Origin of the sequence: Variovorax guangxiensis (genome assembly GCF_003952165.1) — a bacterium.
GTDB classification, from domain to species: domain Bacteria; phylum Pseudomonadota; class Gammaproteobacteria; order Burkholderiales; family Burkholderiaceae_C; genus Variovorax; species Variovorax guangxiensis.
In genome coordinates this window covers 54,400-107,810 of the sequence record NZ_RXFT01000021.1, presented here as the reverse complement: position 1 = coordinate 107,810, position 53,411 = coordinate 54,400, and the positions used below count along the sequence as shown (strand labels likewise).

Below are 53,411 nucleotides of genomic sequence, written 5' to 3'. Positions count from 1 at the left end.
CCACACGAGAGTCCCTGACGGGAAGGCACTTCGGACTTGCGAAAAACATCGTCGTCCTGTAACGTTGTGTAAACACAATGTAAGCACGTTCCCGTTCTTCTCACTCTCCTGGAGTCATCTTGACGATCACCAAACGCCGCCTGCTCGAAGGCGGCGCGGCAGCCATTGCCGCTTCGCTGCTTGCGAAGACTTCGTGGGCTCAGCAGCAACGCAACAACAGCGCCGGCGAGGCTTCCTGGCCGACCAAGCCCCTTCACATCCTCGTGGGCTTTCCCGCCGGCGCATCGCCCGACCTCGCGGCGCGCGCCATCGCGGAGCCGCTGTCGAAGATCCTGCGCCAGCCGGTGATCGTCGAGAACAAGCCCGGCGCCAGCGGCAACACCGTGGCCGACCAGGTGGCGAAGGCCACCGACGATCACACCGTCGGAGCGCTGATCAACGGCAACCTGACCATCGCGAAGCTGCTCAACCCCGCGCTGACCTTCGACCCCGAGAAAGACTTCGCGCCGGTCGGCCTGATCGGCACCGCGCCGCTGGTGCTGGCGGTGTCGGGCAGCGCCACGGGCAAGACATCGGCCGAGCAACTGCTGTGGGTGCGCAACCTCGGCAGCGGCGGCAAGTACGGCACGCCGGGCGTGGGCACGGTGGGCCACCTGGGCATGGAGCTCATCAAGAGCCGCGCGGCCATCACCGCGCAGCACAAGCCCTACACCGGCAATCCGCAGGTCATCGCGGGGCTGCTGGCCAACGAGATCCAGCTGGCGCTGCTGCCACCGGGCCTCGCGCTGCCGCACATCAAATCGGGAAAGATCAAGGCCATCGGCGTGACCTCGCCCGAGCGCAGCCCGCTGGCGGGCGAGCTGCCCACCATCCGCGACGCCGACGTGCGCGGCGCCGACCTGGAAATCTGGACCGCGCTGGCCGCGCCCGCGAGCATGAAGCCCGCGGCCGTCGCCAAGCTCAACGCAGCGCTGGTCGAAGTCATCAGCTCGCCCGACGTGAGCCAGGCGCTGCTGAAGACCGGCTGGCAGGCCCAGCCCGGTTCGCCCGACACGCTGGCCAAGCGCATGCGCGCCGACACCACGCGCCTGGGCGGCGTGATCATCATGAAGGGCATCCACTCGGAGGGCTGATGCCCTCCGGACTCCACGCAGGGCTCGTCTTCAGGTCTTCGACGCGGCGCGCTTGAACAGCGGCTGCTCGAAGCGGATCGTGATGATCTCGGTGTCGTCCGGCTTGCCGGGCACGCGGCCGTCCTCGGTCGGGAAGTTGGTGTCGATGGCGACGGCGAGCGTGTAGTCGTCCACCACCTCGACGCTCTCGACCGAGTCGAAGGGCATGCTGAACTTGCCGTTCGCGACGTTGGCCAGCGGGCCGCCGATGTCGTCCGGGTCGGAGATGTTCAGCAGGTCGACCAGCAGCGTCTTCTTCAGCACGCCGTCGGCGTCCTTCACGTCGAGGTCGACCATGTAGAGGCGCTTGACCACGGCCTTCGAGCCGTAGAGGCTGTCGCGCTCGATCAGCACGAACCTGTTGCCGCCGATGTTGGTCATGTCGCCGATGACGATCTGGTTGTCCTTGGCGGGGCCGTCCTTCCTGTAGACCGGGTTCTTGCCGGTGTAGAGCATCGAGGCGGGATCGAACTCGAAGAAGTTCAGGTAACGCTCGTCATCGGCCACCGGGCGCAGCGCGGCCAGCGAAGGCGCTGCCTCGGGCACCGCGTAGAGGCGGGTCTTGTCGGCGTTGAAGGCCAGGCTCTCGAAGCCGCGGCTCGAAAGCGAAGTCACCGTGGCGCCTTCGTTCATCACCAGCGGGTTGGACGGGCTGCGCAGGAAGGGATGCGGCACCGGGTCGCCCATCAGCGTGCCGTCCTTGTCGAAGTGCAGGATGTAGGGGCCGAATTCCTCGCCCACGAAGTATGTGCCGTCCTTCGCGCGGGCGATCGACTCCACGTCGAGATCGAAGCCCGTCAGCAGGCGGCCGCTGACGATGCGCGGATCCACCGGCTTGCCGCTGTCGACGAGGTTGTTGCCCGAGACCGTCTGGTAGTTGGCGAAGTCGGCAGTGATCTTCAGGTCGACGCCCTTGCCGTCCTTCAGGAAACCCTTTGCATCGTTGAAGGCGACATGGCTGTTGACCTTCACGGTGCCGGGCACCGTCGTGCCGTTGGATGCGGTGCGGAAGTCGATGCTGACGTTGTAGAAGCCGACCACGAAGTCGCCGGAGTTGCTCTTGCTGCCGTAGCCGTTGTCGGGCATGGCGGTCCAGGTGCCGTCGTCGTTCTTCAGCAGTGCCGAGAAACCTGGAAGCGGCTGGCCGTCGACGAAGGGCGGCGTTACGCCGAGCGCGGCGGTGATGAACTGGCCCGTGGTCGGGCCGGGCTGGCGGAACGACGCGGGCAGCGAGGCCCAGCCGGTGAGCTTGTGCGGCAGTCCCGCGGAAGGATCCGGCGACGGCTGGGGAGCAGGGGCCGGGGCGGGCGCCGGAGCAGGCGAAGGAGCGGGTGTCCCCGCCACGGGCGGAAGGACGATGCCGCTTCCGCTGCCGCCACCCCCGCATGCGGCGAGGACTGCGGATGCGATGGCCGCGATTGCGATATGGCGCGGCAGGCTGAGCGAGATGAAGCGACTGGACATGATCGGGCCCCTCCGGTGTTGTTGTGAGGGGTGCAATCTAGGAAGTCGATGTGACCTGTCCGTGAATGTCCTTTCGGCTTTCGCTCTCCGTCGTTCGCTTCCCGTCGTTCGTTTTGCGTCGTTCGGTCCTGTCCAGTGCGGGTCGGCCTCGCTCAGAGCATCCGCGAGACCCGGTCCGCCGCTTCGCGCAGCGCGGGAAGCATGGTCTCCTGCATCGCCTTCGCGCTGGTGCGGTTCGCCTGGCCGCTGATGTTGAGTGCGGCCACCATGCGGCCCTGCCTGTCGACCACAGGTGCGGCCACCGAGATGAGGCCTTCCTCGAGTTCCTGGTTCACCAGGCACCACTGCTGCTTGCGCGCCTGCGCGACCTTGGCCATGAGCGCGTCGATGTCGGTCAGCGTGTGCTTGGTCAGCGCCTCGATGTTCGAGGCCTCGAGCCGCGCGCGCACCTCGTCGTCGTCGAGGTCGGCCAGCAGCAGCCGGCCCAGCGAGGTGCAGTAGGCCGGCAGGCGCGAGCCCACGCCCAGGTTGATGTGCATGATCTTCTTGGTCGGCACGCGCAGCACGTAGACGATGTCCGTCGCGTCGAGCACGGCGGCCGAGCACGACTCCTGCACCTGCTGCACCAGCGCTTCCATCACCGGCTCGGCGCGGTTCCAGATCGGCATCGAGGACAGATACGCGAAGCCCAGGTCGAGGATGCGCGGAGTGAGCGTGAAGAGCTTGCCGTCGGTCACCACGTAGCCCAGCGTCTGCAGCGTGAGCAGGATGCGCCGCGCGCCCGCGCGCGTCAGCCCGCTGCCGGCGGCCACCTCGCTGAGCGTCTGGTGCGGTGCATTGGCGCTGAACGAGCGGATCACCTGCAGGCCCCGCGCGAAGGACTGCACGTAGCTGTCGCCGGGGGCCGGTGTTTCGGGTTGTGACGGGTGGGTTGCCATGGTTCGTCTTCCTCTCTAGAATTCATTATACGAACAAATGTTCTTTAGACGAACAAATCGGCAATTCGCAGAATCGGCCGGAGCGTTCAGGCAGGTTCTTTTCTTCGTTCTCTTTCTTCACTCCCGGAGACAGGCTTCATGATCAACAAGATCGCGCGCTCGGTCGCCGATGCCCTGGCTGGCATCCCCGACGGCGCCACGGTTCTCATCGGCGGTTTCGGCACCGCCGGCATTCCCAACGAACTCATCGACGGCCTCGTCGAGCAGGGCGCCAAGGATCTCACCGTCGTCAACAACAACGCCGGCAACGGCGAAACCGGCCTCGCGGCGCTGCTGAAGGCCGGCCGCGTGCGCAAGATCATCTGCAGCTTCCCGCGCCAGGCCGACAGCCAGGTGTTCGACGGGCTCTACCGCAGCGGCAAGATCGAGCTCGAACTCGTGCCCCAGGGCAACCTTGCCGAGCGCATCCGCGCCGCCGGCGCCGGCATCGGCGCCTTCTTCTGCCCCACCGGCTACGGCACGCAGCTGGCGGGCAACCGCGAGACCCGCGAGATCGACGGCAAGCAGTACGTGCTCGAGTACCCCATCCACGGCGACGTGGCGCTCATCAAGGCCGAGCGCGGCGACCGCTGGGGCAACCTGGTCTACCGCAAGGCGGCACGCAACTTCGGCCCGGTGATGGCCATGGCCGCGAAGAAGACCATCGCCACCGTGCACGACATCGCCGAGCTCGGCACCCTCGACCCCGAAACCATCGTCACCCCGGGCATCTTCGTGCACCAGGTGGTGCGCATCGAACGCGTCGCCACCCAGGCCGGCGGCTTCAAGAAGGCAGCATGACCATGAGCACGAACTACACCCGCCGCACCAAGGACCAGCTCGCCGCCCGCGTGGCGCAGGACATCTTCGACGGCGCCGTCGTCAACCTGGGCATCGGCCAGCCCACGCTGGTGGCCAACCACCTGCCCAAGGGCCGCGAAGTCATCCTGCAGAGCGAGAACGGCATCCTCGGCATGGGCCCCGCGCCCGAGGCCGGCGAGGAAGACTACGACCTCATCAACGCCGGCAAGCAGCCCGTCACGCTGCTGCCGGGCGGCTCCTTCTTCCACCACTCCGACAGCTTCGCGATGATGCGCGGCGGCCACCTCGACATCTGCGTGCTCGGCGCGTTCCAGGTGTCGGCCACCGGCGATCTCGCCAACTGGCACACCGGCGAGAAGGACGCCATTCCCGCCGTCGGCGGCGCGATGGACCTCGCCATCGGCGCCAAGCAGACCTGGGTCATGATGGACCTGCTCACCAAGCAGGGCGTGAGCAAGCTGGTCAAGGAATGCACCTATCCGCTGACCGGCATCGGCTGCGTCAAGCGCGTCTACTCCGACCTCGCCACGCTCGAATGCACCCCGCAGGGCCTGAAGCTCGTCGACCTGGTCGACGGCCTGAGCCGCGAGGAGCTCGAGAAGCTCGTGGGTCTGCCCATCGCCGCTTAAGGCGGACAGCCGAACGCAGAAGGAAGACAAAAACTACGCAGAAGTCGCAGAGAAGACCATGAAAGCCTTTTATGGTTTTCCTTCTGCGACCTTCGCGTAACCTTCGCGCCCTCTGCGTTCGGTACCCGAATTCAACTTTCCTCAAACAGAGACATCCATGACCAACCAAGCCTTCATCTGCGACGCCGTTCGCACTCCCTTCGGCCGCTACGGCGGCTCGCTCAGCAGCGTGCGCACCGACGACCTCGGCGCCGTGCCGCTGAAGGCGCTGATGGAGCGCAACAAGAACGTCGACTGGCAGGCCGTGAGCGACGTGCTCTACGGCTGCGCCAACCAGGCCGGCGAGGACAACCGCAACGTCGCGCGCATGTCGGCGCTGCTGGCGGGCCTGCCGATCGAACTCGGCGGCGCCACCATCAACCGCCTGTGCGGCTCGGGCCTCGACGCCGTGGGCACCGCGGCACGCGCCATCCGCGCCGGTGAAGCGGGCCTCATGATCGCCGGCGGCGTGGAAAGCATGAGCCGCGCGCCCTTCGTCATGCCCAAGGCCGAGAGCGCCTTCAGCCGCAACAACGCGGTGTACGACACCACCATCGGCTGGCGCTTCGTCAACAAGCTCATGAAGGCGCAGTACGGCGTCGACTCCATGCCCGAGACGGCGGAGAACGTGGCCACCGACTACAAGATCGAGCGCGAGGCGCAGGACCTGATGGCGCTCAACTCGCAGTTGCGCGCCGTGGCCTCGCAGAAGTCGGGCTTCTTCGACGCCGAGATCGTGCCCGTGACCGTGCCGCAGAAGAAGGGCGACGCGATCATCGTCAACAAGGACGAGCATCCGCGCGAAACCAGCCTCGAGTCGTTGGCCAAGCTCAAGGGCGTGGTGCGTCCCGACGGCACCGTCACCGCCGGCAATGCCAGCGGCGTGAACGACGGCGCCTGCGCGCTGCTGCTGGCCGACGAAGCCAGCGCCGCGAAGCACGGCCTCACGCCGCGCGCCCGCGTGGTCGGCATGGCCACCGCCGGCGTCGCGCCGCGCGTGATGGGCATCGGCCCCGCGCCCGCCACGCAGAAGGTGCTGGCGCTCACCGGCCTGAAGCTCGAGCAGATCGACGTGATCGAACTCAACGAAGCCTTCGCCGCGCAGGGCCTAGCCGTGCTGCGCCTGCTGGGCCTGAAGGACGACGACGCGCGCGTCAACATCAACGGCGGCGCCATCGCGCTGGGCCACCCGCTGGGCGCCAGCGGCGCGCGCCTTGCCACCACCGCGGTCAACCAGCTGCACAAGGGCGGCGGCCGCTATGCGCTTTGCACCATGTGCATCGGCGTGGGTCAGGGCATCGCGGTGATCCTCGAGCGCGTCTGACGACAACAGCGCCGCCGATCGGGCGGCCACGCAACGAAAAAAACCAGAGAAGCAAGAAGACAAGGCCATCGGCAGCCGCGGCAACAGCGGCCCGATGGCATTTTTTTAACCGAAGAGGATGAAAGAGAAGGATCAGAGGATGAACGACACGTCGACCAGGAAGACAACGCGCCGCGGCGCTGGCCTTGCAACGCTCGCACTGGCCGCAGCGGCGCTGCTGCCCACAACGGCCCTCGCACAGCAGGCCTTTCCCACCAAGCCGGTGCGCATCATCACGCCGTTCCCGGTGGGCGGCGGACCCGACGGCGTGGCGCGGCTGGTGGCCGACAAGCTCTCGCGCGCGTGGGGCCAGCCGGTGGTGGTCGAGAATCGCCCCGGTGGAAACGGCTTCATCGCCATCGACGCCTTCAAGCGCGGCGCGAAGGACGGCCACGACATCATCGTGCTCGACAACGTGCACCTTGCCGCGTACCCGGCGCTCTTCAAGAAGCTGCCCTACGACACCGCCAAGGACTTCGACGCGCTGCTGCCGCTGTTCAAGACCTACTTCTTCTTCACCGTCGCCACCAACAGCAAGTACAAGACCATCGGCGACCTGATCGCCGACGCCAAGGCCAACCCCGGCAAGCTCGACTACGGCTCCTGGTCGGTCGGCAACCCGGTGCACCTGGGCTCGGAGCTCTTCGAGTCGGCCACCGGCACGCAGATGGAGCACATCGTCTACAAGGAGACCACGCAGCTCTACACCTCGGTCGCCACCGGCGAGCTGGCCTTCGCGCTGGGCAGCAGCGCCACCGCCGGCCCGCTGCAGCGCGCGAACAAGCTGCGCTTCCTGGCCGCTGCCGCGCCCCAGCGCGTGGCGGCCTTCCCCGACGTGCCGACGGTCGGCGAATCGGGCGGCCCGAAGGGCTTCGAGGTCATCGGCTGGAACGCCATCGCCGTGCCGAAGGGCCTGCCCGCATCGGTCACCGAGAAGATCAAGCGCGACATCGAGAAGGGGCTGGCCGAGCCCGACGTGCTGGAGAAGTTCAAGAGCTTCGGCTACGAGCCCTTCCCGACCACGCGCCCGCAGTTCGACGAGTTCGTGGCGAGCGAGACGAAGCGCTTCACCGACGTGATCCGCAAGGCGAACGTCTCGCTGGACTGATCGCTAGGCCTGGCGCCGCGCTGCCACGTGCAGCGTGTGCACGCGCGCCTGTTCAGGCAGAGGGCTGCCCCAGCCCTCGGGCAGCTCGTGCAGCACCGCCTTCGCGTCGAGCGAGCGGATCGCCACCGAGTTGTCGGCGGGAATGCGCCCCTGCGCCAGCAGCGCCTCGTAGCGCAGGGCGCTCACCCGAAGGAACGAGGCGAAGTTGCCGACTTCGCCGCGCGCGGCCACCAGCTCGTCGTAGAGCCGCTCGATGAGTTGCACCACGACCATGCCGTCGCGCCGCGCGATCTCTTCCAATACCTGCCAGAACAGGTTCTCGAGCCGGATGCTGGTGACGACGCCGTGCAGCCGCACCGAGCGCGTGCGCGCGTCATAGCTCTGCGGATCGGCACTGATGAAGACTTCGCACATGGTGGCTGTCTCCTTTGCTTGAAGGAAGGTGGGCGACGCCGCACTGTAGCGCCGCGCCGCCCGCCGGGAGTTCAATGCTCGATGCGCGTGCCCAGCACCACGAGGAACTGCGAGAGCCACGCCGGATGCGCCGGCCATGCGGGCGCGGTGACCAGGTTGCGGTCGGTCACGGCCTGGTCGACCGGGATGCCCATGTACTCGGCGCCCGCAAGTTCCACCTCCACCTGGCAGGCCGGATAGGCCGACACCTTGCGGCCCTTGAGCAGGCCCGTGGCCGCGAGCAGCTGGGCGCCGTGGCACACCGCCGCCAGCGGCTTGTCGGCGGCCAGGAAGTGCCGAGCGATCTCGACCACGCGGGTGTTCATGCGTAGGTACTCCGGCGCGCGGCCGCCCGGAATGACCAGCGCGTCGTAGGCCTCGGGGCGGACGTCGGCGAAGTTGGCGTTCAGCGTGAAGCGGTGGCCGGGCTTCTCGCTGTAGGTCTGGGCACCCTCGAAATCGTGGATGGCGGTGTGGACCCAGTCGCCGGCCTTCTTGTCCGGCGCCACCGCATGCACCGTGTGGCCCACGGCCAGCAGGGCCTGGAAAGGCACCATGGTTTCGTAGTCTTCGGCGTAGTCGCCGCAGAGCATCAGGATCTTGCGCGCCATGTCTCTTGTCTCCTTCGGATGAGGTTGGAATGCGGCCCGGCGCACCGGGCGCGGGCCGTTTCCGGATTATTCGAAGGAGCAGGGCGCGGCGGGTAGCAGCCGGCTGTGACCGCGGCCGGCGCCGTGGCTTCAGATGATGGTCGCGCGCACGCCGCGTGCCACCGTGGGCGCGATGCCGGCGTAGAAGAAGCCCAGGTCGTCCTCGGGGCCGTTGGTGGCCCGTCCGCGCACCTTGCCCATCACGCACACGCCGACCTGCGATTCGCCCTCGCCGATGACGAGCACGAAGGGGTTGTCCTCGTCGCCGCGCAAATAGCGCCCGCCGAACTCGCGGCGCGCGACCTCGAAGACGTAGGCCGATGCGAGGAAGTGCAGATCGTCCGGCAGCGGCGCCTGCTGCTTGAAGAAGTCGTCGAGCACGCGGTCGACAAGCGCCAGCGAGGGGGCCGTGTAGTCGAGCCGGGAGCCGTCGATGGGCGCGCCGGGCTGCGAGAAGGCGCCGACGAAGTCCTTGGCCTGCGAGGCCATGCCTTCCTCGAGCGTCGCGGGCATGGCGGGTTTCTTCTTCAGGAAGTCGAACATTCCCATGGTTGCGGTTTTCCCTTCGTTCTTTCCGATGGAGACAGGGGGCGGTCCGGGTGTGGCCCGGGCGACTGTCTCAGAAGCGATGGCCCGCGCGCAAGCCCGAAGTGCGTTCGCGGCGCAGGAAACGGGCGGACCGGGCCGCGTCAGTTAACAGAAGTTCGCAGAGGCTGCAGGGCGCGCGCGAGAGCTGGTGCTCGGGGCGGGGGCGTCACGGATCTGCCTTTTGCGCTGAATAGCCTCGTTCAGGGTTTTCCCGTATCCCCGGGCAAGCCTCTTACGGACCGACAGACAACTCACAGAAAAGACCGAACCATGAAGACCTCCCAGATCGCCCTCGCTGCCGCGCTCGCCCTGCTCGCCATCGCTTCCGTGCCCGCCCAGGCCCAGCAGCGCACGCGCGAAGCCGTCGAAGCCGAAGCCGTCGCCGCCGCCCACGCCAAGGACCAGAACGTCACGCGCGGTTCGCGCGGCGCCGATCCGTTCACGTCCACGGCCGATGCCGAAGCCATGTACAAGCAGGCCGTCGAGACCGCCCACGCGCCCAACCAGAACGTGACGCGCGGCTCGCGCGGCGCGGACCCGTTCACCTCCAGCCGCGACCCGGCGCAGGTCTACCAGGAAGCCATGGCCACCGCCGCGGCGCCCGACCAGAACGTGACCAGCGGCTCGCGTGTCAACAGCAAGGTCATCTCGACCATGCAGAACCCGGTGCTGCAATCGGCACAAGGCAAGTAAGCCGGCGGGCCGTGGCCCCCGAAGACGGGAGACGCCGCCGCTATGCGTTGCGCTCGCGACGAGCGGGTTCGGCCCGATGAAGGAAGCCGGTGAAGGTGTCCGGCGGCGACGAGCCCGTGAGCCGGGTCAGTATCCGGCCGACTTCTCCACGGTGATAGCCCGCGTGAGTCGCCACGTGGGCCAGCATTTCCTCGCGCGACATCCGGCCCGGCGCGCCGTCGGTGAAGGTGAACTCGATGCCTTCCTCCAGCTCGCGCGGGCTCAGGCGCGCCACGTAGTCGATGTACCAGCGATCGGTTTCCCGCACCGCCTCGCCCAGCGTTTCCAGCGGCGGCGGCTCGGGCGCGCCGGTCGCGGTGTGGCCGTGTGCCTTGCGCTGCACGTTGGCGACGAAGATGCGGTCGACGATGAAGCCGTGGTTGAACACGCGCGCGGCCGCGCGGTACTCGTCGGCCGGGCCGTTGGCCGCCAGATCGGCCAGGGCCGCCAGCAGGCCCTCGTCGGCCCAGGCCTTGTAGCGGAACAGCGAGGCCAGAAGCGTCTGCGTACTCATCACAATCTCCCTTCGGACAGTTGAACGCACGCCTGGCGTGCGCTCCCATTCTTGAGTGGAGCCTCGAACTTGGGTACTCGCATTCCCCCACAGCGCAGGACCATGCGCAAAGCGCCCCGGCAGCAGCGTTCGCGCGTCACGGTGGACGCCATCGTCGAGGCCGCAACTCGCGTTCTGGCGCGCCGCGGATGGGCGCGGTTCACCACCAACGAGATCGCGGCGGTGGCTGGCGTCAGCGTCGGCTCGCTCTACCAGTACTTCCCGGACAAGCTGGCCATCGCCGAGGCGATACGGCAGCGTCACCTCGACGAGGTGCTGGCGGCGCTGAACGGTTCCGATGCGGATGTCGACGCTTCGGCTCCGCTTTCGCGCCGCGTGGAGCGCTTCGTCGACGGGGTCATCGCCGCCCATTCGGTCGACCAGGCGCTGCACCGCGTGCTCGTCGACGAGGTGCCGCTCGCCGCGCGCTCGACCTACCCCGAGTTCGAGGCCGAATACCAGCGCCGCTACCGGGCACTCGTCGTTGAAAGCGGTGGGCCGGGAGGCGACGCCGATGCCGACATCGCAGCCCGCATGCTCTCGTCCGCGGTCGAAGGCGCAGTCCACGCGGCGGCGCGCCGCGGCGACCTGGATGCTCCGGCGATGAGGACCGAACTCCTCAGGCTGCTGTTCGCCTATTTGGCCGACCGCCAGCGCACGGACTAAAGCTCCATCGGCATGCGGGTTGCCGGTGTGGACACCGCCCCGGACCCTGACCACAATGCCCCGGCCCCGTGCCGTCGCGGGTGCTGAAAGGTCATCGCAATGAAAAAAATGCTCGTGCCGGCTTGCCTGGCCCTGGCTCAGATGATGGTCGTGCAGGTGGCGTCCGCCCAGTCTTCCGGCGAAGCCGATCCGGCTCAGGGCAAGGCGCGGCCCGTGGCGCCCACCACCCGGGCGGAGCGCGCCGAGGCTCGCGAGGAGCGCCGCGCGGATGGCGCAGCCGCCGCCCGTGGGCCGCAGATGCAGGAGGGCGAGGTGCGCGCGACGACCGCACTGAAGATGTCAAGGGAAGAGCGCCGGGCCGCCGCGGCCAAGCGCCGTGCGGCGAACCGCGAGGCCATGAAGGCGGGCCAGCTCTCGCGCGGCGGCAGCGGCGACGCGCCCGAAAAGCAGAAGAAGCCCTGAGGCTGCACGGGCCGTCAGGCCCAGGCCTTGGCCGAGCGCAGCTGCAGCAGCGCCAGCATCCGGGCCTCTTCCGCGTCGCGCAGGCTCTTGGCTGCGCGGCTGGCGGCGTACGTCACGTAGAGCGTGTCGATCGCTTTCGCCCAGCACTGGGCCGTCTGGTAGGGGCTGTTGGGGTTTCCCGGACCTGCGGGCACGGTGTATCCGGCCTTGCGCAGGATGTTGGCTTTGTGTTCGGTGCTCAGCATGTCGTGCCCCCCGATTCGATGGCGTGAGGAGCACGGTACTCGCGATGCGCTGCGTGCGCTATTGGCTACAAGACGTATCCGGATGTAGGAAAACACAGCGGAAAACAAGCCATAAGTATTAGATGACGTCGCCTGATTGCCACACGAGCGTGGCAGCGGCCAGGTCTTCCAGCGCGCTGCCGACAGCCTTGAACACGGTGCGCCCGGCATCGTTCGTGCGGCCAGGGTGCTCCCCGCGGCACAGCATCGCCAGCGTGCCCTGCACCTCCTCCGCGCGCAGCGTGCCGGCGGCCATCGCGTCGAGCAGGTCACCGGATTTCTGCAGCGCCTCCTCGGTGTCGACCCAGGTCAGGGCGCCGTCGAAGCACCGGGCGTCGGCTTCGCGCATCGCGGGCGTGAAGCTGCCGATCAGGTCCAGGTGCGAGCCCGGTGCCAGCCACTCGCCGCGCACCAGCGGCGAGGTGGCCAGCGTGGCGCAGCTCACGATGTCGGCCTGACGCACGGCGGCTTCCAGATCCGTTGCCGCCCGCGCGTTCCAGCCCTCGGCGCGCCATTGGGCGGCCAGCGCTTGCGCGCCTTCCGGCCGGTGGTTCCACACCCACAATTCGTCGATGGGCCGCACGCTCGCATGCGCGGCGGGCAGCATGCGTGCGATGCGGCCGGTGCCCAGCACCAGCAGCCGGCGCGCATCGGCGCGCGCCAGGAACGACGCGCCCAGCGCCGAGGCTGCGGCCGTGCGGCGCGCGGTGATCTCGTTGCCGTCCATCATCGCCAGCGGCACGCCGGTGCGCGCGTCGTACAGCACGTAGGTCGCATGCAGGCCGGGCAGTCCGCGCTCGCTGTTGCCGGGGAAGATGTTGATCGTCTTGATGCCGAGGAAGCCCGCGTCGCTCCATGCCGGCATGATGAGCACGGTGCCCTTGCCGCTGGCGCCGGCTGTGGTGTCGATGGCGTGCACGTGGCGCGGCGGCACCTGGGCGCCCGCCGCGAAGGCCGCGCGCAGGGCAGGAACCAGGCGGTCGAAGCCCAGCGGGGCACGAGTGGCGGCTTCGTCGAAATGCTTCATGGCCGTCGTCATTGCTGAAGTGGGTGCAGTGCCGACTCGAAGAACTCGGTCAGCGCCTTGCGGTAGGCCGCGCCATAGCGCAGGGCCGTCATCGGTTCGAGATGCGCGGCGCCCGGCGCCTCGATCAGCCGCTTGGGCTCGCGCGCGTCGGCCAGCAGCCGCTTGGAGTGCGAGGGCGGAATCACCTGGTCGGCCGTGCCGTGGATCAGCAGCAGCGGAATGGGCGATATGGCCGCCACATATTTCGAGGCCGCGTACTCGTCGCTCACCAGCAGGCCGGCGCCGCTGAGCTTCTCGTTGGCGATCGACGAGTAGGAATAGAAGGTCGACTCGATGGCCGCGGCCTTCACGCCCGCGCGGTTGCCCGAGCCCACCACCGCGATCGCGTTGGTGCCGCCCAGGCTCTGGCCGAAGACGAAGAGCCGCTCGGGGTCCACGTCCTTGCGCGAGCGCACGTAGTTCAGTGCGGCGTTCGAATCCTCGAAGACGCCCTTGGGCTCGGGCTTGCCTTCCGACTGGCCGTAGCCGCGGTAGTCGAACACGAACACGTTGTAGTCCCGCTTCGGCAGCCAGGCCACGAAGCGCCAGTGCGTGCTCATGTTCTGCGCGTTGCCGTGGAAGTGCACCACCGTGCCCTTGGCCTCCTTCGGGTTCTGCCGGTTCTCGGCGGGCAGGAACCAGCCGCTCAGGCGTGTGCCGTCGGCGCTGGCGAACTGCACGTTCTCGTAGCGCATGCCGAGAGCCTCGGGGGTCTCGTAGCGCACGCTGTCCGGGTAATAGAACATCGACTGCACGCAGCCGCCCAGCATGAGCGGCAGCGTGCACAGCGCCAGCCTTCCGAACCACCGACGCAGCGCGCCGCCCTTCATGAAGGCTGCCCGCCCGCGGACGCCGCGCGGTTCTCCGCGAGCATGTTGCAGAAGAGCGCACCCTGCTCGATGGCGTCGTCTAGCGCCACGTGCGTGTGCGGCAGGCCGGCGTCGAACCAGCGGCGCGGCATGGCGCGCTTGGTGCTGTCGCGGTAGTCGAGCTTGAGCATCGCCATTGCGAACGACTTGACGTCGAGCGCCGAATGGCTGAACGGGCTCTCGCCCGCGAATCGCATCAAATACCAGTAGACGAAGAGGAAGTCGAAGCCCGCCGGATAGGCGACGAACACCGGCCGCGCTTTCAGGCCCTTGAGCCAGCCCACGTAGTTCTTCATGGCGTGGGCGGGGTCCTGAAGATCGGTGCGGCATGCGGCCCAGGCCTCGGGCTGGGTCTTCCACCATGCGGCGGTCTTCGGATCGGCTTGCGCGCCGGGCAGCGCGTGAAGGTTGGCGCTGAAGGTGGAAACGAGTTGCTTGTCGGCCGTGTAGGCGGCCGAGCCGAAGCTGAGCATCGAGTTCGGGCCGGGGATGGGACCGTCGGATTCGACGTCTGTGCTTATGTAGATTTCTGACATGTGTTGTTCTTATCGGATGGAGGGTATTGGCTGGATTGCACGCTGCAGATGAAAGACGTGCATGTCCCGCCAGTTGCCCGTCGAGTTCTCGATCAGCGCGACTTCCGTGCAACTCGCATGCACGGCTCCCGACGCGGCAAGCCGGGCCTGCAGTTCGACCGCCGCAGCATCTGCATCGGGTGCACTGCCATGCGCAACCGACAGATGCGCAACGATGCTGTCGTGCTCGCCGCCATACGGAGGAAAGTCGGGAAACGCTTCCACGAGCGCTCGCGTCATTTCGATGAAAGGTGCCGCAGGCTCCGGCGCGAGGTACGCGGTTTCCGGAAAACGCCCGACCCTGTTCAGCGTGAAGGAAAACGAAGTCGTCCGATTCAAGGCCAGCCTCGCACGCTCCAGGACTTCGGGCGTGATTCGCGCCGGGTCCATGAAAGGAACGAGCACCGTGATGTGTGCAGGCACTCCGAGGGTCACGGTGGCGTCGTAGAGGCGGCGCAGATCGCCCACCATGGGCTCGGCGGCGGGAACCTTCACGGCGAATGCGGAGATGGCCATGGCGGCGGAGGATAGCTCAGGCGTTCGCGATCCGGCCCCATTCCAGGCCGTGCTTGGCAAGGTACTTGCGCAGCCGGTCGGCGTCGTTCACCACGCTGCGCTGCGCGCGCGAAGCCTGGAAGAGCTGGCGGCCCGCATCCGACAGGCTGCGTGACTGACGGCAGACGCGCACTACCGCTTCGAGCTGCAGGCGATCGAAGAGATCGAGTGCGGCGCTGCGTTCCTTGCCGATCAGGGTGTCGAGGTCCACGCCTTCGCCAGCGGCCGGCATTGCGCCCGCGTGCTTCCACAGCCAGCGCAGCCGCGCGATCTCGGCTTCCACCAGCGCGACCGGAATGCGTCCGCCGTCGGCCAGCGTGGCCAGCCGTGTCACGCTGGCAGACAGGTCGCGGAAGTTGCCGCTCCAGATCGCCTCGCCGCTCTGCGCGAAGCGCAGGTAGGCGGCGCGCGCCTCGGCGTTGAAGCGCACCACGCGGTTGTTCTCGGCGGCGTGGAGGGCCAGCAGATGGTCGACGTTGGGCTCGATGTCCTCCGGCCGCTGCGCGAGGCCGGGCAGGTCGTAGGTCCAGAGGTTGATGCGCGCGAACAGGTCTTCGCGAAAGCGTCCCTCGGCCACGTCGCTGCGCAGGTCGCGGTTGGTGCCGGCGATCAGCTGGAAGTCGCTTTCCACTTCCTTGTCGGCACCCACGGGGAAGAAGCGCTTCTCCTCGATGGCCTTCAGCAGCATCGCCTGCTCGTCGAGGCCGAGCTCGCCGATCTCGTCGAGGAAAAGGGCGCCCTGGTGCGCGGTGCGCAGCAGGCCAGCGCGGTCGGCGGCGGCGCCCGTGAAGGAGCCCTTCTTGTGGCCGAAGAGCGTGGAGGCCGCGCCGTCGCCACGCAGCGTCGCGCAGTTCACTTCGACGAAAGGCCCCGTCATCTGGTGGCGCGACTGCTTCAACTCGAACATGCGCCGCGCCAGGAAGGACTTGCCCGCGCCCGTCGGCCCCACCAGCAGGATGGGCGCGCGCGAGCGCACCGCCACGCGCTCGATCTCGTCGATCAGCGCGTTGAATCGCGCGTTGCGCGTGGCGATGCCGCTCTTCAGGAAGGCGACCGCGTCGCGCTGCTCCGCGTCGAAGCGCCGCGCGATCACGTCATAGCGAGACAGGTCGAGGTCGATCAGCGTGCACTTGCCGGCTTCGCCCTCGCGCTGCTTCTTCGGCGGCGATGTCTGCGCCAGCACGCCTGGAACCACGCGAGATTCGGACAGCAGGAACATGCAGATCTGCGCGACGTGCGTGCCGGTGGTGATGTGCGTCCAGTACTGCTCGCGCTCGGTGTCGAAGCTGTAGCCGCGCGCCCAGTCGTAAAGGCGCGTGTAGACCTCGCCGAAGTCCCAGGGGTCCGCCAGGTCGAGCGGCACGAGGTTGACCGTGGTCTCGGGCGAGACGGCGGCGATGTCGGCCTTCACCACCTCGGCCAGCGCCTTGTGCCGCAGCGTGTAGAGCAACTCCATGCGCGAGACGACCATGTCCTCGTGCTGAGCGAGCGAGACGGTGGGGCGCCACTTGTTCCAGCGGCCCGCGCCCTGGCCGGCGTCGAGCTGGGTGCCGAGGAAGCCGATGACGACGATTGGCTTCATGAATAAAGATTTAGCTAAATTTATAGAAATTAGTTGAATGCTAGCAGATCGAATATGGCGCGCACCGGTCGATAAAGAAGAATTTGTCTATTCATATCAATGGCTTGCGTGAGTTTCGAACGCTTTTTTGCCTCTTTCGCCGTCGCCTGGCACGCTGGGTGCAATAGACAACCCGTCGGATGCAGTTCATCCGCTCGCAGGTGCCGCGTGAAAGCGGCCCGGTGCCGCAGGCCAGATCCTGTCTTGGGCTCGCGGTATGCCGCTGTTGAACTGGCTGGCAACTGAACTTGTTTCAGTTCTGCTCATGGTTGAGCACCGTGCCAACCGCACGGCGTTGTGGGTTCGATTCCCGCGAAAAACCCTGGCGGTGCTCGCACCGCCATCTGATGGGGCGAAAGCCCCCCGCCCCGGCACACCGGAGCGACGGCGCAAGGCCCTCAAAGCCTTGCGGCGCGCGACACAGTGCCAAGCGCAGGCGGCTTGCGCACCGCGTGCGTGGCAAGGAACTGCGTGCAGCCATCGACGGCAAAGGAGGTGAGGGCGTTGCGATGCAACGACGGGAGGCGCCTACCGAACCGCGCGACCGCCGCATGACAGGCCTTGACCGCCGCAGTGTCCGCCGCCTGCCCTTTCGAGGGCCTGGATTGAATGAATGGATGAATGACGACTGGCCGACGAGAACGAAACGAACAGTCGAACCGAACAAAGAGGAGAAAAAGAATGCTGGGCTTCAACCAATACACCATCAAGAAGAACGAACGCGCACTGCTGCTGCGCAACGGCGACTTCGAGCGACTGCTCGGACCGGGAAAGCACCGCGTGTTCGCGGGCTTCGACACCGTCCAGCTGCAACGCTTCTCGCTCGCCGAGCCGGTGTTCGAGCACGAACTGGCCGACTACTTCCTGGCACGCGAGCCGGAGCTGGTCGAACGCGAGTTCGTGCAGGTGTCGCTGGGCGAAACCCAGGTCGGCCTGCGTCATGAGGAGGGCGTGCTTGTGCAGATCCTGCCGCCCTCCACCCGCAAGCTCTACTGGCGCGGGCTGCGCGAGCAGCGCATCGACGTGATCGATGTTTCCGCCGATGCGCGTCTGCCGGCCGAGTTGCTGGCAAAGCTGCAGAGCGTGGCCCTGCGTCCGCGCGCGGTGCAGGGGCTCGAGGGCGTACTGCTGGTGCAGGTGCCAGAGTTCCATGCCGGTGTGCTGACGCTCGAAGGGCAGATGCAGGCCTTGCTGCCGCCTGGAAACCACGGTTTCTGGCGCTTCAACCGTCAGGTGTCGGTGACCTCCGTGGACCTGCGTTCGCAGATCGCCGAAGTGAGCGGCCAGGAGATCCTGACCCGCGACAAGGTGGGGCTGCGGCTGAACCTGTCGGCGGTATGGCGTTTCCTCGACGTGCGGCAGGCCCTGGCGCAGATGCCCAAGCCGGCGGAGCACGTGTATCGCGAGCTGCAGTTCGGTCTGCGTGCCGCGGTCGGCGAGCAGACGCTCGACGCGCTGCTGGAGAACAAGGCAGCCATCGACCAGACCGTGCTGGCGCAGGTGCGCGAGCGGCTGGAAGGCTCGGGAGTCGTGCTGGAAAGCGTGGGCGTGAAGGACATCATCCTGCCGGGTGAGATGAAGACCATCCTTGCGCAGGTGGTGGAGGCCGAGAAGTCGGCCCAGGCCAACGTGATCCGTCGCCGCGAGGAAACCGCGGCCACGCGCTCGCTGCTGAACACCGCCAAGGTGATGGAGGGCAACCCCGTCGCGTTGCGGATGAAGGAACTTGAAACGCTGGAACGCGTGGCCGAGCGGATCGACAAGATCTCGGTGGTCGGCGGTCTGGACCAGGTGCTCAACGGACTGGTGACGCTTCGGCCGAACGGTTCCTGAGTTCTGAAGGAAAAAGGGATACGGGCACGCAGGCACAGAAGGGAGCGCCACTGCCAAAAATGTTGATATTGCCGGCAGTCCGGGTAGCACCGGATGCGGCGGGCAAGTCGGTCGACGAGCAAGGTTGAGGATGCAGGTGCTGGCTCCGATGACGGGTCTGTCACTGGCGCGCGTTTCCAATCGTCGACTGGGCCGCTGGATTGAAACACCACGGTCGCCGTATTGATGCGGGTTCGAATCCCGCCGTGTCCACCAGTCGTTCGTGAAGAATGAATAGATAGATAGCCAAAGAGAGAGAAAGAAAAATGGAACAGAGCAAGAACTACAACCTGCACGAAGTCGCCAACGGCGTTCCCGTGAAGATGTGGACCCGCGGCGTACCCGTGGAAGACGAGGCGCAGAAGCAGCTCGAGAACGCCGCCCGCCTGCCCATCGTGTTCAAGCACATCGCGGCCATGCCCGACGTGCACTACGGCATCGGCGCAACGGTGGGTTCGGTGATTCCCACCTTCAAGGCCATCATCCCGGCCGCGGTGGGCGTGGACATCGGCTGCGGAATGATGGCGTGCAAGACCACGCTGCACGCCAACGACCTGCCTGACAACCTGGGACCGCTGCGCTCGGCGATCGAGAAGGCCGTGCCGCACGGCTCGAACCCCAAGCGCATGGGCCGCGACAAGGGTTCGTGGGAGACGCCTCCCAACGAGACCGACGTGGCCTGGGCCGGACTGGTGGACGAGTTCGACGCGATCTGCGAGGACTACCCGCGCCTGAAGAACACCAACAACCACAAGCACCTGGGAACGCTGGGTACCGGCAACCACTTCATCGAGGTATGTCTGGACGAGGCGGGCTCCGTGTGGTTCATGCTGCACTCGGGTTCGCGCGGCGTGGGCAACGCCATCGGCACGCACTTCATCGAACTCGCGAAGAAGGACGCCGAGCAGCACCAGCGCAATCTGCCCGACCAGGACCTGGCGTACTTCGAGGAAGGCGCCAAGTACTTCGGCGACTACGTGCGCGCGGTGGGCTGGGCCCAGAAGTTCGCGCGAGCGAACCGCGAAGTGATGATGCAGCGCGTGGTCGCGGCCGCGCGCAAGGTCATCACCAAGCCCTTCGAAGCGCACGTGGAAGCGGTGAACTGCCACCACAACTACGTGAGCCGCGAAACGCACTTCGGCGAAGACGTGCTCGTGACCCGCAAGGGCGCGGTGAGTGCCAAGGCCGGCGAGCTGGGAATCATCCCCGGCAGCATGGGCGCCAAGAGCTACATCGTGCGCGGAAAGGGCAACCCCGAGAGCTTCATGAGCTGCAGCCACGGCGCCGGTCGAAAGATGAGCCGTACCAAGGCCAAGAAGCTCTACACGGTGGCCGACCAGATCGCCGCGACCGAAGGCGTCGAGTGCCGAAAGGATGCCGATGTGATCGACGAGATCCCGATGGCCTACAAGGACATCGACGCGGTGATGGATGCGCAGAAGGATCTGGTGGAGGTGGTCTACACGCTCAAGCAGGTCGTATGCGTGAAGGGATGACAGCGAGGCCGATCCACGGCCTCATGGCTGGGGTGACGTAGGGAGGAGGGCTCGGGCCCTCCTTCGCGGCACCTCGCGTTTGGAAAGGTCCGAGAGATGAAGAAGAGCAACAAGCAGCGCCGTGCCGAGATCAAGGCGCGGCGCCTCGAGCGAGCCGCAGCAGCGTCGGCCGCGCATCTGCGCGAGAAAGATGTCCGCCTGCCGCAGCCCGATTTCGGGTCCGCGCTCGGCTGCGAGCCGGCTGATCGGTTCGTCCTGGAGCAATACAACAACACCTATGGGGTGCTGCCTGCGTTCTATGCAGCCCGCCCCTTCACCTGCCGCGATTGCGGCGCCGAGGAAGTGTGGACGGCCAAGCAGCAGAAGTGGTGGTACGAGGTCGTGCACGGGCATATCGATAGCCGAGCCGTTCGGTGCCTGGCATGCCGACGCGCACGGCGCGAACGCCTGCGCAACGCGCCGCCGGGTGCGAACCTCCTGCGCGAGCAGACGGATCGTCTTCGCGCGCTGGGCGACGCGAAACCGACCGCGAGCGCCGTCGCCGAAATCGAGGCTGCGCTTGAAAGCAAATGGTGGAGCCTGCGCGTCGTGGCGATCCAGACCATGGCTCGCTGGGGAGGCGAAGCGAACCTCGCCAAGCTGCATGAGTTGATGGCGGCTCGTCCCGAGGGAGGTCGCCGATACTTTGCCTGGGAGCGCGTTGCCGCCGATGCGGCAAGGAGCGCGCTGCTGAACAGGGAGCGATGGCCTTGACGACGATGATGAAACTGACTTTCCTGGGGACCTCTTCCGGCACCCCCACGCGCCACCGCAACGTCTCCGGGCTTGCGGTGCAGACGGTGCTTGGCGCCGACTGGTTCCTGGTCGATTGCGGCGAGGGTACGCAGCACCGCGTGCTGCAGACCCCGCTGTCGCTGAACGACCTGGCCGCCGTCTGCATCACGCATGTGCATGGCGATCATTGCTATGGCCTGCCGGGATTGCTCGCGAGTGCCGGCATGGGCAAGCGCACGAAGCCGCTGAAGCTGATCGCGCCGCTGCCGGTGTGGGAATGGTTCGAGGCCACGCGACGGCTGACCGACCTGCATCTGCCCTATGAGGTGGAGCATGTCGATCTGGAGAACGAAGCGCTGGTGTACGACATGCCCGGTTTGCGCATCGAGCGCCACGTACTGCGGCATCGCGTGCCGAGCCACGCCTATCGCGTGCAGGTCGAGACGCGGCGCGTGCGGCTCAAGGCAGAGGCGCTGCGGGCTGTCGGACTGCCGCCCGGACCGGCATGGCGTGCGCTTCAGAACGGCGAGGATGTGTCATTCAACGGCGAAACGCTGCACAGCGCTGATTTCGTGGATACGCAGGTCGACACGGCCGTCGCCGTGCTCGGTGGAGACAACGCCGAGCCGGCGATGCTCCATGAAGCCTGCCAGGGCGCGCAGCTGCTGGTGCATGAAGCCACGTTCACGCAGGACGCGCTCGACAAGGTCGGCCCCGGGCCGATGCACAGCTCGGCGCGCCTGCTGGCCGAGTTCGCGCAGTCCGTCGAAGTGCCGAATCTGATCCTCACGCACTTCAGCGCGCGCCACCAGAACGGGGAAGGCATGGCGGCGCTGATGGCCGAGACGCAGGCGCACTACCGCGGCCATGCGTTCCTGGCCAACGACCTTGATGTTTACGAGCTCGACAGTGCCGGCAAGGTGACCGTAACGCGGGCCTGACGAGAGAAAGAAGAAGAAAGAAGAATCGAAGATGAGTACCGAAGAAGAATTTCTGCGCTCCGCCCATCCGATCGAGCCTGCCATGCGCGCGCAGATCATGGAGGCCCTGCGCGACATCGAGGCGAAGCACGACGTGAGTGTGCTGTTCGCCTGCGAATCCGGCAGCCGAGGCTGGGGCTTCGCCTCGCCCGACAGCGACTACGACGTGCGCTTCATCTACGTCAACCGCCTGCCGTGGTATCTCACGGTGGCGCCGCGCCGCGACGTGATCGAGGTGCCGATCAGCGGCGACCTCGACATCAACGGATGGGACCTGCGCAAGGCCCTGGGCCTGATGCGCGAGTCGAACCCGACGCTGCTCGAATGGCTGCGCTCGCCCGTCGTGTACCGCGACGACGCGACGGCGATGCCGCGCTTTCGCGAACTGTCGGAGGCGGTGTTCTCCAACGCGCGCGGCTGGCACCACTACAGCTCGATGGCAAAGAAGAACTTCCGCGAGCACCTGCAGGCCGACGACGTGCGCTACAAGAAATACCTCTACGTGCTTCGCCCGCTGCTGGCCGCGCGCTGGATCCGCTCGCAGCCAGGTGTGCCGCCTATGCGCTTCGCCGACCTTGCGCAGCGCACGCTCGACCCGGTGCGCGACGCCGCGCTGATCGGCGAGATCAATGCGCTGCTCGAAGTGAAGATGCGCGCCGGCGAGGCCGCGACCAGCCCGCGCTGGCCCGGCATCCACGCGTTCATCGAGTCGGAGCTGGCAGCCAATGCCACGGAGCCGGTGACGCCGCTGCCGCAGTCCGAGCAGGCCGGCCTCGATGCCTTCCTGTACGAAACGGTCCTGCGTTTCGAAGCGAAGAAGAGCGAGAAGGAGGCCGCGCATGGTTGAACTCGACGGGTCCCAAGGCGAGGGCGGCGGCCAGATCCTGCGCACCAGCCTCGCGCTGTCGATGGTCACGGGCCAGCCCATGTCCATCGAGAAGATCCGTGCAGGCCGCGCCAAGCCGGGCCTGATGCGCCAGCACCTCGCGTGCGTGAACGCGGCGGCCGCGATCAGCGGCGCGGAAGTCGATGGCGCCGAGCTCGGTTCGCAGTCGCTGCGTTTCGTGCCCGGCACAGTGCGCGCGGGCGAGTATCGCTTCGCGATCTCGGGCGCCGGCAGCTGCATGCTGGTGCTGCAGACCGTGCTGCCGCCGCTGCTGCTGGCCGGCGCGCAGAGCCGCGTGCATCTGAGCGGCGGCACGCACAACCCGATGGCGCCGCCGTTCCATTTCCTGGAGCGCGCGTTCGCGCCGCTGGTGCGCCGGCTCGGCGCCGACCTGGAGCTGACGCTGCGCCGCTGCGGTTTCTATCCGGCCGGCGGCGGCGAGGTCGAGGCGGCCATCGTGCCTGCGGCTGGTGCGCTGCAGCCCTTCGACCTGATGGCGCGCGGCGCGAATCTCTCTAGCTATGCGGAGTGCCTGGCACCGGGCATCCCGCGCCATGTGCCGACGCGCGAGCTCGACACGCTGGGTGGCGCAATGGGCTGGTCGGGCGAGCAACTGCGCTTCGGCTCGGTGCGCCAGAACGAAGGCCCGGGCAACGCGCTGCTGGCCACGCTGGCCTACGAGCATTTGACGGAGGTGTTCACCGCCTTCGGCGAGAAGTCGCTGAGTGCAGAGCAGGTCGCGCATGGGCTGGTGAAGGAACTGCGCTCTTTCCAGAAGAGCGAGGCGGCTGTCGGTCCGCACCTGGCGGACCAGCTGGCGTTGCTGCTGGCGCTCGCCGCGTGGCAAAGCAGGAAGGCCGGCGCCTTCACCTGCAGCGAGGTGACGGAGCACACGCGTACCAACTGCGCGGTGATCGAGCGCTTCCTGCCGGTGCGCTTCGCGATCGCCGAGAGCCGTCAGGCCTGCACGGTGCAGGTCTCGCCTGCCTGACGCAGGCAAACGGGTGCCACCCGCTCAGGCGAGCGGCGTGGCGTTCGCGTACAGGCGCAGCAGCATCGCGCGCAGTGTCTTCACTTCGGCTGCAGTGAAGTCCGAGGTCGCAACAGCCTCGTAGTGCTGCGCGAGCGGAATCAGCTCCAGCGTCAACGCAAGGCCGCGCTCGGTGAGCGCGATGCGCACCGCGCGCTTGTCGGTGTCGCACTTCTCGCGCGCCACCAGTTCATGCGAAGCCAGCCGGTCGACGATGCGCGACAGCGCCGACAGGTCGGTCGATGCGTGCGTGGCCAGTTCCGACAGCGTCTGCCGCGGCGTGTGCTGCAGCGAGGCGCAAACACGCCATTCGCTCAGGCTCAGTCCGTAGGGCTTGAGCGCCTTCGCGAAGGCGTTGCCCATGCGAGCGCCGGCGCGTGCGAGGAGGAAGGGGATGGCCTTCTCGAGGTCGTGGTCTTGGGGGAGGGTTTTCATCTAGACATGCTTGAACAATCAAGTATATAGTCCGCCGCAATTACTTGAATAATCAAGCAAATACGGAGATGAAAATGAGCCGGACGCCTTCCCGCCGCGGTGCCATCGCATGGGCCGTTTCACTTTCCCTGCTGTCGGCGCTGCCGCCGGCTCATGCGCAGGGCGCGGCGAAATGGCCGTCGCAGGCCGTGCGCTTCGTGGTGCCGTTTCCGGCGGGCTCCGCGCCCGACGTGCTGATCCGCCACGTCGGCGCCAGGCTCGGCGAGAAGTGGGGGCAGGGCGTGATCGTCGACAACAAGCCCGGCGGCAGCGGCGTGATCGGCATGAACGCGATCCTCGCGGCGCCGACCGACGGCTACACCTTCGGCTTCGTGCAGGGCTCGGCGATCTCGGTGGCGCCCAGCACCATCAGGGGCGTGAGCTACGACTTCAACCGCGACTTCGTGCCCGTCACGCTCGCGGCCGTCGCGCCTTTCATGCTCGCGGTGCCCGCCAATTCGCCGTACAAGACACTGGCCGACTTCATCGCCGCCGCGCGTGCCAGGCCGCAGGGCATCGAGGTGGCCGACAACGGACGCGGCACGGCGCCGCACCTCGCGTCGGCGCTGCTGGGCCTGCAGTCGGGCGCGCAGTTCCTCGAAGTGCACTACCCGGGCGGTGCGCAGGCCATGCAGGCCACGCTGGGCGGCCAGACCCAGATGATGGTCGAGACCTACAACGTGGTCGCCGGCAACGTGCAGGGCGGCCGCATGCGCGTGCTGGCCAGCATGGGCGACCGCGTGGAAGCCGGGCTGGAGCAGTTCCCGCTCGCGAGCAAGACCGTGCCCGGCGCCGTCGCGCACGGCTGGTTCGCCGTCATCGCGAAGAAGGGCGTCGATCCGCAGGTGCTCGCCAGGCTCAGCAAGGACATGAACGAAGCCCTGCTCTTGCCCGACGTGGTGGCCAAGTCGCGCGAGCTCGGCACCTATCCGAGGCCCGGCACCCCCGAACAGCTGGCGCGCTACATCGCCGAGGACCGCAAGACCTGGCAGGACGTGCTGGACAAGCTCAACATCAAACCGGAGTGATTTCCCCAATGAAGAACAAGATTGCGCTCGAAGAGCATTTCGCGATCGACCTGACCATCGGCGACTCGCAGGTCTACGCCCGCCCAGAGGTGTGGCAGACGCTAAAGAGCAACCTGCTCGATTTCGAGCAGCAGCGCATCGAGCAGATGGACGAGTGGGGCACCGAGCTGTCCATCCTCTCGCTCAACTCGCCGGCGGTGCAGGGCATTCCCGACGCACAGCGCGCCATCGACGTGGCCCGCCGCGCCAACGACGTGCTTGCCGAGCAGATCGCCCGCCACCCGACGCGCTTCGGCGGTTTCGCCGCGCTGCCCATGCAGGACCCGCAGGCTGCCGCGCGCGAGTTGGAACGCTGCGTCACGCAGCTAGGCTTTCACGGCTTCCTGGTCAACGGCTTCTCGCAGGTGGGAGACGAGAACACCGTCGTCTACTACGACGATCCGCGCTTCGCCGATTTCTGGGCCGTGGCCGCGGCGCTGAAGAAGCCCTTCTACATGCACCCACGCGATCCGCTGCTCGGCCGCGAGCCCATCTACGAAGGCGCGCACTGGCTCACCGGTCCGACCTGGGCCTTCGCGGTGGAAACCGGCATTCACGCGCTGCGACTGCTCTCGAGCGGCCTCTTCGACCGCCATCCTGATTTGCAGATGATCCTCGGCCACTTCGGCGAAGGCATCCCGTTCAACATCTGGCGCGTGGACCACATCCTGCGCAAGGGCCGCCGCGGCATGCCCTGCGACAGGGAGATCGGCGACTACCTGCGAAGCAACGTCCACATCACGACCAGCGGCAACTTCCGCACGCCCACGCTGCTGTCGACCATGCTCGAGGTGGGCGCGGACCGCATCATGTATTCGGTCGACTACCCGTTCGAGAAGCACGAGGACGCGGCGCGCTGGTTCGACAGGTGCGAGATCAGCGAGAACGACCGCCGCAAGATCGGCCGCGACAACGCGGTCAAGCTCTTCGGGCTGAAGTGACATGAGCCGGCACAAAGACAACCGCCCCGTGCTCGTGTCCGGCGGCGGCATCGGCGGGCTCGCCGCGGCGCTGGCGCTGGTGCGCGAGGGCTACCGCGTGAAGGTGATCGAGCAGGCCGGCCAGATCGGCGAGATCGGCGCGGGCATCCAGCTCAGCCCCAATGCCTTCGCGGCCTGCGATGCGCTGGGCGTTGGCGCGAACCTGCGCGCCAAGGCGGTCTACACCGAAGAGATGGTGATGTTCGACGCCATCGACGCGAAGCGCGTGGCGGGCATCTCGCTGTCGGAGCGCTTCCGCGAGCGCTTCGGCAACCCCTATGCGGTGATCCACCGTGCCGACATCCACGGCGCATTGCTCGAAGGCGTGAAGGCGACCACTGAGGGCATCGAGTTCCTCACCTCGACCAAGGTCGTGCACATCGAGCAGGACGAAGGCGGCGTGACGCTCATCGATGCCCAGGGCGGCCGCCACGAGGGCCAGGCCGTGATCGGCTGCGACGGCGTGCGCTCGGCGGTGCGCCAGCAGTACGTGGGCGACAGCATCCGCGTCTCGGGCCATGTGGTGTTCCGCGCTGTGGTCGACACGGCTGACTTTCCCGAAGCGCTGCGCTTCACAGCGCCCTGCATCTGGGTCGGCCCCAACTGCCATCTGGTGCATTACCCGCTGAAGGGCGGCGACAAGTTCAACATCGCCGTCACCTTCCACAGCGACCAGCCGGAAGAATGGGGCTCGATGGACGGCGACCCGGCCGAAGTGCAGCGCTACTTCCGCTCGACCTGCGAGCAGGTGCAGCAACTGCTGCGCATTCCGAAGGCCTGGAAGCGCTACTCCACGGCCGACCGCGACCCCATCGAGCAATGGACCTTCGGACGCGCCACGCTGCTGGGCGATGCGGCACACCCGATGGTGCAGTACCTGGCCCAGGGCGCGTGCATGGCCTGCGAGGACGCGGTGACGCTGGGCCTGGCCCTGCGGCGCGAAGGCGGTGACTGGACACGAGCGCTCGCGCTGTACGAGCGATCCCGCGTCGCCCGCACCGCGCGGGTGGTGCTGTCGGCGCGGGAGATGGGCCGCATCTACCACGCCAAGGGCGTGGAGCGGCTGGTGCGCAACAGCATGTGGACCGGCAGGCCGCAGGAGCGCTTCTACGACGCGCTCGAATGGCTCTACGGATGGACCGCCGCGAGCTGCCTCGCCGACAGCGACGGGGCTGGCGCGTGAAGATCGACTCGGCATCCATCGAGGCGGGCGGCGGCGGCGCGGCCGCTGCGACGATCGACATACCGGCCCTGATCGACAGCCACCCCGTCAGCGCCTTCCAGAAATGGATTCTTCTGCTGGTCGGCTGCGCGGTCGTCATGGACGGCTTCGATGTGCAGGCCATGGGCTTCGTCGCGCCCGCCATCGTGCAGGCCTGGGGCATCGAGAAGGCCGCGCTGGGCCCGGTGTTCGGCGCCGGCCTGCTCGGCATGCTGGTCGGCTCGCTGGTGCTGAGCGTCTGCGCGGACCGCATCGGCCGGCGCCCGGTGCTGCTGGGCGCCACGGTGTTCTTCGCGCTGTGCATGCTGGCCACGGCCTTCGCGCACACGCTCGACCAGCTGCTCGCCATGCGCTTCATCACCGGCATCGGGCTGGGCGGCATCATGGCCAACGCGAGCGCGCTGGCCAGCGAGTACAGCCCGCAGCGCAGGCGCGTCACGCTGATGATGTGGGTGTCCTGCGGCTTCACCGGCGGCGCGGTGCTGGGCGGGTTGATTTCGGCGGTGCTCATCCCCTGGGGCGGCTGGCAGTCGGTGTTCGTCTTCGGCGGCGTGATGCCGTTGCTGATCGCCGCGCTCATGTGGCGCTACATGCCCGAGTCGATGCAGTTCCTGGTGCTGCGCGGGCGCAAGCTCGACCGCGTGCAGCAGTGGCTGGGCCGCATCGCGCCCGGCGTGCCCGCCGGGCCCGGCACGCGCTACGTGGTGCACGAGGCGAAGCAGGACGGCGCGCCGGTGGTCGAGCTGTTCCGCGCCGGACGCGGGCCGGCCACGCTGCTGCTGTGGGGCATCAACTTCATGAACCTGCTCAACCTGTTCTTCCTGGCGAACTGGCTGCCCACCATCGCGGCCGGAGCAGGCTACAGCGCGAGCACCGCCGTGCTGGTGGGCACGTTGCTGCAGGTGGGCGGCGTGGTCGGCACGGTGGCGATGGGGCCGCTGATCGACCGCGTGGGCTTCTACCGCGTGCTGGTGCCGGTGTTCGCGGTGGCGGCGGTGGCCATCGCGGTCATCGGCCAGCCGGCGCTGCCCTTGCTGCTGTTGCTCGCGGTGGTTGCGGTCAGCGGCTTCTGCGTGGTCGGCGCGCAGCCGGCGCTCATCGCGCTGGCTTCGGGCGTCTACCCGACGACGGTGCGCGCCACGGGCATGGGCTGGAGCCTGGGCATCGGCCGGGCTGGCTCCATCGTGGGGCCGGTGCTGGCGGGCTGGCTCATCGGGCTGCACTGGACCAACAGCGCGCTCTTCTTCGCGGCGGCCGTGCCGGCGCTGCTGTCCTGCGCCATGGTGCTGTGCATGGGGCGATTGAAATTCACCGGCGCCACCGCGCGCCAGGCATCTTCCGGAGCAACGAAATGACGAAAACGATGAACAGCGCCCAGGCCCGCAGCGGCCTGGTCCTTGCGGCGCGCGTGCTGATGGCGGTGATCTTCCTGGTCGCGGGCGTGCGCAAGCTGCTCACCTACGGCGCCACGCTGGGCTACTTCGGCAAGCTCGGCATTCCGCTGGCCGACGTGGTGCTGCCGCTGACCATCGCGCTCGAAGTGGGTGGCGGGCTGCTGCTGATCGCGGGCTGGCAGGTGCGATGGGTGGCCTCGGCGCTGGCGCTCTTCACGCTGGCCACGGCCTTCGCCGCGCATGCCTTCTGGGCGGCCGACGCGGCCCAGTTCGCCGGCCAGCTCAACAACTTCCTGAAGAACGTGGCAATGGTCGGCGGCTTCCTGGTGCTCATCGCCTACGTCTCCACGGTCGAGCGCGGGGCCGGCTCCAGGGGGTGAGCGGAAAACTCCTTTCCGTTTTCCGCCATTGAGCGAGGGGCGAGCCGGCGTATCGTGGATGTCCCGGCGCGAGCCGGGCGGCAGACAGATCCGTTCGAGCAAAGACCCGAGACACAGGCCAAAGCCATGACCACACCCTCGTTCATCTACACCAGCGCCCCCCAGCGGGTGGTTTTCGGCGCCGGCTCGCTGCAGCACCTGGCCCGCGAAATCGATGCGCTGGGCGCGCGCCGGGCACTGGTGCTTTCCACGCCCGAGCAGCGCCCGCAGGCCGAGCGCGTGGCCGACATGCTCGGCGCCCATGCGGCCGGCGTGTTCGACCGCGCCGTGATGCATGTGCCTATCGAGACCGCGCGCGAGGCGAGGGAAGTGGCCACCAGGCTCGGCGCCGATTGCGCCGTGGCCATCGGCGGCGGCTCCACCACCGGCCTGGGCAAGGCGATCGCGCTCGACTCGGGCCTGCCGATCCTGGCGATTCCGACGACCTACGCGGGCTCCGAGATGACGCCGATCTACGGCATCACCGAAGCCGGCATGAAGAAGACCGGCAAGGACTTCCGCGTGCTGCCCCGCACCGTGATCTACGACCCCGAGCTGTCGCTCGGCCTTCCCGTGGGCATGAGCGTGACCAGCGGCATCAACGCCATCGCGCATGCGGCCGAGGGGCTCTATGCGGTCGATTCGAACCCGATCATGGACCTGATGGCGCAGGAAGGCATCGCCGCGCTGGGCCGCGCGCTGCCGGCCATCCGCGCCACGCCGAAGGACCCGGCCGCCCGCGGCGACGCGCTCTACGGCGCATGGCTGTGCGGCACGGTGCTGGGCAATGTGGGCATGGCGTTGCACCACAAGCTGTGCCACACGCTGGGCGGCAGCTTCAACCTGCCGCATGCCGAGACCCACACCATCGTGCTGCCGCACGCGCTGGCCTACAACGCCGGGGCTGCGCCCGAAGCCATGGCGAAGATCGCGAAGGCACTTGGGGGAAGCGGTGGCGCCGCGCAGGCCGTGTACGACCTGGCGCGCGACAACGGCGCGCCGGTCGCATTGCGCGACATCGGCATGAAGGAAGCCGATCTGGACCTGGCCTGCGAGCACGCGCTCAAGAACCAGTATCCCAACCCGCGTCCGCTGGAGCGCGCGGCGATCCGCGCGCTGCTGCAGAACGCCTGGGAAGGCGTGCGGCCCTGAGGCAATGCCAGTGCGTCAGGGGCGTGCCGTGGCCGGCAGGCCAGCCTGCTGCGTGAACGAGACGCTGGGCTTCTTGTAGGCGGCGGGCACTTCGTCGCGGTAGAAGGCGCGGCGGTCCAGGCTTTGCAGCGGGTTGTTGGCGGCGGCCACGGCCTGCTCGCGCACGGTGCTGCGGTCGAGCGTGGACTTGAAGGCCACGGCGCCTTCGGCGACGGTGTCCGAATAGGGGTTGCCTTCGCGCGCCGCGGCCACGGCTTCGGCCTTCACATCGGTGCGGCTGGCGGAGGAGGTCAGGGGCTGCACGCCTTCATAGGCTTCGGCGTGCGCGCCGGCGGCGCCCAGCATGGCGAAGGCTGCGGCGAGGGCGGATGCGGCGATGCGTTGCTTGTTGTTCATTGTGGGATTCCTTTCGAGCGATTTGGGCCGATCAGAGCGGCAGTGCGTCGCCGCGGGCTGCAGCGCGTGCTGCCGCACGCACGGTGGCACGGTCGACCGTGCTGGCCACCATCGGGGCCACGCCCGACGAAGCGGCTTCGGCGTACGGGTTGTCGTTGTGCGCGGCGGCGACAGCTTCGGCGCGCACAGCGGCGCGGCTGGCCGACGAGGCGATCACCGGAGCGGGACCGGCGCTGGCGCCATCGGCGTAGGGGTTGTCGGCGCGCGCGGCAGCCACGGCTTCGGCACGTACGTCTGCACGGCTGACGGACGAGGTGATCGGATGCACGCCTTCATAGGTTTCGGCGTGGACCGCGCCCGCTGCGCCGAGCATGGCGAATGCGATGGCGGAGAGAGCGGCGATGCGTTGCTTGGTGTTCATGATGCGAGTCCCTTTGCTGACTGGTGTGGGCGGCGGACATTCGTCGTTGCCACGGGATGCAGTGTGAAACCGCATCGCGGCCGGCGCTGTGCGTTTGCGCACCGCTTTCAGCGATTGGTCAGACAGGGACGGCTGCCGTGTGCTGTCCGTATAGCACCGCCAGCGGCTCGGAGCGGCCGCGCACCGTGAGCGTTTCGGCCGCGCCCATGGCGTGCGCGACACCGGCCTTCTCGGCCGCGAACAGCGACACCACGAGGCGTGACGCCGCGGTCTTCGAATGATCCTGCAACCGGCTCGCGGTGTTGACCACTTCGCCGATGGCGGTGAAGGTTGTGGTCTCCAGGTAGCCCACTTCGCCGACAGCCGCGCGGCCCGCGTGCAGGCCCATGCCGAACTCCAGCCGCTGGCCGAACTGCGCCTCGAAGCCTTCGCTCCATGCGTCCATGCGCTGCCCGATCAGCTCGGTGGCGCGCAATGCCTGCCTGCACGCGGTGGGCAGGTCGCAGTCGAGGCCGAAGATCGCCATCACGCTGTCGCCGATGAACTGGTTGGGCACGCCGCCGCTTTCGCGCACGGCCGCGCCCACGGTGGCGAAGTAGCGGTCGAGCACGTAGGCGAGGTCGAAGGGCCACTGCCGCTCCGACAGGCCCGACCAGCGCCGCAGGTCGACGAAGAGGATGGCCACGTCGCGCTCGCGCCCGAAGCTGCCGACCGGCGCGGGCCGGCCCTCGTTGGGCAGCGGCGCGAACAGCGGCGTGACCTCGATGTCGCCGCGCGGGCGCAGCTGGCAGGCCAGCCGCACGTCGGCCGGCGCGCGCACCCGCTCGAGCGTGCGCCGCTCGTCGCGGCCCGGCTCGCCGATGTGGTCGGCAGGGCCGGCCACGCGCACGCGGCAGGTGGAGCAGCGCGCCCGTCCGCCGCAGATCGACACATGGTCGATGCCGTGGGAGCGGCTCGCCTCCAGCACGCTCCAGCCATGCGGAACATGCACCGTGCGGCCCGGGTAGCGCAGCGCCACCTGCGGCTGGCGCGACCAGCGCGCGAGGCCGTTGCGGCCCCAGCGCGCTGCCAGCAGGGCGACCAGCGCCAGCCCGTAGCCCCACTTGATCGCGTTCTCGGCCGCGCCCAGCGCCTTGCCCTGTTCGGCCGTGGGGAGGGCGGTCGGCGGCACGCCGGTCCACTGGAACTCGCGCCCCATCGAGACGAAGCCCATCGCGGCGGTCAGCGGAAGTACCACCGCGACGGCCAGCAACAGGTGCGAGAAGCGCCTCCACACCGGCTTGGCCCGCAGCGCGAAGTGCAGGCCCAGGCAGCCGTGCGTCCAGGCGGCCAGCATCATCAGCAGCTGTGCTGCCGCGCCCTGCCAGTCCCAGAGGCCCCAGACCACGCGGGCATACGAGCCCTCGATGCCGTAGGCCAGGTAGGCGCCGCGCATGGCCGTGAGGTGCGTGGCCAGCAGCAGCGGCAGTGCGAAGCCCAGCGCCACGCGCAGGCCTTCGAGCGGGGGCATGCGCAGCGTGCGCCGCTCCCACAGGGCGACCACCGCCAGCGCCAGGTGCGTGGCGGCCGCGCCATACAGCAGCGCGGTGCCCGCCAGGGTGTGCCAGAAGGCCTGCACGCCGCGCAGCACGGTCTCGGCGGCGGCAAAGGAATAGATGCCCAGCGAATGGTTCAGCAGGTGCGCCGTGACGTAGGCCATCAGCACCAGCCCGCTCGCCCAGCGGAGATTGCGCCGTGTGGGCGGTCTCAGCGAAAAGGTGTCGGCAGCAACGGCTTTGGGGGAATGTCTGTCCATGAACGGGTTCGAAGCGGCACCCGAGCATAATGCGCGCGCCCCTACCGTCCCCCGGCATGGCCAAACCCGAACCTACCCCCCGCTCCAGCCTCGCGCTGCGCCAGATCGCGCTGCTCGAAGGCCTTTCCGACCAGCGGCTGGACCTGCTGGCCCAGCAATGCCTGTGGCACAGCGTGGAGGCCGGCAAGCCCCTGTTGCTGCGCGCCGAGCAGCAGGGCGAGGTGTTCCTGCTGGTCTCGGGCCGTGTGCGGGTGACGACCTACTCGGCCAACGGCCGCCAGGTGACCTTCCGCGACTCCGAAGCGGGCGAGCACTTCGGCGACATCTCCGCCATCGACGGCGGCCCGCGCTCCGCCGACGTGGTCACGCTGGAGCCCAGCGTGGTCGCCAGCCTCGACCGCGCTTCCTTCATGGCCCTGCTGCGCGACGAGCCCCTGGTGGCCGGCCGGGTGATGCTGCGGCTGGCGACGCTGGTGCGGCAGCTCTCGGAGCGGGTGATCGACCTGAGCACCCTGGGCGTGCAGAACCGGCTGCATGCCGAGCTGCTGCGCCTGGCCCGCGCCGCCGGCGTGGAGGGCAATCAGGCCCGGCTCGACCCGGCGCCCAAGCACGCGGCGCTGGCCAGCCAGATCAGCACCAACCGCGAGCAGGTGACCCGCGAACTCAACGTGCTGGCGCGCAGCGGCGTGCTGCGCAAGGACGACAAGGCCCTTCTGGTCGCCGACGTGGCCCGCCTGGAGGCGATGGTCTCGCAGGTACGTGGCGACGCCGGCTGAGCCGGAAGGCGATCAGTTCCAGCGGCCCTTGGTGCCGCCCAGCGAGAAGCGGCCAGCGCCCAGCAGCACCACGGTCAGCGCGCCGAACAGGTACAGGCCCTGCAGTTCCAGCGCCCAGCCGCCCTGCTTGGTCAGCGCGAAGAAATCGGCCATGTGCACGAGGCCGAAGGCCACCAGCATGTTGATGACCACCACGCCGGCGGCGGCGCGGGTGTAGAGGCCCGCGATCATCAGCAACGGCGCGACGATCTCGCCGACGTACACCAGGTAGGCGATGCCGCCCGGCAGGCCGGCCTTGGCCAGCATGCCGGCGATGAAGCCCACGCCGGCCGAGATCTTGAAGATGCCATGCAGCAGCACCAGGAAGCCGACCGCCACGCGGATCAGCAGCTTGCCGGAATCGTCCAGCGTGGAGGGGGAGAGGGCGGACAGCGGCGACGCGATCGGCGCACGCGGGGTATTGGCGGCGGTGGCCTGGGTGTTCATGGCAGATCCTTGCAGGGTGGAAACGGTGGGTCCGCCGCGGAATGCGACGGTTGCGGTTCCAGTGTGCGGGGCTGTGGAAATGCGGAATGTGCGTTTACGCACATGTTTTGGCGAAAGGCCGCCGGGGCGGGGTCAGTGGGGGCCGAAGTGCGCCGTCCACTTGCGCTCGTAGTCCATCTTGCGGAAGTGGGCTGCCATGAAGTCGATGAAGCTGCGCACCTTGGCCGACAGGTGCTTGCGGCTCGGGTAGGCCAGGTTGATCGTCAGGTGCGGCAGGTCCCAGTCGTCCAGCGTGGGCACCAGCCGGCCGGCCACGATGTCGTCGTAGACGATGTAGGTGGGCTGCACCAGGATGCCCATGCCGTCGAGCGCGGCCGCGCGCAGCACCTGGCCGTCGTTCGACTCCAGCAGGCCCGTGACCGACACCGTGTGCGTCTCCTTCCCGCGGCGAAAGCGCAGCTCGTTCGGGTTGTTGGCATGGGTGTAGATCAGCAGCTTGTGCCGCTTCAGCTCGTCCAGCGTCTTCGGAAAGCCGTGCTGCGCGAAGTAGCGCGGCGAGGCCGCGAGGATGCGCCGCGTCTCGCCGAGCCGGCGGATGGTGACGTTGGAGTCGGGCTCGAACTCGCGGGTACGGATCGCCACGTCGATGTTGTTGTCGATCAGGTCGAAGTAGCGGTTGGCCGCCTCCACGTGCACCGTCACGCCGGGGTAGCGGTCGGTGTACTCGCGCAGCAGGGGCGCGATGTGGTGGATGGAGAACGATAGCGAGGCCGTGACGCGCAGCGTGCCCGTGGGGTTGAGCGCGGTGGCGTTCACCGCCGATTCGGCGTCCGACAGGTCGGCCAGGATGGTGCGGGCGCGGCCGCAGAACTCGCGGCCGGTGTCGGTGAGGTACAGCCGGCGCGTGTTGCGCTCGACCAGCCGCGCGCCCAGCCGTGCCTCGAGCGCGCTCAGGTGGCGGCTGGCGGCGGCGTTCGAGAGGCCCAGCGCCTCGGCGGCGCGGCTCAGGCTGCCGGCATCGGCGATCTGCACGAGCAGGGCGATTTCGGTCCAGCGGTCCATGGGTTGTGTGTCTCCGAGACTTGCGGGCCGATCCTGGGCTGAACCGGGGCCCGGACGCCTGCAGGCAGGCTGGCGATTCTATGTGCCGGGGAGCGCAGGGGATGGCGGGTTGGTCAGGTGCCGTTAGGACTGCAGCTTTACAAAGGGAGGCAATGAATTCCTGGCTGATCCCTCCCGGCACCCGTCCGACGCCCGCGTTCGCGCGGCATCTTTCCCTGAATGGCGCGGTCGTCGTCGCGTTGCTGGCGCTGGTGGTGCTGTGGACGCTGCCCATGGCAACGTTCTACGAGACGCCGCCCTGGGACAACGTCGAGGAGCTCTTCTGGGGCGGCAGCATGCAATGGGGCTACTACAAACACCCGCCGCTGCCGAGCTGGCTGATGGGCCTGCCTGTCTTGCTGGCCGGCCGCCAGCCCTGGCTGACCTATGCCGCTGGCGTGGGCTGCGGCGTGGGCGCTCTCTACATCATGTGGCGCTGGTCGCTGGGCATGATGCCGCCGATGCGGGCGGCGCTCGCGGTGCTGCTCGGCTCGCTGGTGACCTACCACGTGCAGCGCGCCACCATCTTCAACCACAACACCGTGCAGCTGCTGCCGATGGCGGGCTACTGGTGGATGCTGTGGCGCGTGCTGCGCAGGCCTTCGGCAGGCGGCCGCTTCGATTGGCTCTGGCTCGGCGTGTTCGCGGCGCTGTCGATGCTCACCAAGTACAGCGCGCTGGTGCAGTTCGCGGTGGGCGCGGGCTTCATCCTGCGCGAGGGATCGTGGCGAGACGCGCGCGTGCGCCGCGACCTGCTGCGCGCAGGCGGCGTGGCGCTGCTGCTCATGGCGCCGCATCTCGCATGGCTGTTGCAGCACGGCGACCAGACCATCGGCTATGCGCGGCATTCGGTGCATCCGTCGGGGCCGCTGCTGAAGCATGTGCACCCGTGGCCGCTTCGCATCCTGCTGGTGCAGGTCGCTCGCCTGTCGCCGATGCTGCTGTTCGTCGCGTGGGCGTGGTTCACGCGCGAGCGCGGCACGGCGCAGGAGAAGACGCCGCAAGGCGGCTTCGACCGCCGCTTCCTCGCCTGGGCCACCTTCGGGCCGCTGTGCCTGGTGCTGGCGATGTCGGTGCTGCTCCACATGCGGCTGGTGGCCTCGTGGCTCAGCACCTTCTTCCTGCCGGTCGCCGTGTGGGCCGTGATGGTGGTGCCGGGCCTCGAAGCCGACCGCTGGACGCGCCGCCGATGGGTCGGCACGCTGACTGTGGCTGCCATCCTCCACATCGCCGGATCGTTCGGCCAGGCCTGGGTCGATGGCGTCTGGAGCGCGCGCCATGGCTACATCACCCGCGCCAACCTGCCATCGGGGCAGATCGCCGAAGCCGTTCAGGCCGTGTGGCATGAGCGCGCCGGCGACCGTCCGCTGCGGCTGATGGTGGGCGACACCTGGTTCACCGGCGCGGTGGTGCTGCACATGGACCCGGACGTACAGCTGCTGATCGACGGCGATCCGCGCACCTCGCCATGGCTGCCGCCCGATGCACTGGCGCGCGAGGGCGGCATGGTGCTGATCCTCGACACGCCGGAGTTCCGCTCCGAGGGCGCGCTGCTGGAGCCGCTGCTGGCCACCGCCAGCTGCTCCGGCAGCCTGCGCCTGTCCTGGGCGGGCGAGGACGATGCGCGCAGCGTGCGGGTGCGCTGGGGCATCCTGCCGGGCAGCGATGTGCAGGAAGAGCTGCGGGGCTGCCTGCCGGCGGCTGCGCCCTGATGGCTGCGAGGAATCTCTTGGGCTCAGACGCGGCCGACCCGTTGACTCTGGCGATCAAACGAAGAGCCGCGACCGGCAATGCTGGACTCAGTCCGGCAAATGCGGGCGATCACCGCTTGACGAGGTCGTGCAGCGCACAGCGACTTACCCGGACAAGTTCGGCACTGCGAATCTGCAGGGTCGAATCGTTCCGCCCCGTGCCGCAATAGATCGTTTCCATTGCCGTCACTCCCGAATCGACGACTACCCGTGCCCCGTTGATCGGCAAGGGTACGACGCCTCCCGGGACCATCGCGAGGAACTGTGCCAGTTCCATGTCCGTTGCCATGTGGAGATCCGCTCTCCTCACGCCAAGTGCATCGGCGATCTTCTTGTAGTCCGCGCGTTCGGCCGCCCGCATGGCGGCGATCGCGTAGCGATCACCCGGCAGGCGGAAGGCCAGGCTCTTGACCATCGCGTCGGGATCGAAGGGAAGCAGGCGCTGCGCTTCAGCGAAGCTCACCACGGCGTCGTGGTCGTGCACTTCGAAGATCGCATCGCTCGACGTCAGGAAGGAATGTATGGCCGGGCTCATCGCATCCAGGGTATCGAGGAACCGGGAAGCCGATCCGAGCCGTTGTTGCCGTACTCGCGGACACTCATGGCGCACCTGCCATGCCGAGGCCAAGACGCAGCACGGCCACAGCAACGACGCCCACCAGGATCGTTCCGAGAAGCGGAAGGCGGACCGAGGCCACCGCCGCCAGCAGGCCCGCCAGCGTTTCCGGCCAGCCGGTGACCAGCAGGGTCGGCGCGATGATCGTGACGAACATGACGGGCGGTATGGCATCCAGGGCTGCTTTCGCGCGGCCGCGGACGGCGAACCGATCCCCGCGCACCAACAGCATGCCGGCGACCCGGGTGAGATAGGTGACGATGGCCATCGCCGCGATCGCCTCGAGGGTTGTCGCGTGGAACGTCATGCGGGCTGCGGCTCCTGTGCTTGCTCCGGCCGCGCCGCGAAGTAGGCCACCGCGATGCCGGCCATGGCGCCGGCCATCACGTGCCACGGCGCACCCAGGGTGTGGAACACGGCCGCCGACGACAGGCCGCTGGCGGCGATGGCAAAACCGGTGCGCCGCCACCCCATCCAGAACCTGGCCGTCATGCCGATGAACAAGGCCGCCAGCGCGAAGTCCGCGCCGATCTGCCGGGGATCGCCGAGATAGGCGCCCAGCCACGCGCCGGCCATGGTCGCACCAGCCCACGCGGCCGTGAAGACGAGCGCCAGGCCCATCCAGTAGGACCAGGTGACCGGCAGGCCCGCGCGCGCACGCTGCTCTGCGAATCCCCATGTCGGATCGGTGAGCAAGGCCAGCGCCACGCACATGCGCAGGCGCGTCATGCCGGCCTTCGCGAGCTTCGGAACGAGGGTCAGGCTCATCAGCGCGTGGCGCACATTGATCAGCAAGGTGGACAGCAGGATCGGCCCGAGCCTCGGCCCGTCGTTCGCCCACAGCTGGACCGCCGCGAACTGCGATGCGCCCGCGTTGACGAGCAGTGACATCCATCCGGCCTCCGCGGCGTGGATGCCCTTGGACCTGCACAGGGCTCCGAGCAGCAGGCCGATCGGAACCGCGACCATCACCGCAGGCAGGATGTCCCTTGCGCCTTCGGCGGCTGTGGCGAGCGAGGAGGGTCGGCGATCCGGCGGAGCCGCGGATGAGGCGGGGCCTTCGCACGGCCTCATTTCGACACCCCGTCCCTGTAGGCACCGGGCGTCACGCCGACCCTGGCCTTGAAGACGCGTGTCAGGTGGGCCTGGTCCGCAAAGCCGGTTGCCGACGCCACGGCGATCGGCGCTTCTCCCCGGCGCAGGCGGCGCTTTGCCGCCTCGATGCGGCGGCCGACCAGATAGGCGTGCGGTGTGGTTCCCGCTTCATTGCGGAACATGCGGATCAGGTGGAACCGGCTCACGCCGACTTCGCCGGCGAGGTCGGCCAGGCACACGTCGCTCGACGTGGCTTGATCTTCCAGCATCGACTTGACCCTGGACACTCGCTGCTGCTCCCGGCCTCGCGGGGCCTCGGGGCGGAAGCGCTCGGCGTGTCGCTCGAGGCAGCAGGCATAGGCCAGCAGCAGCGCTTCCTCCGTGCCCAGCGACCAACCGGAGGTCTCCAGTGCCAGGTGCGCGGCCACCAGGCGAGTGGCCGCGGCGGGGTCCCGGATCACCCGGCACCGGAAATGCGGCTGGACTTCATGGCCGGTGATCTCGGCCGCCAGGCGCTGAACGAGCGACGCGGAAGGGTAGGTCACCCGGTAGCTGTAGCCCGTGTCGTCATGGGGCGTCCCGTCGTGCACGTCTTCCGGGTTGAGCAGCGTCAGGTCTCCCGGGCTGGCGCGATGCCGCGTACCTTGAAGCCACAAGGTGCCACAGCCCGAGGTGATCGCTCCGATCACGAAAGTCTCGTGCGCATGCAGGGCATAGCGGTGCTTCCTGAAGGTTGCGGTCAGGCAGTCCACCCGTTCCTCGCCTGTCATGCACCCCGAGGTGAAGAAGCGTGCGTCGTCCCGCAGCGCGTTGCGGGATCGGGGGGCATCAGGCCCGAGTGCTTCTTCACGGTGTCCGTCTTCTCGCATGAAGCCATTCTTGCAGCGCAGGAAACGCCTGTCTTGAAGAAAATTGACATGCCTGATCCGGCATGATGACCACATCATCGAGACCCGCAACGCACGTCATCGGCTCGCGCGCGGCAGCGCAATGGCGAAGAAGCGCGCCAGATCGGATGACCCCGGAAGGAGCACCAGTCATGGAAGCCCCCAGGCAACCGCCATCGATCTCACCGCCTGCAGCGATCGCCTATGCGATCGGCCTGCCGCTGGCCTTGCTCGTCCTGATCTTCCTGCCCGCAGGCTCCATCGGCTGGCGACCTGGGTGGGTGTTCCTTGCAGTGCTGCTTCTTGGGTTCGGTGTCTCGGCACTGGTGCTCGCGCGAGTCAACCCGATGATCTATCGTGCACGCAGTCGCTTCCAGCCGGGGACGAAAGACTGGGACAAGGCGCTGCTTGCGGTCATCCTGCCCGCGATGGTGGCGATTCTTCCCGTCGCGGCGCTCGATGCCGGGCGCTATCAGTGGTCACCAGTGCCGGCCTGGGTCATGGTGGTGGGGCACGTCGCGTTGCTCGCCGGGATCGCAATGACCGCTTGGGCACAGGCCGTGAATCCTTTCTTCGAGCCCGGCGTTCGAATCCAGTCGGAGCGCCATCAGTGCGTGATCGATGTGGGGCCTTACCGGTTCATCCGGCATCCGGGTTATGCCGCGGCGCTCGCACTGTTCTTCGGCATGGCGCTCGCGCTGGGCTCGCTGTGGGCGCTCCTGCCCGCCGCGCTCGCTTCGGCGTTGCTGGTACTGCGAACCTCCTGGGAAGATCGCCTGTTGCAGGCAGAGCTTTCCGGTTACGCGGACTATGCCGGTCGCGTGCGCTGGAGGTTGCTCCCCGGCCTGTGGTGACAGCGGCCGGAAGCGGTGAGCGCGTCTCCCCGATAGCCAGCCAGCCGCAGACGGAACGCTGCCACAGGGCGAGCGACCTTTCCGCTGCACGGAAAAATCATTTGCGCCCGGGGTGCTTCAACCGGCGCGGAGAGCGGCCTACAGTCTGGCGAAGTCGAAGTTCGACCGGACAACTTGGAGACAGCCACGATGCGCAACCTCAACCAGGACAACATCACGCAGGCCGTGCTCGCGCGCTTCGCCGACACGCCCGACCCGCGCCTGCGCGAGATCCTGACCAGCCTGGTGCAGCACCTGCACGCCTTCGCGCGCGAGGTGAAGCTCACCGAGGACGAGTGGTTCCAGGGCATCCAGTACCTTACGGCCACCGGCCGGAAGTGCGACGACAAGCGGCAGGAATTCATCCTGCTGTCGGACGTGCTGGGGCTCTCGATGCTCACCATCGCGATGAACAACGACAAGCCGGCCGGCTGCACGGAGGCCACCGTGTTCGGCCCCTTCTATTTCGATGGCGCGCCCGAGTACGAGCATGGCGACGACGTGGCCAACGGCGCCGAGGGCGAGCCCTGCGACGTGTTCGCCACGGTGCGCGGTCTCGACGGCGAGCCAGTGGCGAATGCGGTCGTCGATGTTTGGCAGGCCGATGCGGGCGGGCACTACGACGTGCAGCACGCGGGGCTCGACCACGCGGAGAACCGGGGCACGCTGCGCACGGGGCCCGACGGCTCGCTGCACTTCCGCAGCGTGGTGGCGGTGGCGTACCCGATCCCGGTCGACGGGCCGGTGGGCGACCTGCTGCGCGCGACGAAGCGCCATCCGTGGCGGCCCGCGCACCTGCATTTCAAGATCGAGGCGCCGGGCTACGAGCGGCTCATCACGCACGTGTTCCGCGAGGGCGACGAGTACCTCGACTCGGACGCCGTGTTCGCGGTGCGCCAGTCGCTGGTCGCGCCTTGGACGAAGCAGGACAACGGCCGCTGGCGGCTCGACTTCGACTTCGTGCTCAATCCGCTGAAGCAGGGATAGCGGCTGTTCTGCAGCGGACGGAGTAGTCCCCTGGCGGGCGCGGCCGGCACCGTCCTGCTACGCTCGGCAGGCCCGCCGCGATGGCGGGGCTTGTGCGGCTGCTTCCTCCCTCCATGGCTTTTCCCCTGATCACCGACCCGTACTTCTATGCGGTCGCCATTCCCGCCGTGCTCCTGCTCGGCATCAGCAAGAGCGGCTTCGGCGCGGGCTTCGGCTCGCTGGCGGTGCCGATGATGGCGCTGGCCGTCACCGTGCCGCAGGCGGCGGCGATCCTGATGCCGCTGTTGCTGCTGATGGACGTGCTGGGCCTTGCCGCGTTCCGGCGCGACTTCGACCGCTCGCTGCTGAAGTTCCTGATTCCGTTCGGGCTGCTGGGCACGGTGATCGGCACGCTGCTGTTTCGCATGCTCTCGGCACACACTGTGGCGGGCATCGTCGGCGTGTTCACGCTGCTCTTTCTGGCGCAGCGCCTGCTGTTTCCGCCGAAGCCCGACGATCCGCTGCCCTCGCGCGGCGTCGGCGCGGTGCTGACCACGGTGTCGGGCTTCACCAGCTTCATCGCCCACGCGGGCGGGCCGCCGATCAACGCCTACGTGATTCCGCTGCGGCTCTCGCCGGTGATCTTCACGGCCACCATGGCCTACTTCTTCTTCGTGGTGAATCTCAGCAAGTGGATTCCCTACGCGTGGCTCGGCCTGCTCGACTTCCGCACGCTGGCCACCTCGCTGGTGCTGATGCCGATCGCGCCCTTCGGCGTGTGGGTCGGCATCCGCATCGCGCGGCGCATCGATGCGACGTGGTTCTATCGCTTCGTCTATCTCGGGATGTTTCTGACCGGCCTCAAGCTCGTCTATGACGGCTTCCTGGCCTGAGGCCGGCGAAGCGAGGCCTTTTTGCGAACACCGCGGAACCGGCTTTGCCGGGCCGCAGGTGTTGCCCCCGGTAGGGGGTGGCGTAGCGACACGAAGTGCGCGAAGCCTGGGGGCGAGCCTAGAACTCGACGATGGATTTGAACCCGCCGAAGATCATGCGCTTGCCGTCGAAGGGCATGGACTTGGGGTCCATACCGGCGATGCGCGGGTCTGCCATCACCTTCGCGTTGACCGTGTCGCGGTGCTTGCGCGACTTGTAGACGATCCACGAGAAAGCGACGGTCTCGTCGGGCTTCTGCTTCACGCTCTGCGGAAATGAAGTGAGCTTGCCCGGCTTCACGTCGTCGGCGATGCACTCCACGTATTCGAGCGCGCCGTACTCCATCCACACCTTGCCGGCCTTGCGCGCCAGCTTGCGGTAGGCCTCGACGTTGGCCGTGGGGATGGCGATGATGAAGCCGTCTACATAGCGAGCCATGTTTGTTCTCCTGAAGAGTCTGTGGAACCGTTGAAGAAAGAAGACCGGCGGCTGCATGGCACGTTGCCGCTCATTGCGATGCCGCCGTTCCCTGGGGTGCCGCTGTTTCTTCGTTGTTCTGCATCTGCCCCGGCATGGCGGAGCGAAGCAGCAAGGCACCGAGCAGACCCGCCACCGCCGCGAACACGGCGCCGACGAGGAACGCGAGGTTGTAGCCGCCGGTGAGCGCCAGCGGCATCTGCGCGCCGGCGGCTTCCATCGACGCGGTGCGCGCCGCTGCGGCGCTCGCCAGCACGGCCAGGCCCAGCGCGCCGCCCATCATGAAGGAGGTGTTGACCACGCCCGAGGCCAGGCCCGAGTCGGCAGGGCTCACCTCGCTCATCGCGGCCAGCAGCACCGGGTTGAAGGCCATGCCCGCGCCCAGGCCCAGCAGCATCATGCCGGGCAGCACGTCGAGCACGAAGCTGCCGTTGACCGGCGCGCGCGCGAACAGCGCCAGCCCGATGGCCGCGAGCCACAACCCGGCGGCCAGCGGCTTGCGGATGCCGAAGCGCATCACGATCTTCGCGGACAGGCCCAGCGAGAACACCGCCATGATGATGTTGGCCGGCAGGAAGGCCAGGCCGATCTGCATTGGCGTGTAGTTCAGCACCAGCTGCATGTAGAGCGCCGAGATGAAGAACCACGCGAACATGGCCGCGGCCCACAGCACGCCGACCACGTTGGCCACCGACACGCTGCGCAGCTTGAACAGGCCCAGCGGCATCAGCGGATGCTGCACGCGCGATTCGATGGCGATGAAGATCGCCAGCAGCACCACGGCCGCGCCCAGCAGGCCGAGCGTCTGCGTGGAGCCCCAGCCGGCCTCGTTGCCGTTGACCACGCCGTACACCGCGAGCATCAGCGACAGCGTGACGGTGATGGCGCCGGCCACGTCGAGCTTCTCGCCGTGCGCATGGCCGCGCGCGCTGGGTAGCAGCGCCACGCACAGCGCATACACCGCGATGCCGATGGGCAGGTTGACCAGGAAGATCCAGTGCCAGCTCAGCGTGCTGGTGAGCAGGCCGCCGAGCAGCACGCCGATGCTGCCGCCGCCGGCGCACACGAAGCCGTACACGCCCATCGCCTTTGCGCGGTCGGCCGGCTCGGTGAAGAGATTCATGATGAGCGAGAGCGACACGGCCGACACCACCGCGCCGCCCAGGCCCTGCACCGCGCGCGCCGCCACCAGCAGGCCCTGCGAGGTCGAGACCCCGCAGGCCAGCGACGCCAGCGTGAAGAGCACCAGGCCCGCGAGGAACACGCGGCGGTGGCCGTACAGATCGCCCAGCCGGCCGCCCAGCAGCAGGAAGCCGCCGAAGGTCAGCATGTAGGCGTTCACCACCCAGACCAGCGAGGTCTCGGTGAAGCCAAGGTCGGTGCGGATCGAGGGCAGCGCGACGTTCACGATGGTGGTGTCGAGCACGATCATCAGGACGCCGAGGCACAGCACCATCAATGCGAGCCAGCGCTTGCGGCTGTCGAGTTGGTTGGTCATGGGAAGCGGGTTTCTTGGAGTGGACAGAAAGCGGCTCAGACCAGCGGCTTGCCGCCGTTGATGAGCCACGGAGTGCCGAAGCGGTCGGTCACCATGCCGAAGCCTTCGACCCAGAAGGTCTTCTCGAAGGGCATGCCGACATGGCCGCCCTCGGCGAAGGCGTCGAACACGCGGCGGGCCTCGGCCACGGTCTCGATGGTCAGCGCGACGCCGAAGCCCTTCATGCCTTCGTACGGCTGGCCGGGCATGGAGTCGGAGGCCATGAGGACGCCCTGGCCGTAGGCGAGCGAGGCATGCATGATGCGCTTCTTCGCCTCGGGCGGGAACTGCTCGGTGTCGGGCGCTTCGCCGACGGTCATCATCATCTGCATGGTGCCGCCCAGCGTCTTCTCGTAGAAGCGCATGGCCTCGGCTGCGTTGCCGTCGAAGGTGAGGTAGGCGTGGATGTGGGGCATGATTTTTCCTTTCGGGAATTACTTTTCGGTGGCGGCCTTCAGGTTGGCAAGGCCCGTCTCGAAGTCCTTGCCGATCATCTGGTCCATGTTGAAGAAGATGCCCATGAGCTTGGCGACGTAGGGGCTCGGGCCGTACATGGCCCAGGTGACCTGCGTCGCATTGCCCTGGGGCTGCAGCGTGAATTCGGCCGTGTTGTGGCCTTCGAAGGGCTTGATGAAGTCGAGCTTGATCGCGACCTTCGACGAAGGCGCCGACTCGACGATCTCCATGCGGCCCGCGCCGGCCTTGTCGTTGCCTTCCCAGGCATAGGTCGCGCCCTTGCCGCTCGCGCTGCCGCCGAAGCTGCGCTTCATGGCGGGGTCGAGCTTCTCGTAGGGCGACCAGGCGCCCCAGCGGTGGAAGTCGTCGATCAGCGGAAAGATCTTCTCGGCCGGCGCCTCGATGCGCGCGGTGCGCTCGACGCGGAAAGTGTCGGGCCGGGTGGCCGCGAAGATCAGCAGCGCGGCGATCGCGAGCACGATGACGAGGGCGATTTTCTTGAGCATGGCGGGGCTTCCGGGAGATTGGCGGCGCGGGCGGGTGCGATCAGGCAGGCTGTGCGACGACCAGCAGCCAGCCCACGCCGAAGCGGTCGGTCAGCATGCCGAACTTGGAGGTGAAGAAGGTCGGGATCAGCGGCTGCATGACCTGTCCGCCTTCGGCCAGCGCGTCGAACCACTTGACGGCTTCGGCGTCGGTGCTGGCGGTGAGGGCGAGCATCACGCCCTCGAACTTCGGCTGGCCCGAGCAGCGGCCGTCGGAGGCCATCAGCTCGGTCTCGCCGATGCGGAACACCGCGTGCATCACTTTCTCGGCATCGGGCGTGCCGCCGGCACAGCCGGCTTCGGCGTTCTCCGAAGGGGCGCCCGCGGGGGCTTCCTTGTAGCGCATGAGCTGGGTGACTTCAGCGCCGAGCGCCTTCCTGTAGAAGCCGAGCGCTTCGTCGCAGCGGCCTTCGAATGAGAGATACGACTGGACTTTCATGACGATTCCTTTGGACTGAAGAGGTGACTCGGAGGCCCCCGGTGTCTCGGGCCGCAAACAATCGGATTACTTTGTGTACACCGTCCACAAAGAATAGCAGAGATAATGGACAGTGTCCACATGGAGAAGCGATGAAGCTCAACAACGTCCCCGAGAGCCTGCCGCCCGCCCGCAGCACGTATCGCCACGGCGATCTGCGCCGGGCGCTGCTGGAAGCAGGCATCGAACTGGCCCGCGACGGCGGTCCCGACGCGGTCGTGTTGCGCGAGGCCACGCGGCGCGTCGGCGTGGTGCCCAACGCGGCCTACCGGCACTTCGAAAGCCGGCAGGAGTTGCTGCTCGCGGTGCGCGAGGCGGCGCTGGCCGCGGCGGCGCAGGCCATGGAAAAAGAACTGGCGGCCCAGCCCTGCGACCAGCCCCCCGCCGACTTCGCGCGCGGGCAGGTGCGCGCCATCGGCACCGCCTACCTGCGCTTCGCCCAGGCCGAGCCGGGCCTGTTCCGCACGGCCTTCGTGATCTCCGACGAGGGCCGCGGCGAACTCGGCCCAGGCAAGGCCGGCGAGAGCGGGCTCGATCCGTTCCAGCTGCTGGGCAAGGCCATCGACCGGCTGGTGGATGCCGGCGTGCTCGATGCGGCGCGGCGCCCGAACGCCGAGTACTGCGCGTGGAGCGCGGTGCACGGGCTGGCGCTGCTCATCATCGACGGGCCGCTGCGCGAGATCCCGCCCGAAGCGGCCTACAAGCTGGGCCAGCAGCTGATCGACATGGTCGAGCGGGGCCTGTGAAGCCCGCGACCGCTGCTACAGATAGATCTTCTGCAGCAGCCGTATCAGCGTCTCGCGCTCCCGCGCCGTGAGCTTGGCGCTGGCATCGGCTTCCAGCTGGATCACGGTCTGCTCCGCCTCGCGGATCAGCGCCTCTCCGGCCGCCGTGAGATGCAGCCCGACCGCGCGGCCATCATGCGGATGAGGCCGGCGTTCTATCAATCCCCGGCTATCGAGCGTCGCCACCAGGCTCACGAGGTTCGGCGGCAGGATGTCCAGCGCGTTGCACAGCTGCCGCGAAGTGGCGCCGGGGTTGTGCGCCAGCAGCGACAGTACCGAGAAATCGATCTGCTTGAGCCCGTAGGGCGCCATGCGCTCCGCGAAGAAGGCGCTGACGATCAGCCAGGCCCGGCGGGCGTTGTAGCCGACCAGGGTTTCGAGCATGCGCGCATCGAGCCGGTCCGGCTTGCCTTGCGGCGCCGCGGTCTGCTCGCCTTTGGCGGGAACGGATTTCGGGGTGGAGGCCATGGCCCGAGCGTAACCCCGCCCGGACGCCCGCGAACGCCCGGAGTGGCTAGTTGGAGACACCGCTACCGGGCGCGGCCGCATGGGTCAGCGCCACCGTTTCGCAGGCCTTCTTGACGATGCCCATCCGCATCTCGAATTCAGGCAGCACCCAGCGCCTGAAGGCGGCCGCCACGCGCGCCTTCTCCGCGTCGCCGGGCGAGGCCGCCTCGATGCGCGCCCAGGCCCAGGCCATCATCGTCAGCATGGTCACGCGAAGGTAGTCGTCGGCCACCTCGTACGGCAGCACCGGGTTTGCATGCGCCGCCATCGCGACGGTGGTGCCCAGGTAGCGCAGTTGCGCCAGCCGACGCTGCACGTCGGCATCGGCCTCGCGCGAGGCGTCCAGCGTGTCGCGCAGCTCCAGCAGCACGGCCGACATGGCGGCGCCGCCGTCGGGCAGCACCTTGCGCACGAGCAGGTCGATGGCCTGGATCTCGTTGGTGCCCTCGTAGATCATCGTCACGCGCGAGTCGCGCACGATCTGCTCGATGCCCCATTCGCGCACGTAGCCGTGGCCGCCGAACACCTGCAGACACTCGCTCGCGCCGTGGAAGGCCTGGTGCGTGCACGCGGCCTTGAGCACCGGCGTGACCAGCGAGCACCAGCGCTGCGCGCGCTCGCGCGCCTTGGGGTCGGCGTCGTGCGCGGCCACGTCGAGCATCAGCGCGCTGCGGTAGGCGATGGTGCGCGCCCCGTCGATCCAGGCGCGCTGCGTGTCGAGGATGCGGCGCACCGCCGGATGCTCGGCGATCAGGTCGGCACTCTCGCCGCCGCGGCTCGCGGGCACCGGGCCCGGCGCGCGCATCTGGCGGCGCTCCGCCGCGTAGGCGTCGGCTTTCTGCCAGGCCGCGTCGAGCAGGCCGATGCCCTGCAGGGCCACGTGCAGGCGCGCCGAATTCATCATCACGAACATCGCGGCCAGCCCACGGCCGGGCTCGCCGACCAGCCAGCCGGTGGCGTCGTCGAAGCGCATGCTGCAGGTGGGGCTGCCGTGCAGGCCCATCTTTTCCTCGATGCGCTCGCAGTGCACCGCGTTGCGCGTGCCGTCGGGCAGCAGCCGGGGTACCAGCGCCAGCGACAGGCCCTTGGGGCCGGCCGGCGCATCGGGCAGGCGGCACAGCACGAGGTGGACGATGTTCGGCGTCAGGTCGTGCTCGCCGCCGGAGATGAAGATCTTGCTGCCGCTGACCCGCAGGCTGCCGTCGGCTTGCGGCACGGCGCGCGTGCGCACCTGGCCCAGGTCGCTGCCTGCGTGGGCCTCGGTGAGGCACATGGTGGCGAGCCATTCGCCGGTGGCGATCTTCTGCAGGTAGCGCTGCTTCAGCTCGTCGCTGCCGTGGTGCTTGAGGCAGGCGTACGCGCCGTGCAGCAGACCGGGCGCCATCGTGAGGCCGTGGTTGGCGGCGGCCAGCCACTCGTAGAGCACCGCTTCGAGCACCGCCGGCAGGCCCTGGCCGCCGTCTTCCGGCGCGGCCGAGAGCGCGGGCCAGCCGCCGTCGACGAAGGCCTGGTACGCCTCGCGAAAGCCAGGCGGCGAGGTGACTTCGCCATTGGAAAAACTGCAGCCCGCTTCGTCGCCGGCCCGGTTGATCGGCGCGACCACTTCGCCGACGAAGCGCCCGGCCTCCTCGAGCACCTGCGACTGCAGCGCCTCGTCGACTTCGGCAAAGGGCGCGAGCGCGGCAAGGCGCGCGGGCGCATCGAGCACCGCGTTCAGCAGGAAGCGGACGTCATCGGGGCGGGGCTGGTAATCCATCGGAGGCTCGGTAACTGGCTAGGTATCAGGGCGTGGGCAGCTTGCAAGCGAAGCTGCCTGCGCGCTCGGCGTCACCGCCGGTGTAGGTGGCGACCTGCGGATAGGGGCACAGCGGCCGCGTGCGTTGCGCGGCCCAGCCGGCAGGCACTTCGGCATTCGGCACCGGCGTGCCCGCGCCGCGTGCCGAGGCGGTAACGGATGCGGGCGCCTTGCCCTGCTCGACCCAGTCGACCAGCGCGCTGAGCATGTCGAACTGGTCGGTGGCCGGACCGCCCGCGCAGTGGTTCATGCCAGGCACCGGGAAGTAGCGCGCGAACGATGAGGCATCGCCGCCGTTCGCGGCGCGCACGCGCTCGTACCAGGCTTGCGTGTCGTCGGAGGAGAACACCGGGTCACTGGTGCCGTGGTAGACGATCATGCGGCCGCCGCGCTCGCGCAGCGCGCTCAGGTTGGCCGCGTCGGGCGGCGTCATGAACGACAGCGCCGACTCGCGGAACACCCCGTCGGTGGCTGCGATGCGCGGCGCGTCGCGGTCCATGTCGAAGCCCAGCGCGAAGGGCAGGCCCTGCGGCCGGTCGGCCAGCGGCGGCGTGCTGAAGATGAAGCCGACCGCGCCTGCGTCGCGCGTCGGCGGGCTCGCGAACTTCCATTCGCGCCAGTTGGCGCCGCTCACGCCCGCGTCGAACGGAAAGCCGCTGTAGATCGGCTGGCCCGCGCTGTTGCGCGCGCCCTTGAACACGTTGGCGAGCGCGTTCTTCTGCGGCGCGCTCAGGCACATGGCGTCGCGCGTGCCGGCGGCGCAGGTCGGCACGTCGCGCTGGATGTCGAAGCGCGGGCGGCAGGCGTTGACGTCCGACACGATGCCGTCGGCAATGCCGTCGAGTGCATCGCAGCGCTGCAGCACCTTGTCGGCCACCAGCTTCAGCTCGGCAGGCGTGAAGGCGCTCTGCAGGTCGGGCTGGCCGGCGGGCGTTTTCGCGCTGGCCACCGCCGCGTACTGCTGCGCGCCGTAGAGCTGCGCCACCGCCGCCTTCGGCAGGTTGAAGCCGGGGTCGCCCGCGAGCACGCCGTCATACTGGCCGGCCGAGCGCACGGCGGCCACCATCGCATGCCGGCCGCCGTTGGAGCAGCCGCCTATGTACGAGCGGTCGGGCCCGCGTCCGTAGGCCTTGGCGATCAGGTTCTTGGCCATCGGCGTGAGCTGCGCGACGGCGTTGTAGCCGTAGTCGAGCCGCGCCTGCGGGTCGAGCCCGAAGCGCGGGCCCATCGAGCCCGCATGGCCGGCGTCTGTGCTGATGACCGCGAAGCCCATCTGCAACGCGCTGCTGCGCGGTCCGCCGCCGCCGATGCCGCCCAGCGCGGGCACCACCACGCCGTCGAGCCCGCCGTTGGCCTGGTAGAAGAAGCGCCCGTTCCAGGCGACCGGCAGCCGCATCTCGAAGCCGATGGCATAGCGCTGGCCATCGACGGGGCTGGTGCGCTCGTTCATGCGGCCCTGCACCAGGCAGTGCGCGGGCGCCGCCATCGCGACGCCGCCGACCGTGACGGTGCCGGCCGGCACCTCGGTGGCCGATGTGTAGACCGTGCCCGGCAGCACCGCGCGGGCGGCGAGGTCGGAGCAGGCCTGCAGCGTGCCGGAGCGCGCGGCGGGCAGCGGCGCATGCGGCGCCGGCGGCGCGGTGGACCGGCTCGCGCAGGCCGCGAGCAGCGCGGCGGCGGCGAGCGTGGTCGCGCACAAGGCTGGGTGGAAGCGGCGCTGTGGCTTCTTCATGCTGTTGTCTCCTTGCTGCCGCGCGGGTCGCGGCGTTGTCGTTGGCTCAGGCGGCTTTTCTCGCGGCGCCGAGGTAGGTGTCGATCACGCGCGAGTCGACGGCCAGCTTCTTCGCTTCGCCCTCGAGGCTCACGCTGCCCATCTCGAGCACGTAGCCGTGATCCGCCACCTCGAGCGCGGCGCGCGCGTTCTGCTCCACCAGCAGGATGGTCACGCCGGTGGCGCGCAGCGCCTCCACGGTGCGGAAGATCTCCTGCACCACCAGCGGCGCGAGCCCGAGGCTGGGCTCGTCGAGCATCAGCAGCGTGGGGCGCGACATCAGCGCGCGGCCCACCGCCAGCATCTGCCGCTCGCCGCCCGAGAGCGTGCCGGCCAGCTGGGCGCGGCGCTCCTTCAGGCGCGGGAACAGCGTGTAGACCTCGTCGATGCGGTCGCGCCATTGGCGGTTGCGCAGCCGCACCTGGCGGAAGGCGCCGAGCACGAGGTTGTCTTCCACCGGCATGGTGCCGAACAGCTCGCGCTTCTCGGGCACGAGCGCGATGCCGAGCATCACGCGCTCCTCCAGCGACAGCCCGTTGACCGGCTGGCCCTTGAACTCGATGGTGCCTTTGGAGGGCAGCACGCCCATCAGCGAATTCAGCAGCGTGGACTTGCCCGCGCCGTTCGGTCCGATCACCGTGACCACGCTGCCCTGGCCGGCCTGCAGGTCGATGCCGTGCAGCACCTCGGCGCGGCCGTAGCCGGCGTGCAGGCCGCGGATGCGGAGCAATGGAGATGTCATGTCAGTGCTCCGTTCCAAGATATGCCGCGCGCACCTTGTCGCTCGCCTGCACCTCGGCGGGCGTGCCCTCCATCAGGTGCGTGCCGAATTCCATCACCACGATGTGGTCGCAGATGTCCATCACCAGTCCCATGTCGTGCTCGACCAGCAGGATGCTCATGCCCTCGCCGCGCAGCTGGCGCAGCACCTTGCCCAGCGCTTCCTTCTCCTTGTGGCGCAGGCCGGCCGCGGGCTCGTCGAGCAGCAGCAGGGCCGGATCGGCGCACAGGGCGCGCGCGATCTCCAGCAGGCGCTGCTGGCCCATCGCGAGGTTGCCCGCGAGCTCGTGCAGGTAGTCGCCCATGCCCACGCGCTGCAGCTGGCGCTCGGCCTCGCGGAACAGCGCGCGCTCCTCGGCGCGGTCGACGCGCAGCATGGCGGCGACGGCGCCCTTGCGCCCGCGCAGGTGGGCGCCCAGCGCCACGTTCTCCAGCACCGTCATGTCGGCCACCATCTTCACGTGCTGGAAGGTGCGCGACACGCCGCGCTGCGCGATCTGCCGCGCGCCCAGCCCGCCGATGGCTTCGCCGCGGAAGCTCACCGCGCCGCCCGAGAGCCCGAGCACGCCGGTGATCAGGTTGAAGGTGGTCGACTTGCCCGCGCCGTTCGGACCGATCAGTCCGACGATCTGGCCGGCGCGTGTCTGGAAGCTGATGTCGTTCACCGCCACCAGCCCGCCGAAGGTCTTGCGGATGGCGCGCACGTCGAGCACCACCTCGCCGGCTGCCGGCCTGGCGCGCGCGGGCAGGTCGCCGGCATCGCGCCAGTCGACCGCGCGGCGCGGGCGCGGCAGGCGGCGGTCGACGAAGGCCCAGAGCCCGTCGGGCAGGTACTTGAGCACCAGCACGATCATGATGCCGAAGACGATCAGCTCGTAGCTGCCGGCCGTGCCGATCAGCTTGGGCAGCAGCACCTGCAGCTGGTCTTCGAGCTGCTTGACCACGCCCGCGCCGGCAATCGCGCCCCACACGTGGGCCGCGCCGCCGAGCACTGCCATGAACAGGTACTCGATGCCCATCTTCAGCCCGAAGGGCGACGGGTTCACCGTGCGCTGGAAGTGCGCGAAGAGCCAGCCCGAGACCGATGCGAAGAGGGCGGCGAGTACGAAGATGCCGATCTTGAAGCGCAGCGTGTTCACGCCCATGGCCTCGGCCATCTGCGAGCCGCCGGCCAGCGCGCGGATGGCGCGGCCGCTTCGCGAGTCGAGCAGGCGGATCACCGCGAAGGCCGCGAGCAGCGCGAAGATCCACACCACCGCATAGAACATGCGCTGCTGGCCGATCTCGAAGCCGAACACCGTGAGGCCCTTCACGCCGAGGATGCCGTCGTACTTGCCCAGCGCCTCCAGGTTGCCCATGAGGTAGTAGAGCGACAGTGCCCACGCGATGGTGGCCAGCGGCAGGTAGTGGCCCGACATGCGCAGCGTGATCGCGCCGATGATCGCCGCGCTGATGCCCGTGAGCGCCATGCCGATGAAGAGCGTCACCCACGGCGACAGGCCGGTGTTCACCGTGAGGTAGGCGGTGGTGTACGCGCCGATGCCCACGAAGGCCGCCTGCCCGAAGGAGGTGAGGCCGCCCACGCCGGTGAGCAGCACCAGGCCCAGCACCGGCAGCGTGTAGATGCCGACGTAGTTGAGCTGGATGATCCAGAAGTCGGGCAGCGGCAGCAGCGGCAGCGCGATGAGCACCAGCACCAGCGCGAGCGGGCCCCAGGTGCGCAGCGCGCTCTTGTCGGGCGCATGGGCCGTCGAGGGATTCAGGAGTGCT

At 68.4% G+C, this 53,411-nt stretch carries 58 protein-coding genes (1 of these 58 running past the window's edge); 26 read left to right on the top strand and 32 right to left on the bottom strand.

Annotated features, from left to right (window positions below):
* Positions 1-119 precede the first annotated feature (119 nt).
* Complete coding sequence (locus EJP67_RS31440; RefSeq protein ID WP_126025630.1) at positions 120-1,133, top strand: Bug family tripartite tricarboxylate transporter substrate binding protein; 1,014 nt, start codon at positions 120-122, stop codon at positions 1,131-1,133.
* A 30-nt stretch (positions 1,134-1,163) separates the two neighbouring features.
* On the opposite strand, the gene EJP67_RS31435 is transcribed toward EJP67_RS31440, so the two are convergent.
* Together EJP67_RS31435 and EJP67_RS31430 are read right to left on the bottom strand one after the other, a co-directional pair.
* On the bottom strand, positions 1,164-2,636 hold the full coding sequence (locus tag EJP67_RS31435) for an esterase-like activity of phytase family protein (protein WP_126025629.1): 1,473 nt from the start codon (positions 2,634-2,636) through the stop codon (positions 1,164-1,166).
* Positions 2,637-2,788: 152 nt separating this feature from the next.
* A complete protein-coding gene (locus EJP67_RS31430) occupies positions 2,789-3,574 on the bottom strand; it encodes an IclR family transcriptional regulator domain-containing protein (RefSeq protein ID WP_126025628.1) in 786 nt (261 codons plus the stop codon).
* A gap of 138 nt (positions 3,575-3,712) precedes the next feature.
* On the opposite strand from EJP67_RS31430, the gene EJP67_RS31425 reads away from it, so the two are divergent.
* From EJP67_RS31425 to EJP67_RS31410, 4 genes are all read left to right on the top strand, one after another.
* Positions 3,713-4,414: a 3-oxoacid CoA-transferase subunit A gene (locus tag EJP67_RS31425; RefSeq protein ID WP_019656175.1), complete on the top strand. Its 702-nt coding sequence runs from the start codon at positions 3,713-3,715 to the stop codon at positions 4,412-4,414.
* Positions 4,411-5,064: a 3-oxoacid CoA-transferase subunit B gene (locus tag EJP67_RS31420; protein WP_126025627.1), complete on the top strand. Its 654-nt coding sequence runs from the start codon at positions 4,411-4,413 to the stop codon at positions 5,062-5,064. Before EJP67_RS31425 ends, EJP67_RS31420 begins: the two co-directional genes overlap by 4 nt.
* Positions 5,065-5,221: 157 nt before the next feature.
* Complete coding sequence (gene pcaF, locus EJP67_RS31415) at positions 5,222-6,427, top strand: 3-oxoadipyl-CoA thiolase (protein WP_126025626.1); 1,206 nt, start codon at positions 5,222-5,224, stop codon at positions 6,425-6,427.
* A gap of 139 nt (positions 6,428-6,566) precedes the next feature.
* Positions 6,567-7,574, top strand: coding sequence for a Bug family tripartite tricarboxylate transporter substrate binding protein (locus EJP67_RS31410; protein WP_126025625.1), 1,008 nt, complete (start codon positions 6,567-6,569; stop codon positions 7,572-7,574).
* A gap of 3 nt (positions 7,575-7,577) precedes the next feature.
* Here the strand turns inward: EJP67_RS31410 and EJP67_RS31405 are convergent, their stop codons facing one another.
* From EJP67_RS31405 to EJP67_RS31395, 3 genes are all read right to left on the bottom strand, one after another.
* Positions 7,578-7,988 carry a ribbon-helix-helix domain-containing protein gene (locus EJP67_RS31405; RefSeq protein ID WP_126025624.1) on the bottom strand — a complete coding sequence of 137 codons (411 nt, stop codon included), beginning with the start codon at positions 7,986-7,988 and terminating at the stop codon, positions 7,578-7,580.
* A 71-nt stretch (positions 7,989-8,059) separates the two neighbouring features.
* Positions 8,060-8,638: a DJ-1/PfpI family protein gene (locus EJP67_RS31400; protein ID WP_126025623.1), complete on the bottom strand. Its 579-nt coding sequence runs from the start codon at positions 8,636-8,638 to the stop codon at positions 8,060-8,062.
* A 129-nt stretch (positions 8,639-8,767) separates the two neighbouring features.
* Entirely contained in the window at positions 8,768-9,226 is a 459-nt protein-coding gene (locus EJP67_RS31395; protein WP_126025622.1) for a hypothetical protein, read from the bottom strand.
* 309 nt (positions 9,227-9,535) lie between these two features.
* Here EJP67_RS31395 and EJP67_RS31390 point away from each other — a divergent pair, with 309 nt between their 5' ends.
* Positions 9,536-9,958 carry a hypothetical protein gene (locus EJP67_RS31390; RefSeq protein WP_126025621.1) on the top strand — a complete coding sequence of 141 codons (423 nt, stop codon included), beginning with the start codon at positions 9,536-9,538 and terminating at the stop codon, positions 9,956-9,958.
* A gap of 40 nt (positions 9,959-9,998) precedes the next feature.
* Here the strand turns inward: EJP67_RS31390 and EJP67_RS31385 are convergent, their stop codons facing one another.
* Positions 9,999-10,511, bottom strand: coding sequence for a DinB family protein (locus tag EJP67_RS31385; RefSeq protein WP_126025620.1), 513 nt, complete (start codon positions 10,509-10,511; stop codon positions 9,999-10,001).
* A gap of 102 nt (positions 10,512-10,613) precedes the next feature.
* Between EJP67_RS31385 and EJP67_RS31380 the strand changes: the two genes are divergently transcribed.
* Positions 10,614-11,216 carry a TetR/AcrR family transcriptional regulator gene (locus EJP67_RS31380; protein ID WP_126025619.1) on the top strand — a complete coding sequence of 201 codons (603 nt, stop codon included), beginning with the start codon at positions 10,614-10,616 and terminating at the stop codon, positions 11,214-11,216.
* 99 nt (positions 11,217-11,315) lie between these two features.
* Positions 11,316-11,678: a hypothetical protein gene (locus EJP67_RS31375; RefSeq protein ID WP_126025618.1), complete on the top strand. Its 363-nt coding sequence runs from the start codon at positions 11,316-11,318 to the stop codon at positions 11,676-11,678.
* 14 nt (positions 11,679-11,692) lie between these two features.
* On the opposite strand, the gene EJP67_RS31370 is transcribed toward EJP67_RS31375, so the two are convergent.
* The 6 genes from EJP67_RS31370 to rtcR form a co-directional block, all read right to left on the bottom strand.
* Complete coding sequence (locus tag EJP67_RS31370) at positions 11,693-11,923, bottom strand: hypothetical protein (RefSeq protein WP_126025617.1); 231 nt, start codon at positions 11,921-11,923, stop codon at positions 11,693-11,695.
* 118 nt (positions 11,924-12,041) lie between these two features.
* Complete coding sequence (gene lhpI / locus EJP67_RS31365) at positions 12,042-12,989, bottom strand: bifunctional Delta(1)-pyrroline-2-carboxylate/Delta(1)-piperideine-2-carboxylate reductase (protein ID WP_126025616.1); 948 nt, start codon at positions 12,987-12,989, stop codon at positions 12,042-12,044.
* 8 nt (positions 12,990-12,997) lie between these two features.
* Positions 12,998-13,858: an alpha/beta hydrolase gene (locus tag EJP67_RS31360; RefSeq protein WP_126025615.1), complete on the bottom strand. Its 861-nt coding sequence runs from the start codon at positions 13,856-13,858 to the stop codon at positions 12,998-13,000.
* Positions 13,855-14,433, bottom strand: coding sequence for a 3'-5' exonuclease family protein (locus tag EJP67_RS31355; RefSeq protein WP_126025614.1), 579 nt, complete (start codon positions 14,431-14,433; stop codon positions 13,855-13,857). The genes EJP67_RS31360 and EJP67_RS31355 overlap by 4 nt, the downstream gene beginning before the upstream one ends.
* Before the next feature lie 9 nt (positions 14,434-14,442).
* Complete coding sequence (locus tag EJP67_RS31350; protein WP_126025613.1) at positions 14,443-14,988, bottom strand: 2'-5' RNA ligase family protein; 546 nt, start codon at positions 14,986-14,988, stop codon at positions 14,443-14,445.
* A gap of 16 nt (positions 14,989-15,004) precedes the next feature.
* Positions 15,005-16,609, bottom strand: a complete 1,605-nt coding sequence (gene rtcR / locus EJP67_RS31345; protein ID WP_126025612.1) for an RNA repair transcriptional activator RtcR — start codon at positions 16,607-16,609, stop codon at positions 15,005-15,007.
* Positions 16,610-17,329: 720 nt separating this feature from the next.
* On the opposite strand from rtcR, the gene EJP67_RS31340 reads away from it, so the two are divergent.
* The 6 genes from EJP67_RS31340 to rtcA all read left to right on the top strand — a co-directional run bounded on the left by EJP67_RS31340 (position 17,330) and on the right by rtcA (position 23,647).
* Positions 17,330-18,481, top strand: a complete 1,152-nt coding sequence (locus EJP67_RS31340) for a slipin family protein (protein WP_126025611.1) — start codon at positions 17,330-17,332, stop codon at positions 18,479-18,481.
* 305 nt (positions 18,482-18,786) lie between these two features.
* Positions 18,787-20,016, top strand: coding sequence for an RtcB family protein (locus tag EJP67_RS31335; protein WP_126025610.1), 1,230 nt, complete (start codon positions 18,787-18,789; stop codon positions 20,014-20,016).
* A 96-nt stretch (positions 20,017-20,112) separates the two neighbouring features.
* The gene (locus EJP67_RS31330; RefSeq protein ID WP_126025609.1) at positions 20,113-20,769 is read left to right on the top strand and encodes a zinc-ribbon domain containing protein; all 657 of its coding nucleotides are present in this window, start codon (positions 20,113-20,115) and stop codon (positions 20,767-20,769) included.
* A gap of 8 nt (positions 20,770-20,777) precedes the next feature.
* Positions 20,778-21,731: a ribonuclease Z gene (locus EJP67_RS31325; protein WP_240650839.1), complete on the top strand. Its 954-nt coding sequence runs from the start codon at positions 20,778-20,780 to the stop codon at positions 21,729-21,731.
* Between the two features lie 31 nt (positions 21,732-21,762).
* Positions 21,763-22,617, top strand: coding sequence for a nucleotidyltransferase domain-containing protein (locus EJP67_RS31320; RefSeq protein ID WP_126025607.1), 855 nt, complete (start codon positions 21,763-21,765; stop codon positions 22,615-22,617).
* Positions 22,610-23,647 (top strand): RNA 3'-terminal phosphate cyclase, encoded by a 1,038-nt coding sequence (rtcA, locus tag EJP67_RS31315; RefSeq protein WP_126025606.1) that lies wholly within the window; start codon positions 22,610-22,612, stop codon positions 23,645-23,647. Before EJP67_RS31320 ends, rtcA begins: the two co-directional genes overlap by 8 nt.
* A gap of 24 nt (positions 23,648-23,671) precedes the next feature.
* Here rtcA and EJP67_RS31310 read toward each other — a convergent pair whose 3' ends face one another.
* Positions 23,672-24,121, bottom strand: coding sequence for a MarR family winged helix-turn-helix transcriptional regulator (locus tag EJP67_RS31310; protein ID WP_126025605.1), 450 nt, complete (start codon positions 24,119-24,121; stop codon positions 23,672-23,674).
* Between the two features lie 74 nt (positions 24,122-24,195).
* Between EJP67_RS31310 and EJP67_RS31305 the strand changes: the two genes are divergently transcribed.
* The 6 genes from EJP67_RS31305 to EJP67_RS31280 all read left to right on the top strand — a co-directional run bounded on the left by EJP67_RS31305 (position 24,196) and on the right by EJP67_RS31280 (position 30,394).
* On the top strand, positions 24,196-25,188 hold the full coding sequence (locus EJP67_RS31305) for a Bug family tripartite tricarboxylate transporter substrate binding protein (RefSeq protein ID WP_165909759.1): 993 nt from the start codon (positions 24,196-24,198) through the stop codon (positions 25,186-25,188).
* Positions 25,189-25,196: 8 nt separating this feature from the next.
* Positions 25,197-26,168, top strand: coding sequence for an amidohydrolase family protein (locus EJP67_RS31300; protein ID WP_126025603.1), 972 nt, complete (start codon positions 25,197-25,199; stop codon positions 26,166-26,168).
* A 1-nt stretch (position 26,169) separates the two neighbouring features.
* Positions 26,170-27,390, top strand: coding sequence for a 3-hydroxybenzoate 6-monooxygenase (locus EJP67_RS31295; RefSeq protein WP_126025602.1), 1,221 nt, complete (start codon positions 26,170-26,172; stop codon positions 27,388-27,390).
* Positions 27,387-28,784 carry an MFS transporter gene (locus EJP67_RS31290; protein ID WP_240650838.1) on the top strand — a complete coding sequence of 466 codons (1,398 nt, stop codon included), beginning with the start codon at positions 27,387-27,389 and terminating at the stop codon, positions 28,782-28,784. Before EJP67_RS31295 ends, EJP67_RS31290 begins: the two co-directional genes overlap by 4 nt.
* Positions 28,781-29,203: a DoxX family protein gene (locus EJP67_RS31285; protein ID WP_240650837.1), complete on the top strand. Its 423-nt coding sequence runs from the start codon at positions 28,781-28,783 to the stop codon at positions 29,201-29,203. Before EJP67_RS31290 ends, EJP67_RS31285 begins: the two co-directional genes overlap by 4 nt.
* A gap of 126 nt (positions 29,204-29,329) precedes the next feature.
* Positions 29,330-30,394 (top strand): maleylacetate reductase, encoded by a 1,065-nt coding sequence (locus tag EJP67_RS31280; RefSeq protein ID WP_126025600.1) that lies wholly within the window; start codon positions 29,330-29,332, stop codon positions 30,392-30,394.
* A 15-nt stretch (positions 30,395-30,409) separates the two neighbouring features.
* Here the strand turns inward: EJP67_RS31280 and EJP67_RS31275 are convergent, their stop codons facing one another.
* The 3 genes from EJP67_RS31275 to EJP67_RS31265 form a co-directional block, all read right to left on the bottom strand.
* On the bottom strand, positions 30,410-30,790 hold the full coding sequence (locus tag EJP67_RS31275; RefSeq protein WP_126025599.1) for an alpha/beta hydrolase: 381 nt from the start codon (positions 30,788-30,790) through the stop codon (positions 30,410-30,412).
* A 31-nt stretch (positions 30,791-30,821) separates the two neighbouring features.
* The gene (locus EJP67_RS31270) at positions 30,822-31,211 is read right to left on the bottom strand and encodes a helicase SNF2 (protein WP_126025598.1); all 390 of its coding nucleotides are present in this window, start codon (positions 31,209-31,211) and stop codon (positions 30,822-30,824) included.
* A 118-nt stretch (positions 31,212-31,329) separates the two neighbouring features.
* The gene (locus tag EJP67_RS31265) at positions 31,330-33,006 is read right to left on the bottom strand and encodes an adenylate/guanylate cyclase domain-containing protein (protein ID WP_126025597.1); all 1,677 of its coding nucleotides are present in this window, start codon (positions 33,004-33,006) and stop codon (positions 31,330-31,332) included.
* A gap of 29 nt (positions 33,007-33,035) precedes the next feature.
* Here EJP67_RS31265 and EJP67_RS31260 point away from each other — a divergent pair, with 29 nt between their 5' ends.
* Positions 33,036-33,782, top strand: a complete 747-nt coding sequence (locus EJP67_RS31260; protein WP_126025596.1) for a Crp/Fnr family transcriptional regulator — start codon at positions 33,036-33,038, stop codon at positions 33,780-33,782.
* Positions 33,783-33,794: 12 nt separating this feature from the next.
* On the opposite strand, the gene EJP67_RS31255 is transcribed toward EJP67_RS31260, so the two are convergent.
* Positions 33,795-34,268, bottom strand: a complete 474-nt coding sequence (locus EJP67_RS31255; protein WP_126025595.1) for a DoxX family protein — start codon at positions 34,266-34,268, stop codon at positions 33,795-33,797.
* Between the two features lie 132 nt (positions 34,269-34,400).
* Positions 34,401-35,330 carry a LysR family transcriptional regulator gene (locus EJP67_RS31250; RefSeq protein WP_126025594.1) on the bottom strand — a complete coding sequence of 310 codons (930 nt, stop codon included), beginning with the start codon at positions 35,328-35,330 and terminating at the stop codon, positions 34,401-34,403.
* A gap of 152 nt (positions 35,331-35,482) precedes the next feature.
* Here EJP67_RS31250 and EJP67_RS31245 point away from each other — a divergent pair, with 152 nt between their 5' ends.
* The gene (locus tag EJP67_RS31245) at positions 35,483-37,081 is read left to right on the top strand and encodes a glycosyltransferase family 39 protein (protein ID WP_126025593.1); all 1,599 of its coding nucleotides are present in this window, start codon (positions 35,483-35,485) and stop codon (positions 37,079-37,081) included.
* 109 nt (positions 37,082-37,190) lie between these two features.
* Here the strand turns inward: EJP67_RS31245 and EJP67_RS31240 are convergent, their stop codons facing one another.
* The 4 genes from EJP67_RS31240 to EJP67_RS31225 all read right to left on the bottom strand — a co-directional run bounded on the left by EJP67_RS31240 (position 37,191) and on the right by EJP67_RS31225 (position 39,700).
* Positions 37,191-37,655 carry a YbaK/EbsC family protein gene (locus EJP67_RS31240; protein WP_126025592.1) on the bottom strand — a complete coding sequence of 155 codons (465 nt, stop codon included), beginning with the start codon at positions 37,653-37,655 and terminating at the stop codon, positions 37,191-37,193.
* A gap of 64 nt (positions 37,656-37,719) precedes the next feature.
* Positions 37,720-38,043, bottom strand: a complete 324-nt coding sequence (locus EJP67_RS31235) for an AzlD family protein (protein WP_126025591.1) — start codon at positions 38,041-38,043, stop codon at positions 37,720-37,722.
* On the bottom strand, positions 38,040-38,705 hold the full coding sequence (locus EJP67_RS31230; protein WP_206169585.1) for an AzlC family ABC transporter permease: 666 nt from the start codon (positions 38,703-38,705) through the stop codon (positions 38,040-38,042). Before EJP67_RS31230 ends, EJP67_RS31235 begins: the two co-directional genes overlap by 4 nt.
* Positions 38,706-38,806: 101 nt before the next feature.
* On the bottom strand, positions 38,807-39,700 hold the full coding sequence (locus EJP67_RS31225) for an AraC family transcriptional regulator (RefSeq protein ID WP_165909758.1): 894 nt from the start codon (positions 39,698-39,700) through the stop codon (positions 38,807-38,809).
* 170 nt (positions 39,701-39,870) lie between these two features.
* On the opposite strand from EJP67_RS31225, the gene EJP67_RS31220 reads away from it, so the two are divergent.
* The 3 genes from EJP67_RS31220 to EJP67_RS31210 all read left to right on the top strand — a co-directional run bounded on the left by EJP67_RS31220 (position 39,871) and on the right by EJP67_RS31210 (position 42,470).
* Positions 39,871-40,572, top strand: a complete 702-nt coding sequence (locus EJP67_RS31220; RefSeq protein WP_206169584.1) for a methyltransferase family protein — start codon at positions 39,871-39,873, stop codon at positions 40,570-40,572.
* A gap of 189 nt (positions 40,573-40,761) precedes the next feature.
* Positions 40,762-41,598: an intradiol ring-cleavage dioxygenase gene (locus EJP67_RS31215; protein WP_126025588.1), complete on the top strand. Its 837-nt coding sequence runs from the start codon at positions 40,762-40,764 to the stop codon at positions 41,596-41,598.
* 113 nt (positions 41,599-41,711) lie between these two features.
* Positions 41,712-42,470, top strand: coding sequence for a sulfite exporter TauE/SafE family protein (locus EJP67_RS31210; RefSeq protein ID WP_126025587.1), 759 nt, complete (start codon positions 41,712-41,714; stop codon positions 42,468-42,470).
* Positions 42,471-42,588: 118 nt separating this feature from the next.
* On the opposite strand, the gene EJP67_RS31205 is transcribed toward EJP67_RS31210, so the two are convergent.
* The 5 genes from EJP67_RS31205 to EJP67_RS31185 all read right to left on the bottom strand — a co-directional run bounded on the left by EJP67_RS31205 (position 42,589) and on the right by EJP67_RS31185 (position 45,964).
* The gene (locus EJP67_RS31205; protein WP_126025586.1) at positions 42,589-42,948 is read right to left on the bottom strand and encodes a DUF1428 domain-containing protein; all 360 of its coding nucleotides are present in this window, start codon (positions 42,946-42,948) and stop codon (positions 42,589-42,591) included.
* A gap of 70 nt (positions 42,949-43,018) precedes the next feature.
* Positions 43,019-44,485, bottom strand: coding sequence for a DHA2 family efflux MFS transporter permease subunit (locus tag EJP67_RS31200; RefSeq protein ID WP_126025585.1), 1,467 nt, complete (start codon positions 44,483-44,485; stop codon positions 43,019-43,021).
* 35 nt (positions 44,486-44,520) lie between these two features.
* A complete protein-coding gene (locus EJP67_RS31195) occupies positions 44,521-44,940 on the bottom strand; it encodes a VOC family protein (protein ID WP_126025584.1) in 420 nt (139 codons plus the stop codon).
* Between the two features lie 18 nt (positions 44,941-44,958).
* The gene (locus EJP67_RS31190) at positions 44,959-45,486 is read right to left on the bottom strand and encodes an SRPBCC family protein (protein WP_126025583.1); all 528 of its coding nucleotides are present in this window, start codon (positions 45,484-45,486) and stop codon (positions 44,959-44,961) included.
* Between the two features lie 40 nt (positions 45,487-45,526).
* Positions 45,527-45,964 (bottom strand): VOC family protein, encoded by a 438-nt coding sequence (locus tag EJP67_RS31185; protein ID WP_126025582.1) that lies wholly within the window; start codon positions 45,962-45,964, stop codon positions 45,527-45,529.
* A gap of 131 nt (positions 45,965-46,095) precedes the next feature.
* Between EJP67_RS31185 and EJP67_RS31180 the strand changes: the two genes are divergently transcribed.
* The gene (locus tag EJP67_RS31180) at positions 46,096-46,749 is read left to right on the top strand and encodes a TetR/AcrR family transcriptional regulator (protein WP_126025581.1); all 654 of its coding nucleotides are present in this window, start codon (positions 46,096-46,098) and stop codon (positions 46,747-46,749) included.
* A 15-nt stretch (positions 46,750-46,764) separates the two neighbouring features.
* On the opposite strand, the gene EJP67_RS31175 is transcribed toward EJP67_RS31180, so the two are convergent.
* The 5 genes in view from EJP67_RS31175 to EJP67_RS31155 are tightly spaced (at most 46 nt apart) and all read right to left on the bottom strand, a layout consistent with a single transcriptional unit that may run on beyond the window.
* On the bottom strand, positions 46,765-47,256 hold the full coding sequence (locus EJP67_RS31175) for a MarR family winged helix-turn-helix transcriptional regulator (RefSeq protein WP_126025580.1): 492 nt from the start codon (positions 47,254-47,256) through the stop codon (positions 46,765-46,767).
* 46 nt (positions 47,257-47,302) lie between these two features.
* Positions 47,303-49,051, bottom strand: coding sequence for an acyl-CoA dehydrogenase family protein (locus EJP67_RS31170; RefSeq protein ID WP_126025579.1), 1,749 nt, complete (start codon positions 49,049-49,051; stop codon positions 47,303-47,305).
* A 25-nt stretch (positions 49,052-49,076) separates the two neighbouring features.
* A complete protein-coding gene (locus EJP67_RS31165; RefSeq protein WP_126025578.1) occupies positions 49,077-50,822 on the bottom strand; it encodes a tannase/feruloyl esterase family alpha/beta hydrolase in 1,746 nt (581 codons plus the stop codon).
* Between the two features lie 46 nt (positions 50,823-50,868).
* Positions 50,869-51,603, bottom strand: a complete 735-nt coding sequence (locus EJP67_RS31160) for an ABC transporter ATP-binding protein (RefSeq protein ID WP_126025577.1) — start codon at positions 51,601-51,603, stop codon at positions 50,869-50,871.
* A gap of 1 nt (position 51,604) precedes the next feature.
* A protein-coding gene (locus EJP67_RS31155; RefSeq protein WP_126025576.1) for a branched-chain amino acid ABC transporter ATP-binding protein/permease crosses the window boundary here: on the bottom strand, positions 51,605-53,411 show its 3' portion. 5 nt of this gene lie beyond the right edge of the window; 1,807 of the gene's 1,812 nt are visible here — the last part of the coding sequence; its start codon lies off the right edge, out of view; its stop codon occupies positions 51,605-51,607.

Coding starts and splice junctions, on each gene's coding strand:
- EJP67_RS31435 (WP_126025629.1), bottom strand. CDS start 2,636: ATGTCCAGTCGCTTCATCTCGCTCAGCCTGCCGCGCCATATCGCAATC.
- EJP67_RS31430 (WP_126025628.1), bottom strand. CDS start 3,574: ATGGCAACCCACCCGTCACAACCCGAAACACCGGCCCCCGGCGACAGC.
- EJP67_RS31425 (WP_019656175.1), top strand. CDS start 3,713: ATGATCAACAAGATCGCGCGCTCGGTCGCCGATGCCCTGGCTGGCATC.
- EJP67_RS31420 (WP_126025627.1), top strand. CDS start 4,411: ATGACCATGAGCACGAACTACACCCGCCGCACCAAGGACCAGCTCGCC.
- pcaF (WP_126025626.1), top strand. CDS start 5,222: ATGACCAACCAAGCCTTCATCTGCGACGCCGTTCGCACTCCCTTCGGC.
- EJP67_RS31410 (WP_126025625.1), top strand. CDS start 6,567: ATGAACGACACGTCGACCAGGAAGACAACGCGCCGCGGCGCTGGCCTT.
- EJP67_RS31405 (WP_126025624.1), bottom strand. CDS start 7,988: ATGTGCGAAGTCTTCATCAGTGCCGATCCGCAGAGCTATGACGCGCGC.
- EJP67_RS31400 (WP_126025623.1), bottom strand. CDS start 8,638: ATGGCGCGCAAGATCCTGATGCTCTGCGGCGACTACGCCGAAGACTAC.
- EJP67_RS31395 (WP_126025622.1), bottom strand. CDS start 9,226: ATGGGAATGTTCGACTTCCTGAAGAAGAAACCCGCCATGCCCGCGACG.
- EJP67_RS31390 (WP_126025621.1), top strand. CDS start 9,536: ATGAAGACCTCCCAGATCGCCCTCGCTGCCGCGCTCGCCCTGCTCGCC.
- EJP67_RS31385 (WP_126025620.1), bottom strand. CDS start 10,511: ATGAGTACGCAGACGCTTCTGGCCTCGCTGTTCCGCTACAAGGCCTGG.
- EJP67_RS31380 (WP_126025619.1), top strand. CDS start 10,614: ATGCGCAAAGCGCCCCGGCAGCAGCGTTCGCGCGTCACGGTGGACGCC.
- EJP67_RS31375 (WP_126025618.1), top strand. CDS start 11,316: ATGAAAAAAATGCTCGTGCCGGCTTGCCTGGCCCTGGCTCAGATGATG.
- EJP67_RS31370 (WP_126025617.1), bottom strand. CDS start 11,923: ATGCTGAGCACCGAACACAAAGCCAACATCCTGCGCAAGGCCGGATAC.
- lhpI (WP_126025616.1), bottom strand. CDS start 12,989: ATGAAGCATTTCGACGAAGCCGCCACTCGTGCCCCGCTGGGCTTCGAC.
- EJP67_RS31360 (WP_126025615.1), bottom strand. CDS start 13,858: ATGAAGGGCGGCGCGCTGCGTCGGTGGTTCGGAAGGCTGGCGCTGTGC.
- EJP67_RS31355 (WP_126025614.1), bottom strand. CDS start 14,433: ATGTCAGAAATCTACATAAGCACAGACGTCGAATCCGACGGTCCCATC.
- EJP67_RS31350 (WP_126025613.1), bottom strand. CDS start 14,988: ATGGCCATCTCCGCATTCGCCGTGAAGGTTCCCGCCGCCGAGCCCATG.
- rtcR (WP_126025612.1), bottom strand. CDS start 16,609: ATGAAGCCAATCGTCGTCATCGGCTTCCTCGGCACCCAGCTCGACGCC.
- EJP67_RS31340 (WP_126025611.1), top strand. CDS start 17,330: ATGCTGGGCTTCAACCAATACACCATCAAGAAGAACGAACGCGCACTG.
- EJP67_RS31335 (WP_126025610.1), top strand. CDS start 18,787: ATGGAACAGAGCAAGAACTACAACCTGCACGAAGTCGCCAACGGCGTT.
- EJP67_RS31330 (WP_126025609.1), top strand. CDS start 20,113: ATGAAGAAGAGCAACAAGCAGCGCCGTGCCGAGATCAAGGCGCGGCGC.
- EJP67_RS31325 (WP_240650839.1), top strand. CDS start 20,778: ATGAAACTGACTTTCCTGGGGACCTCTTCCGGCACCCCCACGCGCCAC.
- EJP67_RS31320 (WP_126025607.1), top strand. CDS start 21,763: ATGAGTACCGAAGAAGAATTTCTGCGCTCCGCCCATCCGATCGAGCCT.
- rtcA (WP_126025606.1), top strand. CDS start 22,610: ATGGTTGAACTCGACGGGTCCCAAGGCGAGGGCGGCGGCCAGATCCTG.
- EJP67_RS31310 (WP_126025605.1), bottom strand. CDS start 24,121: ATGAAAACCCTCCCCCAAGACCACGACCTCGAGAAGGCCATCCCCTTC.
- EJP67_RS31305 (WP_165909759.1), top strand. CDS start 24,196: ATGAGCCGGACGCCTTCCCGCCGCGGTGCCATCGCATGGGCCGTTTCA.
- EJP67_RS31300 (WP_126025603.1), top strand. CDS start 25,197: ATGAAGAACAAGATTGCGCTCGAAGAGCATTTCGCGATCGACCTGACC.
- EJP67_RS31295 (WP_126025602.1), top strand. CDS start 26,170: ATGAGCCGGCACAAAGACAACCGCCCCGTGCTCGTGTCCGGCGGCGGC.
- EJP67_RS31285 (WP_240650837.1), top strand. CDS start 28,781: ATGACGAAAACGATGAACAGCGCCCAGGCCCGCAGCGGCCTGGTCCTT.
- EJP67_RS31280 (WP_126025600.1), top strand. CDS start 29,330: ATGACCACACCCTCGTTCATCTACACCAGCGCCCCCCAGCGGGTGGTT.
- EJP67_RS31275 (WP_126025599.1), bottom strand. CDS start 30,790: ATGAACAACAAGCAACGCATCGCCGCATCCGCCCTCGCCGCAGCCTTC.
- EJP67_RS31270 (WP_126025598.1), bottom strand. CDS start 31,211: ATGAACACCAAGCAACGCATCGCCGCTCTCTCCGCCATCGCATTCGCC.
- EJP67_RS31265 (WP_126025597.1), bottom strand. CDS start 33,006: ATGGACAGACATTCCCCCAAAGCCGTTGCTGCCGACACCTTTTCGCTG.
- EJP67_RS31260 (WP_126025596.1), top strand. CDS start 33,036: ATGCGCGCGCCCCTACCGTCCCCCGGCATGGCCAAACCCGAACCTACC.
- EJP67_RS31255 (WP_126025595.1), bottom strand. CDS start 34,268: ATGAACACCCAGGCCACCGCCGCCAATACCCCGCGTGCGCCGATCGCG.
- EJP67_RS31250 (WP_126025594.1), bottom strand. CDS start 35,330: ATGGACCGCTGGACCGAAATCGCCCTGCTCGTGCAGATCGCCGATGCC.
- EJP67_RS31245 (WP_126025593.1), top strand. CDS start 35,483: ATGAATTCCTGGCTGATCCCTCCCGGCACCCGTCCGACGCCCGCGTTC.
- EJP67_RS31240 (WP_126025592.1), bottom strand. CDS start 37,655: ATGAGCCCGGCCATACATTCCTTCCTGACGTCGAGCGATGCGATCTTC.
- EJP67_RS31235 (WP_126025591.1), bottom strand. CDS start 38,043: ATGACGTTCCACGCGACAACCCTCGAGGCGATCGCGGCGATGGCCATC.
- EJP67_RS31230 (WP_206169585.1), bottom strand. CDS start 38,705: ATGGTCGCGGTTCCGATCGGCCTGCTGCTCGGAGCCCTGTGCAGGTCC.
- EJP67_RS31225 (WP_165909758.1), bottom strand. CDS start 39,700: ATGCGAGAAGACGGACACCGTGAAGAAGCACTCGGGCCTGATGCCCCC.
- EJP67_RS31220 (WP_206169584.1), top strand. CDS start 39,871: ATGGAAGCCCCCAGGCAACCGCCATCGATCTCACCGCCTGCAGCGATC.
- EJP67_RS31215 (WP_126025588.1), top strand. CDS start 40,762: ATGCGCAACCTCAACCAGGACAACATCACGCAGGCCGTGCTCGCGCGC.
- EJP67_RS31210 (WP_126025587.1), top strand. CDS start 41,712: ATGGCTTTTCCCCTGATCACCGACCCGTACTTCTATGCGGTCGCCATT.
- EJP67_RS31205 (WP_126025586.1), bottom strand. CDS start 42,948: ATGGCTCGCTATGTAGACGGCTTCATCATCGCCATCCCCACGGCCAAC.
- EJP67_RS31200 (WP_126025585.1), bottom strand. CDS start 44,485: ATGACCAACCAACTCGACAGCCGCAAGCGCTGGCTCGCATTGATGGTG.
- EJP67_RS31195 (WP_126025584.1), bottom strand. CDS start 44,940: ATGCCCCACATCCACGCCTACCTCACCTTCGACGGCAACGCAGCCGAG.
- EJP67_RS31190 (WP_126025583.1), bottom strand. CDS start 45,486: ATGCTCAAGAAAATCGCCCTCGTCATCGTGCTCGCGATCGCCGCGCTG.
- EJP67_RS31185 (WP_126025582.1), bottom strand. CDS start 45,964: ATGAAAGTCCAGTCGTATCTCTCATTCGAAGGCCGCTGCGACGAAGCG.
- EJP67_RS31180 (WP_126025581.1), top strand. CDS start 46,096: ATGAAGCTCAACAACGTCCCCGAGAGCCTGCCGCCCGCCCGCAGCACG.
- EJP67_RS31175 (WP_126025580.1), bottom strand. CDS start 47,256: ATGGCCTCCACCCCGAAATCCGTTCCCGCCAAAGGCGAGCAGACCGCG.
- EJP67_RS31170 (WP_126025579.1), bottom strand. CDS start 49,051: ATGGATTACCAGCCCCGCCCCGATGACGTCCGCTTCCTGCTGAACGCG.
- EJP67_RS31165 (WP_126025578.1), bottom strand. CDS start 50,822: ATGAAGAAGCCACAGCGCCGCTTCCACCCAGCCTTGTGCGCGACCACG.
- EJP67_RS31160 (WP_126025577.1), bottom strand. CDS start 51,603: ATGACATCTCCATTGCTCCGCATCCGCGGCCTGCACGCCGGCTACGGC.